The sequence below is a fragment of the Enterobacter sp. RIT637 genome (assembly GCF_019718755.1).
GTDB lineage: Bacteria > Pseudomonadota > Gammaproteobacteria > Enterobacterales > Enterobacteriaceae > Enterobacter.
The window spans coordinates 57,672-115,342 of sequence record NZ_JAIHAZ010000002.1 but is presented as its reverse complement, the minus strand read 5'-3'; the positions used below and the strand labels follow the sequence as shown (position 1 = coordinate 115,342).

At 56.7% G+C, this 57,671-nt stretch carries 49 protein-coding genes (2 of these 49 cut by a window edge); 27 read left to right on the top strand and 22 right to left on the bottom strand.

Annotated elements, in window-relative coordinates; translation table 11 throughout:
* The 5 genes in view from ddpC to K5E19_RS04115 are tightly spaced (at most 23 nt apart) and all read right to left on the bottom strand, a layout consistent with a single transcriptional unit that may run on beyond the window.
* Positions 1-365 carry the beginning of a D,D-dipeptide ABC transporter permease gene (gene ddpC, locus K5E19_RS04135; protein WP_221550118.1) on the bottom strand. Its footprint begins 529 nt before the window's first position, so 365 of the gene's 894 nt are visible here — the first part of the coding sequence; the start codon lies at positions 363-365; its stop codon lies beyond the left edge, outside the window.
* Complete coding sequence (locus tag K5E19_RS04130) at positions 362-1,384, bottom strand: ABC transporter permease (RefSeq protein ID WP_221550117.1); 1,023 nt, start codon at positions 1,382-1,384, stop codon at positions 362-364. Before K5E19_RS04130 ends, ddpC begins: the two co-directional genes overlap by 4 nt.
* Before the next feature lie 23 nt (positions 1,385-1,407).
* Entirely contained in the window at positions 1,408-2,940 is a 1,533-nt protein-coding gene (locus tag K5E19_RS04125) for an ABC transporter substrate-binding protein (RefSeq protein ID WP_221550116.1), read from the bottom strand.
* A gap of 15 nt (positions 2,941-2,955) precedes the next feature.
* A complete protein-coding gene (gene ddpX, locus K5E19_RS04120) occupies positions 2,956-3,531 on the bottom strand; it encodes a D-alanyl-D-alanine dipeptidase (protein ID WP_221550115.1) in 576 nt (191 codons plus the stop codon).
* 12 nt (positions 3,532-3,543) lie between these two features.
* A complete protein-coding gene (locus K5E19_RS04115) occupies positions 3,544-4,398 on the bottom strand; it encodes a MurR/RpiR family transcriptional regulator (protein ID WP_221550114.1) in 855 nt (284 codons plus the stop codon).
* A gap of 266 nt (positions 4,399-4,664) precedes the next feature.
* On the opposite strand from K5E19_RS04115, the gene K5E19_RS04110 reads away from it, so the two are divergent.
* The 8 genes from K5E19_RS04110 to K5E19_RS04075 all read left to right on the top strand — a co-directional run bounded on the left by K5E19_RS04110 (position 4,665) and on the right by K5E19_RS04075 (position 15,659).
* A complete protein-coding gene (locus K5E19_RS04110) occupies positions 4,665-6,140 on the top strand; it encodes a carboxylesterase (protein ID WP_221550113.1) in 1,476 nt (491 codons plus the stop codon).
* Positions 6,141-6,228: 88 nt separating this feature from the next.
* Positions 6,229-7,440: a diguanylate phosphodiesterase gene (locus K5E19_RS04105; RefSeq protein WP_221550112.1), complete on the top strand. Its 1,212-nt coding sequence runs from the start codon at positions 6,229-6,231 to the stop codon at positions 7,438-7,440.
* A gap of 100 nt (positions 7,441-7,540) precedes the next feature.
* The gene (locus K5E19_RS04100) at positions 7,541-8,431 is read left to right on the top strand and encodes an aminoimidazole riboside kinase (RefSeq protein WP_221550111.1); all 891 of its coding nucleotides are present in this window, start codon (positions 7,541-7,543) and stop codon (positions 8,429-8,431) included.
* Positions 8,432-8,603: 172 nt separating this feature from the next.
* Positions 8,604-10,121 (top strand): carbohydrate porin, encoded by a 1,518-nt coding sequence (locus tag K5E19_RS04095; protein ID WP_221550110.1) that lies wholly within the window; start codon positions 8,604-8,606, stop codon positions 10,119-10,121.
* Positions 10,122-10,188: 67 nt separating this feature from the next.
* The gene (locus K5E19_RS04090; RefSeq protein WP_221550109.1) at positions 10,189-11,559 is read left to right on the top strand and encodes a sucrose-specific PTS transporter subunit IIBC; all 1,371 of its coding nucleotides are present in this window, start codon (positions 10,189-10,191) and stop codon (positions 11,557-11,559) included.
* Positions 11,559-12,965 (top strand): sucrose-6-phosphate hydrolase, encoded by a 1,407-nt coding sequence (locus tag K5E19_RS04085; protein WP_221550108.1) that lies wholly within the window; start codon positions 11,559-11,561, stop codon positions 12,963-12,965. Before K5E19_RS04090 ends, K5E19_RS04085 begins: the two co-directional genes overlap by 1 nt.
* A 28-nt stretch (positions 12,966-12,993) precedes the next feature.
* A complete protein-coding gene (locus K5E19_RS04080; RefSeq protein ID WP_221550107.1) occupies positions 12,994-14,004 on the top strand; it encodes a LacI family DNA-binding transcriptional regulator in 1,011 nt (336 codons plus the stop codon).
* Positions 14,005-14,108: 104 nt separating this feature from the next.
* Complete coding sequence (locus tag K5E19_RS04075) at positions 14,109-15,659, top strand: methyl-accepting chemotaxis protein (RefSeq protein WP_221550106.1); 1,551 nt, start codon at positions 14,109-14,111, stop codon at positions 15,657-15,659.
* Positions 15,660-15,935: 276 nt separating this feature from the next.
* Here the strand turns inward: K5E19_RS04075 and K5E19_RS04070 are convergent, their stop codons facing one another.
* Complete coding sequence (locus tag K5E19_RS04070) at positions 15,936-16,646, bottom strand: hypothetical protein (protein WP_221550105.1); 711 nt, start codon at positions 16,644-16,646, stop codon at positions 15,936-15,938.
* Positions 16,647-17,113: 467 nt separating this feature from the next.
* On the opposite strand from K5E19_RS04070, the gene K5E19_RS04065 reads away from it, so the two are divergent.
* Genes K5E19_RS04065 through dsbG form a run of 3 tightly spaced genes read left to right on the top strand, consistent with a single transcriptional unit; the run spans position 17,114 to position 18,911 of the window.
* Positions 17,114-17,527 (top strand): hypothetical protein, encoded by a 414-nt coding sequence (locus K5E19_RS04065; RefSeq protein ID WP_221550104.1) that lies wholly within the window; start codon positions 17,114-17,116, stop codon positions 17,525-17,527.
* A gap of 5 nt (positions 17,528-17,532) precedes the next feature.
* A complete protein-coding gene (locus K5E19_RS04060; protein WP_221550495.1) occupies positions 17,533-18,093 on the top strand; it encodes an RNA polymerase sigma factor in 561 nt (186 codons plus the stop codon).
* 41 nt (positions 18,094-18,134) lie between these two features.
* Positions 18,135-18,911 (top strand): thiol:disulfide interchange protein DsbG, encoded by a 777-nt coding sequence (gene dsbG, locus K5E19_RS04055; RefSeq protein WP_221550103.1) that lies wholly within the window; start codon positions 18,135-18,137, stop codon positions 18,909-18,911.
* 44 nt (positions 18,912-18,955) lie between these two features.
* Here the strand turns inward: dsbG and K5E19_RS04050 are convergent, their stop codons facing one another.
* The 9 genes from K5E19_RS04050 to K5E19_RS04010 all read right to left on the bottom strand — a co-directional run bounded on the left by K5E19_RS04050 (position 18,956) and on the right by K5E19_RS04010 (position 31,978).
* The gene (locus K5E19_RS04050; RefSeq protein WP_221550102.1) at positions 18,956-20,248 is read right to left on the bottom strand and encodes a glycoside hydrolase family 10 protein; all 1,293 of its coding nucleotides are present in this window, start codon (positions 20,246-20,248) and stop codon (positions 18,956-18,958) included.
* 7 nt (positions 20,249-20,255) lie between these two features.
* Positions 20,256-20,543 (bottom strand): VF530 family DNA-binding protein, encoded by a 288-nt coding sequence (locus K5E19_RS04045; RefSeq protein ID WP_221550101.1) that lies wholly within the window; start codon positions 20,541-20,543, stop codon positions 20,256-20,258.
* Positions 20,544-20,636: 93 nt separating this feature from the next.
* Positions 20,637-22,808, bottom strand: a complete 2,172-nt coding sequence (locus K5E19_RS04040) for a glycoside hydrolase family 2 protein (protein ID WP_221550100.1) — start codon at positions 22,806-22,808, stop codon at positions 20,637-20,639.
* Complete coding sequence (locus K5E19_RS04035; protein WP_221550099.1) at positions 22,798-25,479, bottom strand: response regulator; 2,682 nt, start codon at positions 25,477-25,479, stop codon at positions 22,798-22,800. Before K5E19_RS04035 ends, K5E19_RS04040 begins: the two co-directional genes overlap by 11 nt.
* Positions 25,480-25,487: 8 nt before the next feature.
* Positions 25,488-25,913 (bottom strand): globin, encoded by a 426-nt coding sequence (locus K5E19_RS04030; RefSeq protein WP_221550098.1) that lies wholly within the window; start codon positions 25,911-25,913, stop codon positions 25,488-25,490.
* Entirely contained in the window at positions 25,910-27,304 is a 1,395-nt protein-coding gene (locus K5E19_RS04025; protein WP_221550097.1) for a DUF3131 domain-containing protein, read from the bottom strand. The genes K5E19_RS04030 and K5E19_RS04025 overlap by 4 nt, the downstream gene beginning before the upstream one ends.
* A complete protein-coding gene (locus K5E19_RS04020) occupies positions 27,289-28,836 on the bottom strand; it encodes a DUF3131 domain-containing protein (protein WP_221550096.1) in 1,548 nt (515 codons plus the stop codon). The genes K5E19_RS04025 and K5E19_RS04020 overlap by 16 nt, the downstream gene beginning before the upstream one ends.
* Positions 28,833-30,164: a DUF3131 domain-containing protein gene (locus K5E19_RS04015; protein WP_221550095.1), complete on the bottom strand. Its 1,332-nt coding sequence runs from the start codon at positions 30,162-30,164 to the stop codon at positions 28,833-28,835. Before K5E19_RS04015 ends, K5E19_RS04020 begins: the two co-directional genes overlap by 4 nt.
* Complete coding sequence (locus K5E19_RS04010) at positions 30,161-31,978, bottom strand: glycosyltransferase (RefSeq protein WP_221550094.1); 1,818 nt, start codon at positions 31,976-31,978, stop codon at positions 30,161-30,163. Before K5E19_RS04010 ends, K5E19_RS04015 begins: the two co-directional genes overlap by 4 nt.
* A 280-nt stretch (positions 31,979-32,258) precedes the next feature.
* Between K5E19_RS04010 and opgC the strand changes: the two genes are divergently transcribed.
* From opgC to K5E19_RS03985, 5 genes are read left to right on the top strand one after another with little or no spacing between them, the layout of a single operon-like run.
* Positions 32,259-33,476, top strand: a complete 1,218-nt coding sequence (gene opgC, locus K5E19_RS04005; protein ID WP_221550093.1) for an OpgC domain-containing protein — start codon at positions 32,259-32,261, stop codon at positions 33,474-33,476.
* Between the two features lie 11 nt (positions 33,477-33,487).
* Entirely contained in the window at positions 33,488-34,387 is a 900-nt protein-coding gene (locus K5E19_RS04000; RefSeq protein WP_221550092.1) for a hypothetical protein, read from the top strand.
* A 9-nt stretch (positions 34,388-34,396) separates the two neighbouring features.
* A complete protein-coding gene (locus tag K5E19_RS03995) occupies positions 34,397-35,611 on the top strand; it encodes a PP2C family protein-serine/threonine phosphatase (protein ID WP_221550091.1) in 1,215 nt (404 codons plus the stop codon).
* Positions 35,601-35,939, top strand: a complete 339-nt coding sequence (locus K5E19_RS03990; protein ID WP_032657000.1) for an STAS domain-containing protein — start codon at positions 35,601-35,603, stop codon at positions 35,937-35,939. Before K5E19_RS03995 ends, K5E19_RS03990 begins: the two co-directional genes overlap by 11 nt.
* Positions 35,940-36,365: an ATP-binding protein gene (locus K5E19_RS03985; protein ID WP_221550090.1), complete on the top strand. Its 426-nt coding sequence runs from the start codon at positions 35,940-35,942 to the stop codon at positions 36,363-36,365.
* Between the two features lie 28 nt (positions 36,366-36,393).
* Here the strand turns inward: K5E19_RS03985 and K5E19_RS03980 are convergent, their stop codons facing one another.
* Complete coding sequence (locus K5E19_RS03980; protein WP_221550089.1) at positions 36,394-37,881, bottom strand: UbiD family decarboxylase; 1,488 nt, start codon at positions 37,879-37,881, stop codon at positions 36,394-36,396.
* Between the two features lie 112 nt (positions 37,882-37,993).
* Here K5E19_RS03980 and K5E19_RS03975 point away from each other — a divergent pair, with 112 nt between their 5' ends.
* Positions 37,994-38,878, top strand: a complete 885-nt coding sequence (locus K5E19_RS03975) for a LysR substrate-binding domain-containing protein (protein WP_221550088.1) — start codon at positions 37,994-37,996, stop codon at positions 38,876-38,878.
* A gap of 34 nt (positions 38,879-38,912) precedes the next feature.
* Here K5E19_RS03975 and K5E19_RS03970 read toward each other — a convergent pair whose 3' ends face one another.
* Complete coding sequence (locus K5E19_RS03970) at positions 38,913-39,899, bottom strand: MBL fold metallo-hydrolase (RefSeq protein ID WP_221550087.1); 987 nt, start codon at positions 39,897-39,899, stop codon at positions 38,913-38,915.
* 58 nt (positions 39,900-39,957) lie between these two features.
* A complete protein-coding gene (locus K5E19_RS03965) occupies positions 39,958-40,485 on the bottom strand; it encodes a GNAT family N-acetyltransferase (RefSeq protein ID WP_221550086.1) in 528 nt (175 codons plus the stop codon).
* 131 nt (positions 40,486-40,616) lie between these two features.
* Here K5E19_RS03965 and treZ point away from each other — a divergent pair, with 131 nt between their 5' ends.
* Genes treZ through glgX form a run of 3 tightly spaced genes read left to right on the top strand, consistent with a single transcriptional unit; the run spans position 40,617 to position 46,960 of the window.
* Positions 40,617-42,404, top strand: coding sequence for a malto-oligosyltrehalose trehalohydrolase (treZ, locus tag K5E19_RS03960; protein ID WP_221550085.1), 1,788 nt, complete (start codon positions 40,617-40,619; stop codon positions 42,402-42,404).
* Positions 42,401-44,869, top strand: coding sequence for a malto-oligosyltrehalose synthase (treY, locus tag K5E19_RS03955; protein ID WP_221550084.1), 2,469 nt, complete (start codon positions 42,401-42,403; stop codon positions 44,867-44,869). The genes treZ and treY overlap by 4 nt, the downstream gene beginning before the upstream one ends.
* A gap of 15 nt (positions 44,870-44,884) precedes the next feature.
* On the top strand, positions 44,885-46,960 hold the full coding sequence (gene glgX / locus K5E19_RS03950) for a glycogen debranching protein GlgX (protein ID WP_221550083.1): 2,076 nt from the start codon (positions 44,885-44,887) through the stop codon (positions 46,958-46,960).
* A 1-nt stretch (position 46,961) separates the two neighbouring features.
* On the opposite strand, the gene K5E19_RS03945 is transcribed toward glgX, so the two are convergent.
* A complete protein-coding gene (locus tag K5E19_RS03945; RefSeq protein ID WP_221550082.1) occupies positions 46,962-47,507 on the bottom strand; it encodes a winged helix DNA-binding protein in 546 nt (181 codons plus the stop codon).
* 201 nt (positions 47,508-47,708) lie between these two features.
* Between K5E19_RS03945 and K5E19_RS03940 the strand changes: the two genes are divergently transcribed.
* The 3 genes from K5E19_RS03940 to K5E19_RS03930 are packed head-to-tail and all read left to right on the top strand — an operon-like array spanning position 47,709 to position 50,419.
* Positions 47,709-48,431 (top strand): DUF969 domain-containing protein, encoded by a 723-nt coding sequence (locus K5E19_RS03940; protein ID WP_221550081.1) that lies wholly within the window; start codon positions 47,709-47,711, stop codon positions 48,429-48,431.
* Positions 48,428-49,414 carry a DUF979 domain-containing protein gene (locus K5E19_RS03935; RefSeq protein WP_221550080.1) on the top strand — a complete coding sequence of 329 codons (987 nt, stop codon included), beginning with the start codon at positions 48,428-48,430 and terminating at the stop codon, positions 49,412-49,414. The genes K5E19_RS03940 and K5E19_RS03935 overlap by 4 nt, the downstream gene beginning before the upstream one ends.
* Before the next feature lie 9 nt (positions 49,415-49,423).
* Positions 49,424-50,419 (top strand): DUF2891 domain-containing protein, encoded by a 996-nt coding sequence (locus K5E19_RS03930; RefSeq protein ID WP_221550079.1) that lies wholly within the window; start codon positions 49,424-49,426, stop codon positions 50,417-50,419.
* 86 nt (positions 50,420-50,505) lie between these two features.
* On the opposite strand, the gene K5E19_RS03925 is transcribed toward K5E19_RS03930, so the two are convergent.
* A complete protein-coding gene (locus tag K5E19_RS03925) occupies positions 50,506-51,891 on the bottom strand; it encodes an MFS transporter (protein ID WP_221550078.1) in 1,386 nt (461 codons plus the stop codon).
* Positions 51,892-52,008: 117 nt separating this feature from the next.
* On the opposite strand from K5E19_RS03925, the gene K5E19_RS03920 reads away from it, so the two are divergent.
* Positions 52,009-52,914: a LysR family transcriptional regulator gene (locus tag K5E19_RS03920; RefSeq protein WP_221550077.1), complete on the top strand. Its 906-nt coding sequence runs from the start codon at positions 52,009-52,011 to the stop codon at positions 52,912-52,914.
* A gap of 3 nt (positions 52,915-52,917) precedes the next feature.
* Here K5E19_RS03920 and K5E19_RS03915 read toward each other — a convergent pair whose 3' ends face one another.
* Both K5E19_RS03915 and K5E19_RS03910 read right to left on the bottom strand, forming a co-directional pair.
* Positions 52,918-54,375 (bottom strand): Cu(+)/Ag(+) sensor histidine kinase, encoded by a 1,458-nt coding sequence (locus K5E19_RS03915; RefSeq protein WP_221550076.1) that lies wholly within the window; start codon positions 54,373-54,375, stop codon positions 52,918-52,920.
* On the bottom strand, positions 54,365-55,048 hold the full coding sequence (locus tag K5E19_RS03910) for a copper/silver response regulator transcription factor (RefSeq protein ID WP_221550075.1): 684 nt from the start codon (positions 55,046-55,048) through the stop codon (positions 54,365-54,367). Before K5E19_RS03910 ends, K5E19_RS03915 begins: the two co-directional genes overlap by 11 nt.
* A gap of 190 nt (positions 55,049-55,238) precedes the next feature.
* Here K5E19_RS03910 and K5E19_RS03905 point away from each other — a divergent pair, with 190 nt between their 5' ends.
* The 3 genes in view from K5E19_RS03905 to K5E19_RS03895 are tightly spaced (at most 29 nt apart) and all read left to right on the top strand, a layout consistent with a single transcriptional unit that may run on beyond the window.
* The gene (locus K5E19_RS03905) at positions 55,239-56,624 is read left to right on the top strand and encodes an efflux transporter outer membrane subunit (protein ID WP_221550074.1); all 1,386 of its coding nucleotides are present in this window, start codon (positions 55,239-55,241) and stop codon (positions 56,622-56,624) included.
* A gap of 29 nt (positions 56,625-56,653) precedes the next feature.
* Positions 56,654-56,995: a cation efflux system protein CusF gene (cusF, locus tag K5E19_RS03900; protein ID WP_221550073.1), complete on the top strand. Its 342-nt coding sequence runs from the start codon at positions 56,654-56,656 to the stop codon at positions 56,993-56,995.
* A gap of 11 nt (positions 56,996-57,006) precedes the next feature.
* Positions 57,007-57,671, top strand: partial view of an efflux RND transporter periplasmic adaptor subunit gene (locus K5E19_RS03895; protein WP_221550072.1) — the 5' portion only. The gene runs 586 nt beyond the window's last position; only the first 665 of its 1,251 coding nucleotides appear in the window; its start codon is at positions 57,007-57,009; the stop codon falls past the right edge of the window.

Genomic DNA, 57,671 nt, shown 5'->3' with positions numbered 1-57,671 from the left:
CCCAGCACGCCGGACAGACAGCCAAGCAGCGAGCCGATACCGCCCGCGATCGCCACCACGGCTAACCCTGCGGTTATGGACTGCTGGCTGCCGATCAGCACCCGGCTGAACAGATCGCGGCCCACTTCATCGGTGCCAAACCAGTGTTGCGCAGACGGTGCCTGCAGGCGGGCGGTCAGGTCGAGCGCGTTCGGGTCGTGCGGTACGATCCACGGTGATGTCACCATCAGCGCCAGCATCAGCAGCATAATCACGCCGCCAACCAGCGTCAGCGGGCTTTGGCGCAGCATCCAGAACAGCTTTGCCCAGTTGATGCGCTGCTTTGCAGGTTTTACGGGGACGGACGTTTCCTGAGTTAACATCATTCGGCACCTCCGCGCCCGATTCGTGGGTCAATCCACAGATAGAGCAGATCCACCACCAGATTAACGAAGACATACGCCAGCGACACCACCACCGCGAAGCCCATCACCGCCGGGAAATCCAGCGCCTGAATAGAGGTCACCACCCAGGCCCCCATTCCCGGCCAGGCAAAGACGGTTTCGGTCAACACCGCACCGTAAAGCAGATCGCCCAGCGCCAGCCCGAGCACCGTAATCGACGGGATCATCGCATTGGGCAGGGCATAGCGCAGGACGATGTACCAGCCCGGCAGGCCGCTGGCGCGGGCGGTACGGATGTAATCTTCGCTGAGCTGCTCCAGCATCGCCGAGCGTACCTGTCGCGCTACAATCCCCAGGTGAACAAACGCCAGGGTGAGCGAAGGTAAAATCAGGTGCTGCAGCGCGTTGAAGAACACCTCGCCGTTGCCCTCCAGCAGCGCATCCAGCAGATAAAACCCGGTCACGTGCGCGGGCGGGTCGAGCCAGTCGTCAAGCCTGCCGCCGCCCGGGAGAATTTGCAGTTGTCCGTAGAACAGAACAATCACCCCCAGCCCCAGCCAAAACGCGGGCGTGGAGATGCCGGTCATCGCCATCAGCCGCACCAGGTGATCCAGCCAGCGGTTACGGTAGACCGCGGATAAAATGCCCAGCGGCACGCCAATCACCAGCGCCAGCAGCAGGGAGCAAAAGGCCAGTTCCAGCGTGGCGGGGAAAAAGGCCTTCAAATCTTCCGCCACCGGCCGCCCTGTGCGGATGGAGGTGCCTAAATCACCGTGCGCCAGCGCGTCCACGTAGCGACCAAACTGGACCCAGAGCGGCTGGTCCAGCCCCAGCTGCTGACGGATGCTCTGAACCATTTCTTCGCTGGCGCGGTCACCGGCCAGCAGGCGGGCCGGGTCGCCGGGGATCATGTGTGAAATAACAAAGGTGATAATACAGACACCGGCCACCACCAGGAGTAACCCCCAGCAGCGCTGGCGCACAATGCTCCAGAACGTCATACATTTTCCCCCGGCGAGAGCCGCTACTTGCTCATGGTGGCGATGTTGAACACCTGCTCGAGCATCGGATTAAAGGTGAAGCCTTTGACCTCTTTGTTCATCGCCAGCTGGTAGTTTTTCTGGAACAGATAAACGTAGGCCGCCTCGTCAATCACCACTTTTTGCGCCTGCTGGTAGTCTTTGGTGCGCTCGGCCTGGTCAGTGGTTTTCAGCGCCGCCTGAAGCAGAGCGTCGACCTCTTTGTTCTCATAGAACGAGCGGTTGCCCGGCAGCCCTTTTTTGTCCGATTCGAACCAGTAGTTCATGAACATATACGGGTCGGCAAAGTCCGGGCTCCAGTTGCCGATGGCGATGTCGTAATCGCCTTTGCCCACGCGGTCGCGCATGGTGGCGTTGGCCAGTTTCTCCAGCTTGACGTTAATCCCGAGCTTGCCGAGGCTCGCCTGGGTTGAGAGGGCGATCGGCTCCCAGTTCGGATCGTTGTCGGAATAGAGGAACGTCAGGCTGGCGGGTTTATCCTTCACTTTTTCCAGCGCCGCTTTGGCTTTGGCCTCATCAAAGCTGTACTGCATGGCGGTGGCGTCATAGCCCCACATGCCGTCCGGAATCGGGCCGCGCATCTGTTTGCCGTTGCCGCTCAAAATACCTTTAACCATCCCCTGATAGTCCGTGGCCCAGGAGACCGCCCGGCGTAAATCAACCTGGTTCATCGGCGCTTTGCTGTTGTTCAGATAGAGATAGGTCACGCGCAGGGACGGGTATTCCGCGACGGCCACTTTGCCTTCCTGCTTGAGGGCGGAAAGCTGATCCACCGGCAGAGAGTCGGCGATGTCCAGATCGCCACGGGAAAGCTGCAGGCGGCGCGATGCGCTCTCGCCGATGATCTTCACCGACACGCGCTTAAAGTGCGGCTTGTCGCCCGGCCAGTGTGGGTTCGGTACCAGCACCAGCTGCTGGCCTTTCTGCCAGCTTTTCAGCATAAACGGCCCAGATCCCGCCGTGTTCTGCGCCAGAAAACCGCGCGCATCGTCGGCGGCATTGGCTTTCAGCACCGCCGGGTTAATGATGGAGGCACCATCGTTCGCCAGCGTATAGAGGAACGGGGCAAACGGCTGGCTGAGGGTAAATTTCACCGTGTGCTCATCAACCGCATCAATCTTCAAATCTTTCGGGAAGGCTTCCGACGGGCCCTGAGCGATTTTCAGCAGGCGTTCGAAGGATAGCTTCACCGCCTCGGCGGTGACCGGCGTACCGTCCGAGAATCTGGCGTTGTCCGTGAGGGTAAATGTCCACTCTTTCTGGTCGTCGGACGCTTTCCAGCCCGTCGACAGATCGCCTTCCACCTCGGTCGTGCCCGGCTTGTATTTCACCAGACGTTGATAGGACGGATAGGTGACCGTCCAGTCGTTGTTATCAATCGTCACCGCCGGGTCGAGGGTTTGCGGATCGGCCGCCTTGCCGATCACCAGCATATCTTTGGGGACGGCTGCCAGTGCAGCGGGAGAAGTTAACGCCAGCGTAGCGGCGATCAGCGTGGTCAGAAGCGTTTTTTTCATGGCCGGGCTCCAGTATTAACGTGCAGCGTGTGTGGTCGAAAAACAGGGAAATTGATCGTCTAACAGCGGGTAGCCTGCGGCGTTTGGCAGCTCGAAATGCCACCACTCGCTGCTGATGCCCACGAATCCGCCGCCAAACATAATGGCGTTGAGCAGCAGGCGGTTGCGCTGTGCCTGCGGCGGGACGGAAGGGTGATACGGATGCGAGCGGTCGTGCATTTCGTCAAACCCGGCGCCCATGTCCAGCACGTGACCCCGTTCATCCATCAAAGTGACGTCGATGGCGGTCCCCCGGCTGTGGTTCGAGCCAATGGCCACATCAACCACGTATTCCGGGTTTGGGCAGGCATCCCACAGCTGCGCCTGGGCCTCCTGCGGACGGTAGGCGTCGTAGACCACCAGTTTCAGTCCGGCCAGGGTAGCAATGCCGATCGATTTCGCTAACGCAGTAGCCGCATCGGTATGCAGCAAGCACCGCGCTTCCTGATAAATCGGCCTGCCGGTGATGTTGTCAGCGGTGGCGTATTTAAGATCGATATGCAGCGCGGGAAACGTCTTCGCCACATCAACCAGTTGATACTCGTCAGACATTGATCCACTCCTTTAGCGTTCGAATTGACCAAACTCTTGTTGTAGCTGTCGGTTCACCGCGAGGCGTTCAGGCAGCGCGTCACCCAGTACTTCCACCACGCCCGAGAGCAGCAGGTTGAACAGGCAGCTCACGGGGGCAAGCGAATCCCAGAAGTGCCCGGTATCGGTTTTCACCTGCAGTAAATCGATGGGGTAATCCCGCGCCCACGGACACCAGATATCGGTAATGAGCGCCATCGGAATGCCTTTTTCACTCGCGACGCGGCAGTACTGACGGGCGATAGCGGAGTAGGCGCGGGTATCGGTCAGCACCACGTAGGGGTTCGCAAACCCGGAGTTCAGGGACTCCACCCAACTGCCGGATAACCCTTCGGAGTAACTCACGCGCGGGCGCAGATATTCCAGATGGCTGAAGAACGCATTGGCGATCCCGCGCGTTGACTGAATACCCAGCACAAATACAGCGTCTGCTCGGGCAAGCTGCTGGACCACCTGCCTGAAGGCCTCGCTTTGCGCAAGCTGGTACACCTGCGTAATCGCGTCGATTTCCAGGGAAAGCGAGTGCTGAACGCGGTCCGACAGCGGCTGCTGCTGTTGCCACGAGTCAAGACGCTCGTTCATGCCCCAGGGCTGATAAGGGTCGCGCAGGCTTTTTTTGACGTCGTCCAGATTTCGGTAGCCCAGCTTGCGCAGGAAGCGCCCGACGGTGATCCCGCTGGTCCCGGTTATCAGCGCCACGCTTTCTGCCGTTTCAAACGGGATCTGCGCGGCGTGCGCCAGCATCCAGCTCGCCACCCGCTTTTCGCTTGGCGTGAGCTGACTGAAGGTCGCTTCGATGCGGCTCAGCACTTCAGGTTGTGTCGTCATACCGCCTCGCTGTTAACTGGCTGTCAATTGCCGATTTTTTGTTACCTGATTAACAATGCAGGACGCGTGCCATGTTCACAAAGGAGGTAAAACCCGCTGTGCAGCAAAGTTAATGCAATATTTATTTAACCAATGATCAACATTTGTGCAGCGTAGTTCACTTTTGGTGCATTGGTCGAAGCGGAGGGGATGATTTTGGTGAATACGTCAGTGCCTTCACATTTTTGTTAAGATTGAAGGACTCTGAGCTGGAAAGGAAAATCGGCATGGCGAATTGGCCCTGGCGTGTCAGCGTGCGGCTGATCGCGTTCGCAAAGAAAAGTATCCTGGTGTTGGGGATTATCCTGTTTGTACTGCTTGCCGTGCGGGTTTATCTCTCGCAGCAGGGGCCGGAACTGCACCGCTGGCACACCTGGCGCGCGGATGAAATGTCCGTACAGGAGATGGACAAGGCAAGTTTCGCCCAGTACCTGACCCGCGAAAACGCCATTTTCAGCGCGCTGGAAAACGAGGTGACGGCGAAAACGGAAGCAGAAGAGCAGACCCCGCTTAACCGCTACAGCCGCCAGAGCCTGGTGTGGCCCGGACAGTTTTCACCCGATGCCAACCGTTCATTTGTGCTGATGCCGGAAGGCAAACCGCGCGGGGCGGTGGTGCTGCTTCACGGACTGACGGATTCGCCTTACAGCGTAAAACACCTGGCGGTTAACTATCAGCAGCACGGTTTTGTCGCCGTCGTTCCGCGCCTGCCCGGTCATGGCACCGCGCCCGGCGCGTTAACGGACGTTGACTGGGAGATGTGGATGGCGGCGACGCGGCTTGCCGTGCGTGAAGCGACGCGCCTGGCGGGTGATGCCGTGCCGCTGCATCTGGTGGGGTATTCCAACGGCGGGGCGCTGGCCATGAAGTATGCCCTTGATGCGCTCGACGGCCCGACGTTACGTAAACCTCAGCAACTGGTTCTGCTGTCACCCATGATTGGCGTCACGGCGTTCGCCCGTTTTGCCGGATTCGCCGGGCTACCCGCGATGTTACCGGCATTTGCCAAAGCCGCGTGGCTCAACATTGCCCCGGAATATAACCCTTACAAATATAATTCGTTTCCGGTGAACGCGGCGCGACAGTCGTGGTTGCTGACGCAGGCGTTGCAGCAGCAGCTTAGCCATGATGCGCAGAACCACCGCATCGACCAGCTCGCGCCGGTGATAGCGTTTCAGTCCATCATGGATTCAACGGTCAGTACCCGGGCGGTGGTAACGGAGCTGTTTGACCAGCTCCCGGCAAACGGCAGTGAACTGGTGGTATTTGATATCAACCAGGCGGCGAGTTTCCGCCCTCTGTTTAAACCCTCTTCATGGACGGCGCTTGCCGATCTCCTGCCTGCGGCAAAAAGGCGTTACAGTGTCACGGTGATCACCAACCGCAGGGCAGACAGTGATGACACGGTTGCTAAAATTACCCCTGCGGAGAGTATGCGTGAAACGGTCGTTCCGCTGTCGACGCCGTATCCGCAAGAGGTCTATTCGCTCTCGCATGTGGCCATCCCGTTTCCTCCCGAAGATGACCTTTATGGCCGTCATCCGGAGGTAAAAAACCGCTACGGCATAAGTCTGGGGACCATTGCGCTGTGGGGCGAGACATCGGTTCTTAGCGTTGGGAAGGATGCGCTTATGCGGGTCACGTCGAATCCGTTTTACGACTATATGCAGGAGCGGATTAACGGGCGCATCAACGGGAATTGATTGGTTTGATGAATAGATTAGGCCGCAAGGGGGAAGTATGTTAAACAGTAACGTCCAGACGTTTTCCTCATATTCGGACCCCAATTCTGTGCTTACTACTCTTATTTATCGAAGCCAGTGGAATTTATCCTGCAGCTCTGCGGAGCTCAGCGCGCTGGTTGAAAAGGCCAGGATCCGCAATACGGGGCAGAACATCACCGGTATTCTTCTCTCGAACGGAAGCGAAATTCTGCAACTTCTCGAAGGGAAGGAAGAGAGCGTGGTGAAACTCTTCCATAAGATCCGCGAAGATAAACGACATGCAGGCGTGGTCGAGCTCATGCGGGATTACGGTCCACGCCGACGTTTCGACAACGTCGGTATGCTGCTGTTTGATCTTCAGGTCCAGTCGCAGAAAGAGGTCCTGGAATCGGTTCTGCATTACAGCAAGCTCGAGAGTTATCTGACGTCTGACGATCGGGTGTTTAAGTTTATCCAGTCGTTTATTACCGGCAATAAATCGACATCGTCAGGCTCGCACTTCGAACCGGACAAATGGACGCTTTCCCGCGAGAGCACGCCTTTTGGTCACACCTTAGGGCTGTTTGCGGATCAACCCTGCCAGTTTGCCCTTCAGCCGATTGTCGAGCCTTCAGAAGGCAAAATTAGCTCTTTTGAAGCGCTGATCCGCGGAAATGACGGCGGAAGCCCGGAGCATTTCTTCAATACCCTCGACCCGAACAAGGTTTACGAGGTCGATCTGCAAACCAAAGCGTATGCCTTCGCGCTGGCTGAAAAGCTGGGGATCGGGAGTCACAAAATTGCAGTGAACCTGCTGCCAATGTCGCTGGTGAATGTGCCTGGTGCGGTTGAGTTTCTGGTCGAACAGATCGGCAGGCACGGCTTACAGCCGGAGCAGGTCATTATCGAAGTGACCGAAAACGAGATGATTTCCGGTTTCAATAAGTTCAACAGCGCCATTAAACAGCTGCGTGCAGAGGGGATTGGTCTGGCCATTGACGATTTTGGCTCTGGCTATGCCGGACTTTCACTGCTGACCCGGTTCCAGCCGGATAAAATTAAAATCGACCGGGAGATTGTCAGCAATATTCACCTGAGCGGCCCGAAGCAGGCGATTGTGCGCTCCATCATCAGCTGCTGTACCGACCTTGAAATTACCCTGGTAGCCGAAGGCATCGAGAAGCTCGAAGAGTGGTTCTGGCTTGAATCTGCCGGAATACGCCGTTTTCAGGGCTTTTTGTTTGCTCGCCCACAGCTGAACGGCGTGTCTGATATTAACTGGCCACATATGACGCGGTGATCGCACATTCCATACAATTCCTCCTCAACTATTTCCCCCTTAGGCCAGGCTATGCTTAAATAGCTAAAACGGTTTAACATAGTTTAGCAAAGAGGATGACATGAAAAAGATCTGGGTTCTTGGTGATGCCGTAGTGGATCTCCTGCCAGATGGGGAAGGCAGGTTACTGCAATGCCCCGGCGGCGCGCCGGCAAACGTGGCGGTTGGCGTTGCGCGTCTGGGGGGAAACAGTGCGTTTATCGGCAGAGTGGGCGACGATCCTTTTGGCCGCTTTATGTATCAGAGATTAGCTGATGAGCAGGTTGAGGTGCAGCAGATGCGCCTTGACCCGGCGCATCGTACCTCCACGGTGGTTGTCGATCTGGATGACCATGGCGAACGCTCGTTTACCTTCATGGTGCGCCCGAGCGCCGATTTGTTTCTGGAACCTGCCGATCTGCCGTCCTTCAGCACAGGCGAGTGGCTGCACGTCTGTTCCATCGCCTTAAGCGCAGAACCGAGCCGCTCAGCGGCGTTTCAGGCGATGGACGCCATCAGAGAAGCGGGCGGTTACGTCAGTTTCGACCCCAATATTCGCCCGGATCTCTGGGCAGATGAGAACGAACTTCGCCGCTGCCTCGAACTGGCTTTGCAGCACGCGGAGGTGGTCAAACTCTCCGTCGAGGAGCTGACGTTTTTAACCCACGACGCGCAGGTAAAAACCGGGCTGGAAACGCTCATGCGCCGCTGTCCGGCCCGTCTGGTGCTGGTCACGCTGGGCAAAGAGGGCGTTATCGCCTGGCATGATGGCACCGTGAAACACTATCCGGCAGCCTCCGTGGAGTGCGTTGATACGACCGGTGCAGGTGATGCCTTCGTGGCCGGTCTTCTCTACGGGCTGGCCGCCGGTCAGGAGCTTGTCCCGGTTATCGCATTAGCCCAGCGCTGCGGCGCGTTAGCCACGACGGCGAAAGGCGCAATGACCGCGCTGCCTTACCATCACGAACTGTAATTTCACCTCCCATGGCCGCCCGTCGGCGGCCTGAATTGTCGCCTCGATCACACAAACTAAATCGGTTTAGCAAAAAACGTTGCCGATCCAAATTTCACGGGTTTAGTATCAGCAACCTAAACCGGTTTAGCAATTTAGCACTTTTAATAAATTCTTTTAGGGATGCGACAAAATGTATAAAAAACGCAGACTTGCCGTGATGATAGGCATGCTGGCCGGCAGTACCTCTGTTTTTGCCCAAACGGATATGACAAGCATCGAAGCGCGCCTCGCCGCGATGGAGCAGCGCCTCCAGGCTGCGGAAACCCGCGCACAGGTTGCCGAGAAACGCGCCACGGCGGCGGAGCAAAAAACACAGCAGCTGGTGGCGGCGCAGCAGCAGGCGCAAACCACCACTCAGGAGGTGGCGCAACGAACGACGGTGCTGGAGAAAAAAGCCGACCAGAGCAGCGGGTTCGAGTTCCACGGTTACGCCCGTTCGGGCCTGCTGATGAACGACGCGGCCTCCAGCAGTAAAAGTGGTCCATACCTGACGCCAGCCGGGGAAACCGGTGGTGCGGTAGGGCGTCTGGGTAACGAAGCAGACACCTACGTTGAGCTGAACGTGGAGCACAAACAGACGCTGGACAGCGGGGCGACCACTCGCTTTAAGGCAATGCTTGCCGACGGCCAGAAGACCTATAACGACTGGTCCGCCGATACCAGCGATCTCAATATTCGTCAGGCCTTTGCCGAACTGGGCAATCTGCCGGATTTTGCCGGCGTGCTAAAGGGCAGCACCTTCTGGGCGGGTAAACGATTCGATCGCGATAACTTTGACATTCACTGGCTGGACTCCGACGTGGTGTTTCTCGCCGGAACCGGCGGCGGCGTGTATGACGTGAAGTGGAACGAGTCCCTGCGCAGCAACTTCTCGATTTATGGCCGTAACTTTGGCAGCGAAGAGGAGATCGACAATAACGTTCAGAACTACATCCTCAGCATGAACCACTTCGCCGGGCCGCTCCAGGTGATGGTCAGCGGCTTGCGGGCAAAGGATAATGACGACCGTAAAGACAGCAACGGCGATCTGATTAAAACCGATGCGGCGAACAACGGCGTGCACGCCCTGGTCGGCCTGCATAACGAGAGTTTCTACGGGCTGCGTGAAGGTTCCGCCAAAACGGCGCTGCTCTACGGCCACGGTCTGGGAGCCGAGGTCAAAAGCATCGGTTCGGATGGTGCGCTGCTGTCGGAGGCTGATACCTGGCGCTTTGCAAGTTACGGTGTCACGCCGCTCGGCGGCGGTTGGCATATCGCGCCTGCCGTGCTGGCGCAGAGCAGCAAGGACCGCTACGTGAAAGGCGACAGCTATGAGTGGGTCACCCTGAATACGCGCCTGATCAAAGAGGTCACGCAGAATTTCGCCCTCGCGTTCGAGGGCAGCTATCAGTACATGGACTTAAACCCGGAAGGCTACAAGGATCGCAACGCGGTCAACGGCAGCTTCTACAAGCTGACCTTCGCCCCGACGTTAAAAGCGGGCAAGATCGGCGATTTCTTCAGCCGTCCGGAGCTGCGCCTGTTTGCCACCTGGATGGACTGGAGCAGCAAACTGGATAATTACGCCAGCGATGATGCCTTTGGCAGCAGCGGCTTCAACGCTGGCGGGGAATGGAACTTTGGGGTTCAGATGGAAACCTGGTTTTAACCCATCACGCTCCCGCCTGGCGGGAGCGTTTCGCACATCATAAAAAAGAAGTCAGGCAGAGGTATCTATGGATTTTAATCAAATCGCCCGCGAGCTTATTCCGCTGCTCGGTGGCAAGGAAAACATCGCCAGCGCCGCCCACTGCGCAACGCGTCTTCGTCTGGTGCTGGTTGATGACGCGCTTGCCGATCAGCAGGCTATCGGCAAGGTCGACGGCGTGAAGGGCTGTTTCCGTAACGCCGGGCAGATGCAGGTGATTTTTGGCACGGGCGTGGTCAACAAGGTTTACGCGGTGTTTATTCAGGCGGCTGGGATCGGTGAGTCCAGCAAGTCGGAAGCGGCGAATATTGCGGCGCGCAAGCTCAACCCTTTCCAGCGCATCGCGCGTCTGCTCTCCAATATTTTTGTGCCGATTATCCCGGCGATTGTGGCCTCGGGTCTGCTGATGGGGCTGCTCGGGATGGTGAAAACCTACGGCTGGGTTAACGCGGACAACGCGCTCTACATCATGCTGGACATGTGCAGCTCGGCGGCGTTTATCATTCTGCCTATTCTGATTGGCTTCACCGCCGCACGCGAGTTTGGCGGCAACGCGTATCTGGGCGCGACGCTTGGCGGGATCCTGACGCACCCGGCGCTGACTAACGCCTGGGGCGTGGCGTCCGGCTTCCACACCATGAACTTCTTCGGGCTTGAGATTGCGATGATTGGCTATCAGGGCACGGTGTTCCCGGTGCTGCTGGCCGTCTGGTTTATGAGCATCGTGGAGAAAAATCTGCGCCGCGCGATCCCGGACGCGCTGGATCTGATTTTGACGCCTTTCCTGACCGTGGTGATCTCCGGCTTTATTGCGCTGTTAATTATCGGCCCGGCAGGGCGCGCGCTGGGCGACGGCATCTCCTTTATCCTGAGCACGCTCATTGAACACGCGGGCTGGCTGGCCGGGCTGCTGTTTGGCGGGCTTTATTCGGTGATTGTGATCACCGGTATTCATCACAGCTTCCACGCCATCGAGGCCGGGCTGCTGGGAAACCCGTCGATTGGCGTTAACTTCCTGCTGCCAATCTGGGCCATGGCGAACGTGGCGCAGGGCGGTGCCTGTCTGGCGGTGTGGTTCAAGACCAAAGATGCCAAAATCAAAGCCATTACCTTGCCCTCGGCGTTTTCTGCGATGCTGGGTATCACCGAAGCGGCCATTTTTGGTATCAACCTGCGCTTCGTGAAACCGTTTATCGCCGCGCTGATCGGCGGCGCGGTGGGCGGCGCCTGGGTGGTCTCAGTCCATGTCTATATGACCGCCGTTGGCCTGACCGCTATTCCGGGCATGGCCATCGTGCAGGCCAGCTCGCTGCTCAACTATATTATCGGCATGGTGATTGCGTTCGGCGTGGCGTTTACCGTCTCGCTGCTGCTGAAATATAAAACGGACTCTGAATAATGATCTTAGCTTCCCGCTGGCCTGCGATATTGCAGGCCGTCATGAAGGGCCAGCCGCGCGCGCTGGCCGACAGCCATTATCCCGCGTGGCACGCCGCGCCGGTTACGGGGCTGATGAACGATCCCAACGGGTTTATCGGGTTCGCCGGGCGCTACCACCTGTTTTATCAGTGGAACCCGCTGGATTGCGATCATCGCTACAAATGCTGGGGACACTGGAGTTCAGCGGATCTGGTGCACTGGCAGCATGAGCCGCTGGCGCTGATGCCGGATGAAGAATATGACCGCAACGGTTGCTACTCCGGCAGCGCGGTGGTCAACGACGGCGTGCTGACCCTGTGCTACACCGGCAACGTGAAATTTTACGACGGCAGCCGCACAGCCTGGCAGTGCCTGGCCGTCGAACAACTGGATGGAAGCTTTAAAAAACTGGGGCCGGTGCTGCCGCTGCCGGACGGTTATACCGGACACGTCCGCGACCCGAAGGTGTGGCAACACGACGGGGAGTGGTACATGGTGCTCGGGGCGCAGGATCTGCAACAGCGCGGCAAAGTGCTGCTGTTCACATCCAATGATTTACAGCGCTGGCAGCCTTGCGGCGAGATTGCCGGTCACGGCGTCAACGGCCTGTCTGACGCAGGCTATATGTGGGAATGCCCGGACCTGTTTGCTCTCGACGGGACGCACGTGTTGATCTGCTGTCCACAAGGGCTGGCGCGCGAGCCGCATCGCTACCTCAATACCTATCCGGCGACCTGGATGAGCGGGGCGTTTGACTATGCAAACGCCGCATTCGATCACGGCGAACTGCACGAGCTGGATGCGGGCTTTGAGTTCTACGCCCCGCAAACCACGCTGGCGGGAGACGGACGGCGTATTCTGATTGGCTGGATGGGCGTGCCGGACGGGGAAGAGATGCTCCAGCCGACGCAGGCCCACGGCTGGATCCACCAGATGACCTGCCCGCGTGAACTGCGATATCGCGACGGCAGGCTGTGGCAAACGCCCGTTCGTGAACTGGAAACGCTGCGCGAGACCGAATGTCAGTGGCAGGGTGCTGCCCGCGGTGCGCCCGTTCTGGATGCGACGAGTCTTGAGTTTGAGCTGGAAACGGCGTGTGTGAATGTGGATTTTGCCGGCGCGATGCGCCTTCGCTGGGATGAGAAGGGGCTGCGTCTTGAACGCGCCAGCCTGAAAAACGGCGAAACCTTGACCCGCTACTGGCTGGGCGACGTTAACCATTTACGCGTTCTCTGCGACCGCTCCAGCGTTGAGATTTTCATCAATCATGGCGAAGGGGTGATGAGCAGCCGCTATTTTCCTGCTCATCCGGCTCAGGTGCGCTTCGAAGGTGCGTCCGACATCACATTACGCTACTGGTCGCTGCGCGCCTGCATGATAGAATAGGGGTTTTGGCAGCCGGATCTAAGTCGTTGTGAGAAAAACAAAACGCGTCACAATTAAAGACATCGCGGAGCTGGCGGGGGTTTCAAAAGCCACCGCCAGCCTGGTACTGAACGGACGCAGCAAAGAGCTTCGTGTGGCGGAAGACACCCGCGATCGCGTTCTGGCCATTGCCAAAGAGCATCACTACCAGCCGAGCATTCACGCCCGTTCGCTGCGTGATAACCGCAGCCACACCATAGGTCTGGTGGTCCCGGAGATCACCAACTACGGGTTTGCCGTCTTTTCTCACGAGCTGGAAACACTGTGCCGCGAGGCGGGTGTACAGCTGCTGATTTCCTGTAGCGATGAGAATCCGGGGCAGGAGACCGTGGTGGTCAATAACATGGTGGCGCGCCAGGTGGACGGTCTGATTGTGGCCTCCAGCATGCTGAATGATGCGGACTACCAGAAACTGAGCGAACAGCTGCCCGTTGTCCTCTTTGACCGCCATATGAACGACAGCTCTCTGCCGCTGGTCATCACCGATTCGATTACTCCCACGGCGGAACTGGTGGCTGAGATCGCCCGCCAGCATCCCGATGAGATTTATTTCCTCGGCGGGCAACCACGGCTTTCCCCGACGCGGGACCGTCTGGAAGGTTTCAAGCAAGGTTTACGTGAGGCCAACGTCGAGCTACGTCCGGAGTGGATCATTCACGGCAACTATCACCCGAGCTCCGGCTACGAGATGTTCGCCGAGCTTTGCGCGCGCCTGGGCCGCCCGCCCAAAGCCCTCTTTACCGCCGCCTGCGGCCTGCTGGAAGGGGTATTGCGCTATATGGGCCAACATAACCTGTTGCAAAGTGATATCAGGTTAGCCAGTTTTGACGATCATTATTTGTATGATTCGCTGACGATACCGGTTGACACCATTCGCCAGGACAACCGCCAGCTTGCGTGGCACTGCTTTGATCTGATTGGTAAATTGATCGACGGTGAGACGCCGCAGCCTGTACAGCGGAAGCTGGACGCCACCCTGCAGCGGCGCTTTAAAGGGTAAGAGTAGCCCTGTCTCGTTAAGGGGATACTTCAATAACTTTAATTAATTTAAGTTTTGGAACAGCCGATAACCATAAGGAATAATTTTCCTTGAGGTATTGGTTTATGTCGTTGAAGAAGTCGTCCCTGATTGTCCTGTTCTCACTGCTTTTCTTCTTTGTTGTCAGCACTGCTACCAGCGTTGGCCTCATCATTAAAAGTAATAATTCCCTGGATAACGTGAACAAAGAGATCCAGGTTGTGCTCTCCATTATTGACCCTATCAACCATAGCCGTACGCTGCGCGTCAGGGTGATGGAGTATGTGAAGATGGTGGAAGCGGGCAATACTGCCGATGAGGCTGCCAAGCTTTCTGCGGTGAAAGAGGCGCTGACCAAAGCGGACCACGCCTTTGCGGCCTTTATGGCGTCGCCGCGTCTGGCGGATGAAGCCCCGCAGGTGAATGCCTATCAGGATGCCTGGCAAAACTACCGCAACCAGGGGCTGGCGCCGCTGATCGATGCCGCTGAGGCGCACGATGTCGCCAAATTTAACGCGCTGATCCCGGAAGTCTCCCGCCTCGACCGCCAGTACGAGATCGTTCTCGACCAGGTCCTTTCCATACATCAGAAATATGCCAAAAGCCTGAATGAAGATGCGAGCAGTAACTTCGTCTCTGGCCTGGCAATCATTGCCGCTATCGCCAGCCTGTTTGTGGTGGTGATTGTCGCCGTCAGCCTGCTGATGAAGCGCTTTGTTTTCGCGCCGGTTAACCTGGCCCGTGAACACTGCAGCCAGATTGCGGCGGGCAAGCTGGACGTTCCGGTGCCCGTGAAGGGCAGTGCCGGTAATGAAATCGATCGCCTGATGGGTTCGATGGAGCAGATGCGTCAGGCGCTGCTCGCCACTATCGCCCAGGTGCGCGACGCGAGCCATACCGTCACGCACGCGGCGCAAGAGATCGCCTCCGGGAATATCGACCTGGCTTCACGCACTGAACAACAGGCATCCGCACTGACCCAGACCGCAGCCAGCATGGAAGAGCTGAGCGCGACGGTGGCGAATAATACCGATAACGTATTCCAGGCCGGGAAGCTGGTGCAGGATGCGGTGAAAAATGCCCATACCGGCGAAGCGGTGACCCGCGAAGTGATTGAAACGATGAACACCATCGCGGCGAACTCGAAGCGCATCGAGGATATTACCAGCGTCATTAACAGCATTGCTTTCCAGACCAACATTCTGGCGCTCAACGCGGCGGTTGAAGCCGCACGCGCGGGCACGCAGGGCCGCGGCTTTGCGGTTGTTGCCAGCGAAGTGCGAACACTCGCGCAGAAAAGCGCGGTGGCGGCGAAGGACATTGAAAGTCTTATCGCCCAGTCTGTTTCCAGCGTGAAGAACGGTGCGCAGTTGGTTCACCGCTCGGGCGACGTTATTGATTCGATTATTGCTTCGGTGAATAAAGTGAATACGCTGATGGAACAGATTTCCGTTGCTTCGGAAGAGCAGAGCCGGGGGATTGGGCAGGTTGGCCAGGCCGTTACGGAGATGGACGGCGTGACCCAGCAGAATGCGGCGCTGGTGCAGCAGTCTGCCGCAGCGGCGGCCTCGCTGGAAGAGCAGGCGCAGCAGCTTTCACGGAGTATTTCGAGTTTTAGATTGCCGGTGCAGGCTTGATAGATGGGAGGAGGCTCCCTGGGGAGCCTTTTATCTACTTAGTGTGTGAAAATTTCTAAGTCGTTTCCCCATAAGGTCAGCTTGTAGACCTAATAGGACTGTTTTAATACCACTTATTATATTTTACATAAATAACAGAAATGGTAATCACCCAAACGATGCTGAGTAAAGCGGCATAATCCGGTATAAATCGTACAAAAAAATATATCCCAAGTACAATAAGTAACGCCGGCACCAGGTAAAAAAACGACTTCAAAAGCCATAAGATTGCTTGCTTCATTTCCTCAGTATCTCGTACAAAGCGTCACCTATCACTTGCGCGTTATTATCCCCGGAGTTTACCTGGTAGATGATTTCAGACATTTGCGGTTCGATTAAGAAATATAACATCTCAATATTTTCTTTATAAAGCGCCTGATAGTACTGAGGATCCTGAAATTTGAGTCGATTAGCCGCAGATGCCGCTACCTGAGCCTTTGAGTAAAGCGTTGCACCATTAACAAACCATGTCGAGAATGAGTTAACAAGCTTGATGTGATTTTGCTTGAAATCTCTGCTGTTGATGATCAGGTTCGCAAGAGTAAAGGAGAGGGCTAGCTTGTTGGCTTTAGCCGATGCATGCTCGGCAGCTTTACCCAACAAGTTGTGGATATTAGTAATCAGGTCTTTGCTCTTTTGTTCGCCCAGCCTATTAAGAGTTTTCCTAAAATAGATTTCAACCATGTCTAAAGTGACATCTTTTCGGTTGTAAATTTCACCTAAGGCCAGGACTAAGCGTTTGTCTTCACGCCAGGTATCACGACAAGCGTTACGATAATATTCGTCTGGCATTAAGCATGCACCGTAGCTAACCAGGCGCTGTGTTCCCTGTTTCACCTTTTCCAGGGTTGCCATATGATCTTCATGCATGTCTCGAAGCGAGTTTGTTAGTGCAATAGCTAACTGTTTATTCGACTGCATTTTAAGTTGCAAATAGTTTTGTGCCATTTTATATAACCTTGCAGTATCATTATCTTATTATCATTGATCATGATTGAGAAAGGGGCAACATCGAAAATGGGAAAGCGCAAGAGTGCTCTGATTTATGTCCTGACCGTAATTATATTTTTGCTTATTATCCCTGAGATCATTCTGCGTGTATGCACGTCCGAGCAACTCGGCCGTATCAGCGACTTCACCAGTTTAGGTGGCTTGTTAAATCCACTATTATCCTTGCTCATCTTCCTGGCACTGTTGTCAATCATACTGGCCGTCATTGCTATCGCATTGGCTAAGCGAATTCTTCGTACGAGATGATTTGCCTGAAAGCGACTCATAGCGCCCGCCAGCCATTACTGCTATGAGTCCAAAATCGTCAGCCCAAAAATTTTATATTCACCCCAGCAATATTTCCCGCCCTCATCCGTCTACCTCATCACAAGCCATAATCAGTTACTGTAAACGAGGTAAACACGATGAGAGATTTTGAACTGCACGGCAGAGGTCACGGACGCGGATTTGGTCGCCACCGTATGGGTAAGGGCTTAGTCATCGGCGCGGTGATTTTCATCGTGCTCGGCCTGCTGGTGATGTCCCTGTGGAACGCCTTACTTCCCGCCATCCTCGGCGTGAAAGCCATCGGCTTCTGGCAGGCGCTGGGCATTCTGCTGCTGAGCCGCATTCTGTTCGGCGGGTTGGGCTTCAGGCCCGGTATGTTCGGCGCACACCGCCGGATGCACGAACGCTGGATGAACATGACGCCCGAACAGCGTGAAGCCTTTATTCAGCAGCGCCGCGCTGGGTTTGGACGCCACGGCCATTGTGGCTGGCGCGACCACCGTGATGAGAAGCGCGATGACAATGCGGCGAAAACACCGGAAGCAGAGTGAACGATATGAAAGCCGGTGATGCAGGTGAATCGTTACTGGTCTCGGCGCTTAATGCCTGCCGCGCCCGCCTGAAGGCATTCATTCGCGGGCGAACGGCGGTTCGCGATGATGCCGACGATATCCTGCAGGAAGTGACGTATCAGCTGATGAAAGTGGAACAGCCGGTGGAGAATGTCGCCGCCTGGCTGTTTCGCGCAGCACGTAATGAGATGACCGATCGGGCGCGGAAAAAGCGCGAGGTTTCGCTCCCTGGCTACGTTACCGCTGACGACGATGAGGATTTCCCCGAAGAGGAGTTAGCTGAAACCTTATTCGGCGTGCCGCAAACGCCGGAGGAGGAGTATCTTAAATTGCTGCTGTGGGAAGAGCTGGAGCAAGCCCTGTCAGAGCTGCCGCCGTCACAGCGTGAGATATTCGAAAAAACGGAATTTCACGGCTACAGCATGAAAACGCTGGCGGATGAAACGGGCGACACGGTGCAGGCATTATTATCCCGCAAGCACAAGGCCGTGCGATTTCTGCGTAGTCGCCTGCAGGATATCTATGAAGCGTTGACAGGGGATTGAAGTTCGACCACTCTGAAAAACAATATGTTAGAGGGATCGTTATGCTTCAACTGCTTACAAACAAAAAAGTGCTGTTACTTGCTGCTCTGATGGTTTCAGGAGGGCTCAAAGCGCAAGAGACGCTGCCTGATGCCGTGAAGAACTTCAGTGAACAGCAGGATATCAAGATCCTCAAGAAGATTGACGCTCCGGGCGGTGCACCTGCCTGGCTGGGACAATACCAGGACATGGGCGTCACCCTTTTTTTAACCCCTGACGGAAAGCATGTGGTTTCGGGGTATCTGTACGATGAAAAGGGAAAAAATCTCAGCGAGGCCTATTTCCAGAAAGAGATCTACGCGCCGATGGGGCGTGAAATGTGGAAAAAGCTCAATGCAGCGCATCCGCTGAAAGAGGGGGCTGACGCTGCGCCGCGCAAAGTCTTCGTCTTTGCCGATCCGTTCTGCCCGTACTGCAAACAGTTCTGGGCCGAAGCGCAGCCGTGGGTGAAGGCTGGCAAGGTTCAGCTCAACACGCTGCTGGTTGCGTTTCTCAACCCCAACAGCGGGCGTAACGCCTCAGCTATTCTGAATGCGAAAGATCCGGTCACGGCCTGGAAAGAGTACGAGCTTTCCGGCGGGAAAAAATTGCCAAAACCAGAGGCTGCGGCGACGCGTGAAACCGTCGAGATACTGCAGAAGCACCAGGCATTAATGGACAGTCTCGGGGGGAATGCCACTCCGGCAATTTATTATCTGAATGAAGAAAACGAACTTCAGCAGGTGATGGGACTGCCAAACGAGAAACAGCTGGTAGAGATGTTCGGGCCAAAACCCTGATCAGCGCGGGCAGAAACGGCGTGTTCCTGCCCGCGTTTGCCCACTCAGCTGCCCCAGCGCCCGCGGAGATAGCTTACCGCGTCCTGCGTTTGCGGCTGGTTGAGATAGTCCTCACGGAACAGGATGGTGCCATTCACGTTGGGCAGTGAATCGTTCAAATCGAGCTGTTTTTTCAGCTCAGGCACGCCGCCGTTAACCGTCCAGTCAGGCTCATTTTTAGAGGGTGCCCCCACTTTGTAGAACGCGATGCCGATGTAAAGGCGGGTATGGGTCGGTTTCACCACGTCAGCCCACCATTTGGTCAGTACATCATAGCGCGCGGCGTCGCGGGCGAAGGGCCAGTAGATCTGCGGCGCGATATAATCCAGCAGTCCCTGTTGAACCCATTTGCGGGTGTCGGCGTAGGATTCATCATAAGCGGCAGCACCGCGCGTGTCGGAGCCTGCCGGGTCAAAGGAGCGGTTGCGCCAGACCCCCGCCGGACTCACACCAAACTCAACGTTGGGTTTTGCCTGTTTAATCGCACGGGAGACCTGCACGATCAATTCTTGCGTATTGTGACGTCGCCAGTCTGCTTTTGAGGCAAATCCTTCACCATATTGCCTGTATGTATAGGCATCATTCAGGGTCGACCCCGGCGTTTCTGTGTAGAAATAGTCGTCGAACTGCACGCCGTCTATCGCATATTGTCTCACTACCTCGGTCACCACTTGGGTTATCCAGTCACGCACCTCCGGAATGCCCGGATCGAGGACGAAACGATCGCCTGATGTACTGACCCATTCCGGGTGCTGTACGTAAACGCTGGAAGGGTGCAGTGACGATGTCCGGTTTAACGCGGCGATGGTCGAAGGCTTGGTGTTCGTGGATACGCGGTATGGGTTGAACCAGGCGTGGACTTTCATGCCGCGCTTGTGGGCCTCATCCAGCATAAACTGGAGCGGATCGTAGCCCGGATATTCTCCAATGTTCCCCGTCAGGGTATCCGACCAGGGAAGGATTTTGGATGACCACAGCGCCGTGCTGTCCGGCTTCACCTGGAAAAATATGGTGTTGATCCCGAGACTTTTCAGCTTATCGAGTTTGTTCGTCAGCGCCTGCTTCTGCATCGCGATGCGCTGGTCAGCGCTGCGGCCATTCACCGAGGCCAACGGCGGCCAGTCGAGACGAGAGACGGTCGCCAGCCAAATCCCGCGCATCGGCTCGTTTGCCTGCGGCGTCGGTTTGCTCGCGGTGGGGAGAGGGGTAACCAGTGATTTGGGTGGTTTGGAGGAGCAGCTTACAAGTAAAAGTGCGCAGGCAGCCAGCGCACCAATCCGTTTTACGTGTCGCGTCATTTGCGTATTAGCTCTTGATAATCCGACTGTTAGCCCAGGGATTAAAGGCGGGCGCCTCCTGCTCTGTGCTTACCTCATCGTTGAGGGAGTCCAGATACAGGGCTTCAACCTCCGCGCGCGCCCACGGGGTGCGGCGCAGAAATTTCAGGCTCGATTTAACGCTGGGATCTTTTCTGAAACAGTTAATTTTGATGCGGTCACCCAGCTCGCTCCAGCCATATTTCGCCACCAGGGCGTTGACCATCATCTCCAGCGTTACGCCATGCAAAGGATCGTTAGAAATGTGTGCAGTCATAGGCGTCCGGATGTCTCAATGTTGATGGGGGAAGGGTTAACGGTGAAAGGGTACAAGAAAGCAGGGGAAGCGGCAATTTTCCTTTACCCTCGCTCACCTTATGACGGACTCAGTGCGCTGATTTTCACCAACCTTTTTTCCCGCTTTGTTTTCAATCGTAAACGTAATCGATACCTCCTCCTGACCTACGGGCGTGGCCGTAAGTACTTTTACCATCGTTCCCGAATCTGCTGCGATCGTCATCGTCATCTTACCTTTTGCCAGCACCTTATCGCGTTGGGCGATACGCCACGACAGACGGCATTCGCTGCACGGTTTCCATGTGTCGTTGATGGCCCAGAGACGCACGGTCGCTGCCGTGCCGGATTTCCACTGCGGGGTGAGCGGTTCAATCGACGGCAGAACCGGCTGGTACGCACGTTTTAACGCGTAAAAACCGTCTTTAGGCTTACGCAGGTAGTCCACCACGCCCCAGTTGATGGAAGGCCAGGTCTCTACAAACATGAAGTGGAACAGGGCCGTTACTGGCTGGTAGCGCTGTCGGCGATAGCTCTCGGCCGCCGTGGCGACGAGCTGAGCCTGATACGCCTGGGTATTACGGATCATTTCCTGAATGTTGTTTCCGCGCGGGATATTGGCAAATTTAAACGTCTGAAAGGGCTGAAAGTTATGATATTTCCAGACGGTCCAGCCGGGATCGTCAGCTGCGGTGGTTTTTGGCCAGAGATGCGCTGCCGGGATGATGGTTTTTAGCGTGGACAAGCGGGGAAGCGCCTGCGCGCCAAACTCGGTGATGATCCCAGTTTTGGCCGGCGTCAGCAGGTCGCGTACGGTACCGAAATACCAGCCTGCCCAGTAGTGCTCTTCAACGGCGGAAAAGCGATGCACGATGCGGGAGGTATCTTCGGCAAGCGTGTCCGCCACCTGCTGCGTGAGTTCGCGGTTGAGGTTTTTGTTCCAGTCCGGGAAGCGTTTTTCCATCCACGGCGAATTCCAGGGCGGTTCGTTATGGCCGCCCCAGACGATGATGGCGGGTGAGTTGCCAAACTGTTCGATCATCTCCCGCGTCTGTCGAACCGCATTTTTGGTAAAGGCGTCGCGATTATCGTAGCCCCACTGCAGCGGGACATCCTGCCAGATCATCATGCCCATCTCATCGGCAACATCATAAAGCGCACGCCCCGCGACGTGTCCGTGCACGCGTATGGCGTTGGCGTTCATGGCTTCTACCAGACGAAGATCACGACGGTATTTTTCTCGCGTCATGGTGCTGAGCCAGGGGGAGCCGATGTAATTGCTGCCCTTAACAAAAAGGCGTCTGTCGTTAATGAGCCAGCCTTTATTGTCTGGCTGCTCAACGATCTTGCGCAGTCCGGTACGGGTGACCGCCGTATCCATTAACCCGTTTTCATCCCGCAATGAGACACGAACCGTATACAGGTGGGGTTTCCCGGTGCCGATCGGCCACCACAGTTTTGCCGCAGGCATGGGCAGCGTCACCTGCGCGGAATGGGCACCGCTTTCCAGGGTAACCGGAAAGTCTGCCTGGAAGCGTTTGCCGCTGAAATTTGCAGGGGTGGCGGTGAGCCGCACGGTAGACTGGCCATGACTGAGGGCACGATAGCGAATCTCAGCCTTCAATGCAGGGCTTTTCAGCCCCTGCGACCAGTCAGGCCGAAGAATGATTTCATCCAGGGTGGCTCCCCGGCTGAGATGCAGCCTGACCGGTCCCCAGATGCCGCCAGAGTTGGCGTCCTGTCCTTCTTGCGACCAGGCGCCTCCGGGACGCGTGTCATGCTGATTAAGAATCCCCTTCATGACCGTTTTATGCAGGGGCCAGGTCGTGTGTGGATCTTCGTAAGGGCTATCCACCCGGACAACTAACTGGTTGTGACGCTGTAACGCAGCACTGACATCCAGCGAAAAGCGCTGGAAATAGCCCTCATGCTTGCCCAGCGGCTGGCCGTTGAGCGTGACATCCGCCAGGTAATCGACGCCGTCAAACACCAGGGTGCTCATCACATCGGGCGGTTGAGCGGGTAGCGTAAATGCGTGCTTATACCATAATGCGCCCTGGTGATCGTACCCGGCGCTGTACCAGTTGGCAGGGACTTTCAGCCCGCGCCAGCCTGATGCGGGAGGATGCGTACTGTCATTGGCGTCCTGAATCTGCCATGTGCCCGCAAGCGACCAACTTACCGGTGCTGACGCCGCCACCATTGTGGGAAGAAACAGGGTAAAGAGCAGCGTGCAGTTACGAGTCATGAGTGACGTTTACCCCGCGCGCGTTGAGCCATGCCACCAGGCGCAGCGATTCCTTGTGAAGTTGTTCATTCAGCGCCGCAAGCTGTTGCCCCTCCAGCTTATGCGCTTCGCTCTCCAGCGCCTGCAGCGGTTGCGCGAGTGTCCTGAAGTCCAGCGTAATGGCTTCTCCGCGCAGCTTGTGGGCCGTGCGGCGCAGCGCTTCGCGATCGTTGCTGTCGATAGCCCGGGTGATGACTTTCATGGCTTCAGCCAGCCCTTCGCCAAACAGGGCCAGCAGTTCCTGTACTAGGTCAGGATCGTCAGCGCACTGCTTCAGCAGGCGTGCTTCATCCGGGAAGGTGGAGGGCACATCATGGTTCGGGAGCACGCGAGCAATCTCCTCTGCGAGATGTTCCTGACTGATGGGTTTGGCAATGTAGCCGTCGAATCCCATGTTAAGGCAGCGCTCTTTATCCCCCTGCATGGCGTGTGCGGTCATGGCGACGGTGGGCTGCGCCGGTCCGGGCCGGGAGCGTTCTTCCTCACGAAGCAGACGAATGGCGGTCTCGCCGTCCATTTCGGGCATCTGAAGGTCGATCAGCAAAACGTCCCATACGCCCGCGCGCCAGCGTTCAAGCAGCGTGACGCCGTTGTCGACGATCTGACAGGTGTGCCCGAGCCGCTCAAGCAGGCGCGCGGCGACCTTCTGATTAACCAGATTATCTTCCGCAAGCAGGATCCGTAGCCCCGCAGTATCCGGCGCGGCGGTGGGCGCGGGTGCGCTTTCACTCACTGTCTTCGGCGCACGTTCGAACGCCGCGGCAATCGCCTGATGCAATTCATTCTGGGCTATAGGTTTATGCAGGTAGTTCTGGATGCCGATCCGCTTCAGCATATTGATATCAAAATGTCGGCTCATGGAGCTCAGCATGATGATGTGGCTTTCAGAAACCTGCGGCAGCACCGAAAGCTCAAGGGCCAGAGATACGCCGTCCATATCCGGCATCTGCGCGTCCAGCAGGATCAGCAGCCAGGCCGGACCGGCTTTAACCCAGTTGATGGCCTCGCTGGCGTTGTTGACGCAGGTGGGGTTCAGCCCCATCTGGCTAAGCATGGCGGCCAGCAGCCGAAGGTTGGTCGCGTTATCATCAACCACCAGCACGCGTTCACCGTTAAAGCGATCGTTATGCGGGCGTTCCTCCGGCGTAAGCAACTGTGTCGCAAGCGACAGCGAAAACGAAAATTCGCTGCCTTTCCCCGGCTCGCTGGACACCGTTAACTCTCCGCCCATGGCCGCAACCAGTCGAGCAGAAATGGTTAACCCAAGCCCTGTTCCGCCATAGCGCCGGGTGGTTGAGTTATCCGCCTGGCTGAATGCTTCAAAAATGGCCTTTTGCTTGTCCGCCGGTATGCCAATGCCGCTGTCGCGCACCCGAAAGCGCCAGCGATTTGCGCTATCACCCGGCTCAACAATCAGGATGACTTCTCCCTGATGAGTAAATTTCAGCGCGTTACCCAGCAGATTGGTCAGGATCTGACGCAGTCGCGCGCCGTCGACCAGCAGCACGTCGGGCACGTCGGGTGCGATATCAACCAGAAGCTCAATGCCTTTTTCGCTCGCGCCCGGCATATGTGGGCGAATAAGCGACTGGATGAAGGGGCGGACAGGGACGGGCTCCGCTTCCAGCTCCACTTTGCCGGCTTCGATACGGGAAAAGTCGAGAATATCGTTAATGATATGCAGCAAAGACTGGGCAGAACTCATTACCAGCGTCAGATAATCGCGCTGATCGGCACTGAGAGACGTATCGAGGCACAGCTGGGTCATGCCAATAATGCCGTTCATGGGGGTGCGAATTTCATGACTCATATTCGCCAGAAACGCGCTTTTCGCCTCGTTGGCCTTCCTCGCGTCCAGGGCGGCATTGATGGCCAGTATTTCTGCTTCTTTGCGACGCGTAATATCCTGGAGCGTGCCAATGACGCGTTCGGCGTTTCCTTCGATGGAGAGTGTGACCACCTGGCCGGACAGCATCATCCAGCGCAATCCTTCGGTTGGATGATGAACGCGGATCTCGCATTCAAAGACCGGACGGTGATCCTGCTTCGAAGCGTGCAGCGCCTTGCGCAGCGCACCGCGATCCTCTTCGTGAACCTGATTGAGCAAAAAGCGCACCGGATATCGCCACTGCGTCCGCGACTGGCCCAGCATGGAAAGCAGGGTGTCATTAACCTGTAATACATCGCCGGAGACTTGCCAGTCCCAGATCCCAATATGAATGGATTCCGCCGTCAGCAAAAAATCGTCATGCAACTGGTGGCGCGCCCGCTGCGCTTCGTCCAGCTCCGTGATATCGCTGTGCAGGCTGACAATGCCGCCGTCCGCAAGCCGTTGATGCTGAACAAAAATACGGCGATTGCCGGCCTGCCTCACTTCACAGTGCTTATCCTGTCGACAGTTGCGGACGACCGACTCGCGCAGCGTCTGGCGAAGGCCGGGATCGACGTTGTAAACGGCGTCGATGAAGCGCTCCGCCAGCGCTTCAAGCGTTGCGCCCAACTTCAGCCACGGGGTGATGACCGGATAAAAAAGGGCCACGTTGTGATTCCAGGCCTGCAGGCGTTCATCGCTGTCATAAATCATGACGGCGGCTGGCAGTGCGTTAAGATCGTACGTGAATGCGCTCATCATGATCCTCCCTACGCGCGGTAGTGCAGTTCTGCCTGTCGGCGCAGATATTCCAGACCGGGTGCGATAGCCATCGCCCAGGCCGTCAGGATCTCATCGTCACACTGTGGATCGCGCTGGTTCACCGTGTCCAACATCGCTTCACGCCATAGCGCGAAAAATCGCGGGGGGAGATGCAGGCCGTCTTCGCTTTGCTCCCGCGCCAGACGCTCGAGAAAATCAGGCACGATTAATGCGCCGTCTACCGCAAGCATGGCGAAGAAACTCTTAAACAGGGTCTGCTGGCCCTCCCGATCCGGCAGGCGAGAAAAATGCGCCTCAGTTTCGGGTGACATATGGATGAAGGCGTCATAGAACGTCTGAAAAAACGCGGTTTTTTCATTATTGGGAAAGACGCGGTTCAGACTGGATTCAAACAGATCGCGGTAAAACTTCACGGCGTCCTCCTTACGGCATTTTCGTCCGGCAGACAAAGCCCCTGGGGCGTAAATTCATCTGCCAGACGGCGTGAAAAGTAGCTCTCTTTCTTCGACCGGCGAATGTCAAAGAGGGGCCCGGCGTTATGCTTAAAGAAAAGGGCTTCCAGAACCGTGGCATTCGTGGAAAGGGTCAGGGAGGCGTTAGTATCGCCCGTGGCTTCAAGGCGGCCTTCATACCAGCCTCTTTGCGGATCGTTAAGGTATTCGGTGACCGACATCAGCGCGTCGGTGTAGGGCGTGTCCCACAAGGCCCACAGCGCAAAGACCGCTTTTGTTGAAACCTGCGCGAAGCGGGTGTAATCCCGGCCATCATCGCCAACAGAGTTCCAGGCATACCCATTTCCCCAGACGGTATCCTGAATATGCCATGGGGCCTGAGGGAGTGAAAAATCCGCTCTGGCCGTCAGGATCTTCTCTGTCTCCCAGCGTGTTTTCTGGCTCAGCCAGACGTTTTCGGCCTGCTTACGCAGACGCTTTTGCAGATCGGCCGCAACGCCTTCCGGCTCCCAGCCAAATTCCAGGCCCGGCAGCATGTAGGGAAGGGTGGTTATCAGGGAGGGCTGCCACGTGGTACGCGGATCGCGCGCATCCACGGCCAGACGCCGCTGGGCGATAATGACGTGGTGCGCCGGGGGGGAAAACCCTTTATCCGGGGAAAATCCCCACAGATGGAACGCCGTCGCGGCATATTCGCTCTCGCCCAGACGCAACTCTTCCCGGACCACCGGCTGACCATTTTGCAGGGAAGACGACCACAGTCCCCCCTCACTATCAATGACCGGGCAGAAGTTCCAGCGCAGAATGATTTTATCAAGGTACTCGCTGTACTGCGGCTCCCGCTCAGCGGTGAGGCGCAGGGCGAGCATCAGACGAGCCATGTCGCGTGCAGACCAGCCATTTTTAGCGGGCTTGCCGCTAAAGTCGATCGGCGCCGCCGTCTGGCTGGAATAAAGCCGCCCTGGCGTCCGGGCCTCGGTCAGCATCAGGCGGTTGAGTGTCCCCATCAGCCGCGTCAGGCGGGCATCATATTCGGCGTCCTGAATGAGCCCCAGCTCTTTTGCCGCCAGCAGGGCGATAAGCGTATCGCCCATTTGCCAGGGCGTAACGCGGGGCTGTTTGTCGCTCCCGTTGACCAGGCCCGTTTGCGGCTGGGTATTATTGACGAAATAGCGCCAGGCGATCGCCGCCCATTTCTGTTCTTCCGGCGTCAGGGCAGCGATACGCGCGCTGGAGTGCCAGCCGCCGGCGATCAGCCAGCGCCAGCCAGCTCCCTGATGGCCAAACAGAGCAAATATGACCACGCCTGCGAGGAGTAAGCCCGCGAGCCCTCTGGCTATGGTTTTAAGCATTGCGCAGTCACCGGAGGCAGTTTAATCGGCTCGTCCGCGCTGCATGAGGCGCACTGACAGGCCTGGCAGGCGGGTTTGGTGCGCTGCGTGACGCCGGTCCGCTCGCACCAGCTTTTTACGGCCAGCGTGCTGGTCAGGAACGGACGGCTACGAAGCGCGTTGTTCTCTTCAAACTGATCGAGCAGTTTTTGATCCCACAGAGACGGGGCAAAATCCTTGCTCTTCGGGTTGTCGGTGTTGAAGGCCAGCAGTTTCCCCTCTTTTTTGAACAACAGGGCTTCCAGCATGATGCCGTTATTGTTCGCGGTGAACTCTTTGATCGGCCCGTCCCCGTTTTCATAAAGCCCTTCGTAGTAGCCTTTTCCCTCTTCGTTGGCATTCTCAATGGTGTTCAGCAGGCGGTCGGTATAAGGCGAGTTCCACAGGACCCACATCCCCAGCGCCGCCTTCAGTGAAATTGCGGCAGCGTTAGGGACGAACTGGCCCTTGTCAGTGATGGTGTTCCAGTTGTATCCGTCGCTGAAGACGGTGTCATAGACGAAGTAAGGGGCTTTATCGAGCTGGTGTTCAGAGCGCGCGGTGAGGACGCCGGTGATGGTATAGCGGTTCTCCTGAGCCTGATAAACGCGATCGGCAAAGTTTTTCATCCACGTAAGGGAGTAGTCGCGCGGGGCATTATCGCGATCGGTCGGCTTATCGAAGCCGAACTCCAGCCCGTAAAGCAGGTAGGATTCCGTCACGACGTAGTTATGTTGAGACGTATTGCGCGGGTCGCGTGAATCATACGGAACCAGCACGCAGTAGATCTCTGCCAGCTCATACGGCTGCGGACGACTGGCTTTACAGGTATTAAATCCCCACAGCTGGTAGCCCGCCGCGCCGTACTCTTCGTAGCCCAGTCGGCCTTCCTGAACATACTTCGGTTGACCGTTTTCGAGATAGGCGCCATACAGCGTGCCGCAGGGGTCGACCGCATGGCTGAAATCCCAGCCGAGCACCACGTTATCAATGCTGTTGCCGTATTCCGGATAACGCTCTTTGATGATTTTCAGCCAGACCAACATCCGCCCGATATCCAGTGCCGAGAAGCCGATTTCACCGGGCTTGTTGGTATAGTCCACCTTCTGGCCGCTGATGGTGTTATAGGCTTTGTTGGGCAACTCATTACGGAACAGCACAAGGGTGTTTAGCGTGGCAAGGAATTTCAGCATCCGGCGGTCGAACTCGGCTTTATCTATGATCCCCAGCTCACGCGCTGCCGTCATGGCGGCCAGATAGGAGGCGCTGTCCCACATGGTGGTGGACGGATATTTGTTAACCGCATTCACCAGGCCCGTCGTGGGCTGGTAGTTCGCGACGAAATACTGCCAGGCATTTTTCGCAATGGTCATCTCTCGGGCCGTCAGCTCGCCGCTGCGCGGGGAGTAACCCGATGCAGGCAGCTCGGTTTGCGCACGCACGGTCGATAGCGCCAGCCAGCAGATCGTTATTCCCGTGAGCAGGTGGAAAAGGATCGGGGATCTTGGCTTCATGGCGTTGCTCCTGCAGGAGTGGATGAATGGGGGGCCGTGGAGAAGCAGGCCAGACAAAGCATCTGGCCATGCGCGATATACGACAGACTTTCCAGCACAATGGCGTTGGTGTCGCCATCAACGACCGCATTGACGGTGTTATTGAGATTCAGCCCTCTTTGCCAGCCCTTACCCGGCACCTGAAGCGGCAGAACCTGCTGGCGCAGCGCTTCACTCCAGCCGTTGCGGAACAAGGCATACCAGGCAAACGCGGTGCGGGTGGAGGCGATCGCCACCTTCTCCGGTATCTCTTCGCGCAGGGCACGCGCCTGAACCGGCTGCCTGTTGGGCAGATCGTTAACGTAATCCGGCGCCGGTTCGGCGTAATCGGTGCTGACAGGCGGCTTTGGCGCGCGCAGGCTGTGGCGCCGCTGCTGAATCTGCATAATCCGCCACGCAATTTCAGCGCTTTGCGCGTCAAAGCCAAGCTCAAGGCCGGTTAACAAATAGGGGAGACTGATTAGGGAGATCTGCTTGCCCCAGGGCGTGCGCAGCCCTTCATCGGGAACCATGATCCCATCCAGGTCGATCATCTTTTGCCCTTCAGGCGGATTGGTAACCGCCAGCCCCGCCGCACTGTCAATCAAGCGCAGCGTATGGCTGGCATAGAGCCGGTAGCCAAAGCTGTCTCGCTGCTCGTCGGCAGCCAGCGTCCAGTGATGGAGCGGTACCGCCGCCTGGCTTTGGGTGTTGTTTTCCATTAGCGCGCCGGTGCGCCAGGTGCTAAACAGATCGCGGATTGCGGCTGCGTGCTGAGGATAGCGCCACAGAATGCTCTGAAGCGCCGTCAGCAGGCGACTCAGCCCAATTGCGGAGGCGTCTGGTTTCCCCAGAATTTTAAGGGTGTCCGCATGGTAATACGCAGCAGGGAGGCCTTGTTCATTGAGCGGCAGCTGCCCCAGCGTAAACAGGGCCGTGCTGATCCTCTCGTCAAACTCATCCGTGGAAATGATATTGAGCTGCTCTGCGGCAGCGGTCGCAAACAGATAGCTCCCTACGCTCCAGAGGCTCAGCCATGGCTCTCCATCGCTGGCATTCGCCAGGCCATTTGGCTGGGTATTGTTCACATAGTATTGCCAGGCCACCCGTGCCCAGATTGCCTCTTCATAGGTCAGCTCGCGTTTCGCAGGCAGCGGAGGGAAATCTTTACTGAGCGCGATGCCGCCGCTGCTTTCCACGCGCGAAGGCATTTGTTTCTCAACCCATACCACAATGGCAAAGCCGAGCAGGAACCCCAGCAGAATAGTGATATAGCTGCGCGCGGAAAGCAGGGCATCACGTATTTTCATTGGGTGACCTCATCGTCTTCGGCGGGCGTCCACATAGCTGCGAATATCAGCGGCAACATGGCGGCGATGTTCACCCCTCCCCAGAAAATATTGATGACGTAGCCAGAAGGATCGTCAACCTGGCCGCGAACAACCTGAATCCCACCCCAGATAAGCCCTGCGAGAGTCAGCAGCACAATGGCAATCTGCGGCTTCACCAGATAGAGAAAACGGCCAGTCTGCCTCTCTTTTGGCGTAACGTGAAATTTGATCTGTTCGCCCCGAAGCACGGTATTGAGCGCGCGCAAATTCATGGAAAAGAAAGAGAGGTAGGACGCCCTGCCGTCCCAGGCCGAAATCCCCCATGTCCCGAACATAAAGGCCAGTTCGGAGAAAATAAAAAAGGGGAGAAAATGGAGATAGAACGGCGTCGACCAGGCCGATACAGGCGGAATGCCGGTGAACAAATAAATAATGGGTGAAATCAAAAACACCGTGTTCCATACGCAGGCCATATAGGACCAGAAGGTCGTGGCATACATCAGCGTCTGAGGGAGTGAAAGCCTGAAGCGACGACGGCTAAAGATGTTGTCATGGAACAAAATATCCAGCGAACCTGCGGCGTATTTAAAGCGCTGGATCATCCACGTTAGCATATCCTGCGGAGAGAGCATCTTCGACTCAACGCGCGGGTGCATGACCGAACGCCAGCGTCTTGCGGCGTCACCGTGCAGCAGCACCGAGGTGTAAATATCTTCGGAGACATGGAATTTGTAGGGCGTTAACTCAGTGTCAAATGCCACGTGCGGGCGCATAGCCTCCTGTAGCGCGCTCCGCGTTTCGTCATCGCGGATGTCGCGGGTATGGCGATGGATCTCCTCTTCGACGGACCAGACGTAGCTTCTCAGCGCGGCCTGCATGACCGCCTCGCGACGGTGGATGGACGCCGCGCCGCAGCAGAACGCCGCGTTGGCCCAGTTGCGGCGCCGCAGGATGACGTCATAGAACATGCGCGGATCGTTAAAAAACGGGTCGCGGCCAACCGTGACCGGCCCCACGAATTTTTGTATCAGCCAGCCCAGGCCATAGCCCACTTTTCCCGCTTTCCGCTGGCCCCAGCGTGACAGGCTTTCGCCTTCCGGGAGATCGAAGAACCATTGAGGCGTTTGCACCCAGGCCACATCAGGGTCGCGGAAATAGCCCAGCGTATGGCTGAGAAGGGTGGGAAATACCCGGGTATCGGCGTCGCAGATGACAATAAAATCGCCGTCAGTTTGCTCAAGACCATTACGCAGATTACCGGCCTTAAAGCCGATGTTGGTCTGTCGACTGATGTAATTGACGCCTTCCTCATCGCAAACGGCTTTCATCTCCGGGCGGCGGCCGTCATCGAGGACGTGGATCCGGTAGTCAATCGGGTATGGGTAATCCATGTTCAGGGCATCGCGAATGGACAGCCTGACCAGTTCGGTGTCTTCGGAGTAGGTGGCAATGAACAGATCCACCTTAACGGGACGGGGCTCTACGGCCTCCTCCGGTGACAGGCAGTCGTTAATTTCGCTCGGGGGCGGATTCTGGAGGGGATCCTGTTCTTTCCACAAATTGATGGTAAACAGCACGGTACCGATCCAGGCCAGGGTTTCGGCGAGTACCAGCGGTATGGCGTACCATAACGCGTCCGTGTTCAGGGAGGCGGTCCAGCGCCAGTAAATATAATTTGCGCCCAGAATAAGCGCCGCGACCGCTAACACCTGCCAGGTCATCATTACCCAGCGCGGCGTTTTCAACGGTTCCGGAGGTCGACGATGTTCAAATCGGGAAAAATAAAAATCCATAGTTCCGGCGTTCCTGATTCCGTGAAAATGCAGACCCTTTCTGCTGCGCAGGCAGTTGCCCAAAAGCGAAAGAAAATAGCGATTAAACAAGATTTAAGATAAGTGTAGAACGCCGAATAAAAGTGTCCAGGGTCGTTTTTATTAATATGTAGCAGAAGTTAATTTGGCTTTAATTCTTATTGATATGTTTCATCTTCCGGCGATAAATTGCAGTTACTATTCCTTTAGTCTATCTACTTTATTTAGACCTCAATTTTCGTTTTCAGGAAAAGGACACTCTATGAGCCATGTTGCGCCGTCGGTTGCGCAAGAAGATGACGCTAAATCAACAGCATGGCGGTATGCCGTTGCAGGTGCCCGGGACCTGAGAATAGACTTTATGCGCGGCATTGCTCTCGTCATGATGGTCGTGGCGCATACGGAGGTGATGTCGATATTTAATATATTCTCCTGGGAGCGTTTTGGGCTAACAACCGGTGCAGAAGGCTTTGTCATTCTCTCGGGGTTTATGCTGGGGATGCTGAATCGCGCGCGTCTGCAAAAAGTGGTTTTACTCACTGTTTCCTGGGGGCTTTATCTCAGGGCGTGGAAAATATATCGCATAAATATCATTATCATAGTGTCGTTTATTCTCATGTCCTATATCCCACGAATTAATCTTTTCGAGGTCACTCATTTTACCGACCGTTTTTCGGGTGAGAGCTGGTCGCTTTATCCTGTTACGCCGCAAATAAAAGAGACCTGGTTCAACATTATTCTCTATTTGCAGATCGGCCCCCATCAGACGCAAATCCTGGGGCTGTATATCTTTTTGCTGCTACTCAGCCCACTATTTTTGGGGGTGCTGCAGAAAGGGAAAGTCTGGTGGCTGTTAGGGCTGTCGCTGCTGGTGTATGGCCTGTGGCAGCGGTGGCCGCTTCGGCTGACGCCGTCGGAATTCGAATTTGCCTTCCCGCTGCTGGCGTGGCAGTTCATCTTTGTGCTGGGCATGACCAGCGGCTGGTATAAAGCCGAACTGATCTCTTTCGCACGCACGCCGGCAGGTAAAATGGTGGTGTTTACGTTGGTCATGGTGTCGCTGGTGTTGGGGTTCGTCGCCCAGAACCATACCAACCCATTTATGCCGCCCGCGCTGCTGATGCATGCGATCTCGCCTGACAGCTTCAATACGTTTTATCACACCTGGGCGGCGAAGAATGGGCTGGGCCCGGTGCGGGTGTTAAACGATATCGCCCTGATGGTCACCGTCTATCTGGTGCTGACATATTGCTGGACGCCGTTCAACCGCCTGTTGGGATGGTTTCTTATTCCGCTAGGCCAGCACTCGCTTTATACCTTCATTTTGCATGTGTACGTGGTGCTGCTGGTGAGTCAGTTCATCACCTTCGATTTGTGGCGTCATGCCTGGATAGAAAATACGGTAGCGCATGCTGCAGCACTGGGCATGTTGTGGCTCATGGCAAAATACAACGTTGCCGCACGCTGGATACCTAACTAAGGATGGCGGTTATGCGCGAAAAATGGTTACTGGCGGGCATCTTACTCGCCACAATACCCGCGGCGGAAGCGGCGCAAAGCAATGAGAAAGAGACGTTGCGCGATAAGAACGGAGAACCCGTTCAGGCAGGCGTATTTACCAGCCGGTGGGGGCGTCTGTTCTCAGGTAATGATAAGAAATTTTCAGGCGCCCTGAGCTTTAGTTCAGGGCTGAAAGAGCAGATGGTGAGCGTGCCGAATAGCTCTGACAGTGCCGCCCAGGCGAAAAAAATTAACCAGACGCTGAATCTTAGTCTGCAGTATTCCCCCTACAGTTTCTGGTTTGCCAACATTACCTCCCGGTTGCCGGTCAGAGATACCACCCGCTATACCGCCGATTTTCGCTACAGCTTTGGCTATGACGACTGGCATGCCAATACGTTCAGCCTCGTATACGGCAACTACGGCGATAACCACTTCTGGACGTCGGGGAGCCGGAGACACACCTATTTCGAACAGGGCGCCTTTACACTGGCCTATAAGTTTTCGCTACCGAAACCGGTTGAAAACACGCTCCTGATTAATAAAGGGGACTCTATCATTTGCCAGGTCGGGTACAGCTGGGTTCCGCGCTACTACGACCTCAGCAGCGATGACATCCGCAAAAATAAAAACGTCATGCTCGGCGGCTGCGGCTATACCTTCAAACAACATTTCTTCGTTCGCGCAACGGCGTTCTGGTTTCCGGACAGCAGCCAGCAGCAGCCCTGGAACGGCGATTACAGCTACAGCTTCGGCTATGCAGGCTATACGCCGGGATCGTTTTCCGTCCAGTACGCAAACTATGCCGGGACGCGCTATCCGGGGCATGGGAACGGTAATGCAAAATTCAGGGAAGGGACCGTGAGCCTCATCTGGTTCTTACCGCTATAGGAGGGATGCATGTCAGCGCTGCACGTGTTAATCGTTGAAGATTCGCTGATTTATCGTCGGCTACTCTCCCGAATGCTCACCCAGTGGGGGTATATCGTGAGCGAGGCGGAAAACGGCGTCGCCGCGCTGGAAATATTGTCCAGCCAGCCGGTCAGTATGGTGATAAGCGACTGGGACATGCCTGAAATGGACGGGCTCACGCTCTGTCAGACGATACGCAACCGTCAGTTTGGCCGCTATGTGTATGTCATCCTGCTGACGGCACGCGAGAATGCCGGGGATTTAACGCAGGGTTTTGATGCCGGGGCCGATGATTTTTTAAGCAAGCCCGTCGAACAGGCTGAGCTACGGGCGAGGCTTCATGCGGGGGTACGTATTTTGACGCTGGAAGCGACCCTCGCGGCGCATAATAAGCGCCTGAGTGAAGCGTTACACCAGATTGAACAGGATCTTGAGCTGGCGGCGCGCGTTCAGCACTCGGTTCTGCCTTCACACCGCTTACGCTTCGGGGACTATTTTTCCGACTGGCTTTTCTTACCGTCAGCCTGGGTATCGGGCGATGTCTTCAATATTTTTCCTCTGGAGTCTCATCTGGGGTTCTATTGCGTTGACGTGTCCGGTCACGGCGTGGGGGCCGCGATGATGTCCCTCGCGGTGGCGCGTCAGTTCTTGCATGGCCGGGTGGTGGACCGTTTTTTGTTTACCGCAGAGGGCGGAATTCAGTCGCCTGCTGAGGTCATCAGAATATTGAACAGCCGCTTTTGCAGTGAAGAAAACGACATTACCAGCTATTTCACCATCATCTACGGCGTGATCGACCCTGAAAGTGGTCAGGGGTTGTTGTGCCAGGCGGGGCATCCTACTCCCGTGATTGTGAATGCAGAGAATGCCGTCACTTCTGTAGGCGACGGGGGACCGCCTGTCGGGCTGATGCCCGACCTCAGCTGGGAGGATGTCACGTTTACCCTCAATCCTGGGGATCGCTTATGCTTATTCAGTGACGGCATCACGGAGTGCGAGAATAGCGAGGGCGAGCAGTTTGGCCCGCAACGCCTCGAACGCTGGCTTCATGAGCATGCCCGGCTCCCGGTTGACGAACTTCTGCCGCGGTTCGGTGACCACCTGACCGGCTGGCGCAACGCAAACCGTGATGAACCGACCGCCTTAACCGATGACGTTTCACTGCTCGTGATTGAGCGTCAGGGAGAACAGAATGATTATTAACACTGAACGATTACCACATGCCAACATTCTCACGCCAGCTGTCCGGCGGCTGGATGCGTCCATTGCCGCGGCGTTTAAGGCCTCTGTCACGGAAGAAATTGGCAGCGATCGTAAAGCCCTAATTGTCGACTTTAGCAAAGTGGACTTTATCGACAGCAGCGGGCTGGGGATGCTGGTGTCGTTGTTTAAGCTGATGAACGGGAAAGGCGAAATGGCGCTGTGCTCCCTGAATCCCGGAATCATGAATATGTTCACCCTGACCCGAATGGATCGCATATTCCGCATCTATCCGGATAAAAACAGCGCGCTTGCGCAACTGGGGCAATAGATGCAGACGCCGGAGCATGCAGAATTTCCGGCGACGCTCGTTTCCCTGACGCCGCTGGCCGACTGGCTGGGAGACAGGCTGAGCGCGCTTGCCGTTGACAACGAGTGGCGTTTCGCGCTCGATGTTGCCGTCTGTGAAGTGGCGACGAATATCATCCGGCACGCGCTTCATGAGGATGCCTCACGCGAATTCAGCGTACAGTTCGACATCCGGGACCATAATGTCTGCGTTGTCTTTACCGACACGGGTGATGCATTCCCGCTGGAGCGGCTTAAGGCCGCCCGACAAAACCGCTTCTGTGAAATATCGCCGTTACTGGAGAGCGGCAGGGGGCTGATGCTCATTTTGCTGAACGTCGATCGTTTCTCGGTGGAGCGAAAGACAGATAAAAATATTGCCACGCTTGAAAAGAAAATCAGCGTATGACCTGCGTGCCATACGCCCGAAATTTTTCCTATTTCTTATCAGCAAACAGCTCCGGCGCCCACGGACGCGGATCCACCTCCATAAACGGCGCGCGCTCGAAGCGATCCTTCAGCGCCCACGGCACCGTGCAGTCGAAGATGGTCTTGCAGGAGATGCCGTTTCCGCGAATCGAGGTGCTGTAATCCGGCGACTGCGACGGATCCAGCTGGTGGCCGCGGATCCCCGGAATATTTGTAATGCTGACGTCTCCCTGCATGCGGGTGGTCATCGCCCAGAGGATGTCGTCGCTGTCGAAAATATCCACGTCTTCGTCGACAAGAATAATGTTTTTCAGCTCCGAATAGGTGGCTAAGGCGATAAGCGCCGCCTGGCCCTGGCGTCCTTCATCCGACGGCTGACGTTTTTTCACCTGCAATATCCCGAGGAACTTACCACCGCCCGCGGTATGCGCGTAGACGTTTTGCAGGAAGCCCGGAATTGCCTCCTCAACGGCATTGCGGATGCTGGCCTCCGTCGGCAAACCGGCCAGGGTAGTATGTTCTTCACCTGGTCCCACCAGCGTTTGCAGGATGGCGTGGTTTCGCATGGTCACGGCTTTCACTTTGATCACCGGCAGAGACGGGTTCGCCTCGCCGCAGTAGCCCGGGAACTCCGGCATCGCGTGGCCGGTATTGGTGTGCTGATCTTCTCTTACGCGCACGCCCGGGAGCAGTTCACCTTCGATGATGATTTCCGCCCGCGCGATCGCTTTCTCTTTTACCGCCACGCCCTGCACCAGTTCGACCGGATGCTGGCGCAGCGCCCCGGCGACGCCCAGCTCGTTGTAGCCAAACGGGGTGGTGGGGGCCTCAAAGCACGCGCCGATATAGATGGCGGGATCGAGCCCCATGTTGATCGTCACCGGCAGCGGTTTTCCGGCCTCTTCGGCTTTTTTGCGGAAGACTTCGATATGCCGACCGGCGGCAAGGAACATGGAAAGCTCGTCGCGCTCCTGCACGCAGAGGCGGTGGATGGTGACGTCCGTCAGCGAGCTATCTTCAGGATCGCTTGCCAGCACCAGTCCCAGACAGAAGAACGGACCCGCATCAATCGGCGTGTTTGTCGGTGCCGGAAGCAGCTTGCGCAGGTCGAAATCAGGGTCGTCCGCGTAGAAAACCTGTTCCTGACAGGGCGCCTGCGCGGCCGGGACGACAACGGGAGCCACCGGCTTTTTTACCGCCTGCCCGACGTGTTTTGCCAGTTCAGAGGGTTCGCAGCCCAAAAGCAGCGCCGCGCGCTCGCGGCTGGCATGCATGCCCACCAGGATGCGGGATCCCGGATAGCCCTTCACGCTGTTGAACATCATGGCCGGGCCCGTGCGTGTCGGACGTTTTACCGTGCCGCCCGCGCCGATATGACGATAAACCCCCGCCAGCTCCGCGTTGGGATCGACCGGATGATCGGTTTCAAGATACTGCCCTTCGTGGCGCTGAAGCAGGGCGATGGCGCTGCGGAGATCGTTGATCGGGTTTTCCATATTATCCTCCCTCGTTTGAATACCTCCATTTTTATGGCAATGACCAATAGCATCAATTGCATCATTACTGCTAAATTGATAAGTAAATTCATATCAAAAAGGGAAACGTTCCGTGCAGTTTCGTCAGATGCGCCACTTCATCGTCGTGGCCGAAGAGCTCCACATGCACCGGGCCGCTGAACGTCTGAATATGGCGCAGCCGGCGCTGAGCCAGCAAATCAAGGCGCTGGAAGATCGTTTAGGCGTTACGCTCTTTAGCCGGGCAAACCGCCGCTTAACCCTGACGCCCGCGGGTGAAGCGTTTCTGGTGAAAGCCAGGCTCGCCATTTCCCTCACCGAGCAGGCGGTTCTCGACGCCAGGCAAACGGCAAGGGGCGAGCAGGGGGTATTAAACCTGGGGTGCGTGTCGAGTGCGATGTTCGACGGCAGGCTGCCCGCCGCGCTGCGCCAGATGCATACGCGCTGGCCAGCCATTACCATGTCGCTGGTGACGGGAAACGTGCAGACGCTCTACGCCGCCGTGCAGAGCAACCAGCTGGACGTGGCCATCATCCGCGCGCCGCTGCCGACGCTGCCTGAGGATCTGCAAAGCCGACCGTTCGCCGCCGAGAAAACGGTGCTGGCGCTGTATCGTCAGCATCCGCTGGCCGGATCTTCCGCGCTGACGCTCGCCTCCGTAAAAGATGAACAGTGGATCTCCCTGCGCGACCCGGAGGGAATGGGGCTGGAGCAGTACTTTTATGACGCCTGCAACGGAGCGGGTTTTCAGCCGGACGTGGTGCAAAACGCGACAGACGTGCCCACGGTGATAAGCCTGGTTTCGGCGGGGTTTGGGCTGGCGCTGCTGCCCGCCTCGGCAAAGGTGGTAAGCGTCGAGAATGTGGTTTACGTGGACATGCTCGACCGGCTGCGGGAAAGCGAGCTGACGCTGGTTTGCCACCGGATTATTCGCTCAGAAGTGCTCAAAAAGTTTCTGGTTACGCTCGATCACACCTGACGTCCGGTGGCCTGCTGCAGCTGCTCGCGCCCGTTTATTTCGCGCTGCTGGCGTCCCGGTTGGTATAGGTGACAGGAACCCAGGCATAGCCGCCGTTTTCGCCTTGGGTGACATAGCCGATACCCGGGAACGGCAGATGGGGCGCGGCAACCAGATCTTTATTTTTCACAAACTCCGTAAACGCGTGTTCGCGCACGCTTGCCGCTTTGTTCTGATCTTCATCGTAGGTAATGGTCACATCAGGCTGCGGGAACTGGACCGCCGCGGCATGAATGATGTCGCCGACAAAGGTGATCTTCTCGCCTTTGCTTGTCAGCGTGTAGAAGGCTGAGCCCGGTGTATGGCCGGGATGAACCGTGCCGGTCAGCCCCGGAAGAATTTCTGATGTTCCGCTAAACGGCACCAGTTTACCGGCGTCAAGATAGGGCTTTAAGGTCTTCTGCGCGACGTCAAAGTAGTTCTTACCGTAGCCGGTTTTTTTCTGATTCTCGTCGTCAAAGAAAAAGTCGACGTCCGGTTTGCCGATGAAAACGCGCGCGTTGCTGAACACCATCTTCCCATCTTTCACCAGGCCGCCCGCGTGATCGGAGTGGGCGTGGGTCAGCAGGACCTCCGTAATGTCCTCGGGTTTAATCCCCTGCGTGGCGAGGCTCTCAATCACACGTCCGCCGTTACCGGGGCCAAAAAGCTGGCCTGAACCGGTATCCACCAGAATTTTATGTCCGGGCATCGCAATCAGGAATGCGTTGATGGACACTTCAGGCGGGTTGGTCTGAAAATTTTTCGCAAGCAGCGCATCAATTTTTTGCGGCGTTGTCCGGCGCAGAAGCTTGTGCAGATCCTGCGCGACGGTCCCGTCCGTAAACGAGGTGACCAGAACGTCGCCAACCTGAACGCTGTATCCGCCCGCCGGTTGTTTCACGACGTGCTGGGGCGTTTCTGCCGATGCCTGCAGCGCAGGGTAGAAAAGCAATGAACCGGAAATCAGCGTGGACAGAGCAAGTTTTTTCACGGTAAGCATACGAGTCTCCTTTGAAAGCGCTCATCTTCGTTGTTCGTAAAGTGATAATCTTTTTCCGCTACACCAGCATGTAATACCAGAACAGGGCGACTTCGTCTTTTTCCGGTAAGGCGTTGTAGAGAAAACGATCGTATCCGCCCAGGGTAAACCCGTAGTTACGGTAAAACAGACAGGCAGAGACGTTTACATTTTGTGTTTCAAGCCGTAATCCCGGCGCGTTTACGCTGCGGGCCCAGACGTGGGCTGCGGCCATTAATTTTTGCGCAGCGCCGGTTCTGCGTTTTGTTCGCTCAACGGCAATATAATCCACTGAGATAAACTTATTCCAGCCGATAGACGCAGTAATAAATCCGGCTATTTCACCGTCATCCGTTTCGGCGATAAGAAATATTGCGTCCGGGTTAACGCAGTGGTTTTCAAGGGTTTGAATGTCGAGCTCATAGGTTTTTGTCCAGGGCTCGGCGACGGCATCGATATGCAAATCGCAATGGACAAAGGGTTCTCGCGCAATATGGCTAATGGTGAAAGAAAAGTCACAGCATTCAAGACGTACAAGGTCAGTATTTAATCCTTTTCGAATCTGCATAGTATTCCCTGTAGTAAGTTAATTCATAAAGAATAGACGAAGCGGTTAAATCCGCTGAGCCAACACACTTTTCATCCTGAACTAAGCTTGTACTTCGTTTCGCGTAAAATGCGGTCATTCGAGGACAAGGAATGGAATTCAGAACATGTCAAAGGCACTGGGGTGCTGAGTATATTTCCGATGACGTTGTCCGTTTTCGCGTCTGGGCTGAAGGACAAAAAAATCTCACGCTGCGTCTTAACGATAACGATATTCCGATGGCGGCCAGCGGCGATGGCTGGTTCCAGGCTGACGTGCCGGGCATCGCGCCGGGGGCAGAGTATCAGTTCGTTTTACAGGACGGCATGACCGTTCCTGACCCTGCGTCACGCGCCCAGAAAGGAGACGTCAACGGACCGTCGGTTGTTATCGATCATCGCCGGTATGTGCACCTTAACCGTGGCTGGAAAGGGCGTCCGTGGGAAGAGACGGTTATTTATGAACTGCATATCGGGACCTTTACCCCGGAGGGAACCTTCCGGGCGGCCATCGACAGGCTGCCTTATCTGGCTGAGCTTGGTATTACCCAACTTGAAGTGATGCCCGTCTCACAGTTTGGCGGATCCCGCGGGTGGGGCTATGACGGCGTATTGCTGTATGCCCCGCACGCCGCCTACGGTACGCCGGAGGATTTTCACGCGTTTATCGACGCCGCGCACGGGCTGGGGCTGTCGGTGGTGCTGGATATCGTGCTCAACCACTTCGGCCCCGAGGGAAACTATCTGCCCCTGCTGTCGCCTGCGTTTTTCGATGCGGATCGGATGACGCCGTGGGGCAACGGCATCGCTTACGAGCGCGAGCCGGCAAGGCAATACATCACCGATGCGCCGCTTTACTGGCTGACGGAATATCGTCTGGATGGCCTACGGTTTGATGCCATCGACCAGATCAAAGACACCTCGGATACGCATATTCTTGAGGAGATAGCCGAAAAGATCCGCGAGGCGATCCCGCACCGTCACGTTCATCTGACCACGGAAGACAGCCGCAACGTGATTTTCCTGCATCCGCGCGATGAACAGGGCAACACGCCGCAGTTCACCGCCGAGTGGAATGATGACTTCCACAATGCCGCCCACGTGTTTGCCACTGGCGAGACGCACGCCTACTACCAGGATTTCGCCTTTGAGCCGGAGAAAAAATTCGCCCGGGCGCTGGCGGAGGGATTTGTCTACCAGGGCGAGGTTTCTCTGCAAACCGGTCAGTCGCGCGGCGTGGAGTGCCACACCCAGCCGCCAACGTTCTTCGTCGATTTTATTCAAAACCACGATCAGACCGGCAATCGCGCCCAGGGGGAGCGGCTCATCACGCTGGCGGGTGCGGAGAAGACCCGCGTGCTGCTGGCGGCGCTGCTGCTTTCTCCCCATATCCCGCTGCTGTTTATGGGCGAAGAGTTCGGCGAAACCCATCCGTTTCTGTTCTTCACGGATTTCCATGGCGAGCTGGCAACGGCCGTGCGGGAAGGGCGCGCGAAGGAGTTTAGCGGCCATGCCGGGCACGATGAGACCGTCCCGGATCCGAATGACGTGAACACCTTTGTTCGCTCAAAGCTCGACTGGAATAAGATTGCCACCGACGAAGGTAAAACGTGGCTGCGCTTCACGCGCCACCTGCTGACGCTGCGTCATCGCCATATCGTTCCGCTTCTGCGTCATGGCGACACCGTTCAGGGCAAGGTGATCAAGACCGCGCCCGGCATGGTGGCGGTGAGCTGGCGCTTCCCGTCGGGGACGCTCTCTCTGGCGCTCAATATCGGTAATAAGTCCGTCGCGCTGCCCGCTCTCGCGGGTGAGACGCACTTTGCCTGGCCTGAAGTCACTGACGTTTTGCCGCCGAACAGTATTGTTGTTCGCTTTGCTGATGGAGAAGCCGCGTTATGATCCCTTCCGCCACGTACCGTATACAGTTTCGCAATGGCATGACGTTTGACCGGGTGGTTGCGCTGATACCGTATTTCAGAGATCTCGGCATTAGCCATCTCTATGCATCACCTGTTTTTACCGCGACAGCGGATTCCACCCACGGCTATGACGTCACCGACCCCAACGAAATTGATCCCGCAATAGGCGGACGAGAAGGGTTTGACCGCATGGCGGCGGCGCTCAGGCAGGCTGGCATGGGGCTGATACTGGATATCGTCCCTAACCACATGTCGACCTCACTGGAAAACCGCTGGTGGCGAGACGTTATCGAGCACGGCAAACAGAGCCGCTACGCGCGCTATTTCGATATCGACGGGTCGCGACCGCTGACGCTGCCGTTTCTTGGCGATACCTTTGAGGCGGAGCTGGAGAAGGGCGCCATCACCCTAAAGCGTGACACTGTCACTGATAAGGCCGCTCTGGTCTACTATGATGCCGAGTATCCGCTCAACCCGGGTACGTACAGCGAGGATAAGAGCATCGCTGAACTGCATGAAGCGCAGAGCTGGCGGCTGATGTCATGGCGCGACGCGCCGAAGCAGTTGTCGTGGCGACGCTTCTTTGAGATTACCGGTCTGGTCGGCGTTCGGGTTGAAGACGAGGCAGTCTTTGACGACACGCATCGCCTGATCCTCGAGCTGGTTCGCGACGGAACCGTCGACGGCCTGCGCATTGACCATATTGACGGGCTTGCGGATCCGCTGGGGTATCTGCAGCGCCTGCGCCAGGCCACCGGGCCAGACTGCTACATCACGGTGGAGAAAATCCTGGCGAAGGGAGAGCAGCTCCCGGCCGAGTGGCCCGTGTCCGGCACGACGGGGTATGAGTTCATCGCGTCGCTGGCTGAGGTGTTGGTGGATGACAATAGCCTGGCGGGTCTGGAGAAAATCCATAACGAGACGCTGGGCGTTACGGTCGACAGGCAAAGCGCGCTGCGGGATGCCAAAGGGCTGATGACCGACCGCAACTTCGAAGGGGAATTCACCACGCTCCTCAACATCGCCCGCGATTTGGCCCAGCACAACGGCGCTGAGATACAGACAGATGAAATTCGTCATGCGTTACGCGAATTGCTCATCGCCTTTCCGGTTTACCGTACCTACGGGACTGCGGAGGGGTTAACGCCTTCTGACGTTACGCTGTTGAGCCGCGTTGTCGCCAGTGTGAACGCCTCAGAACCCGCGCTTAGCCTGATCGTGCGAATTCTGACCGGCGATCTGCCGGAAGCTGACCGCGATGCGGCCTCTCTGTTCAGGACCCGTTTCCAGCAGTTGACCGGGCCGCTGATGGCGAAATCCGTGGAAGACACGCTGTTCTTTCGCCACAACCTGGAGCTTGCGCTTAACGAAGTGGGGGCTGACCCGACGCCGCGCGCCTTCTCGCTGTCGCGTTTTCATCAGGAGATGCGCATCCGTCTTGCCCGTCAGCCCGACGCGCTGCTGGGCACCTCGACTCACGACACCAAGCGCGGCGAGGATGCCCGGGCGCGTCTGTATACCCTGACGGAAGCGCCAGAGCTGTGGGGCGAAAATCTGGCGCGCTGGCGGCAGATGAACCAGACGCACGTGCGCTTCCTTAACGACGGCACCGCGCCGAACGCCGCTGATACCTGGATGATTTATCAGGCGCTAGCTGGCGTCTGGCCTGCCACGCTCTCACCTGACGACCGGGACGGGCTGAAAACCCTTGAAGCGCGTTTCCTCGGTTTTATTGAAAAAGCGCTGCGCGAGGCCAAGCAGCGAACCGACTGGATCGACAGTAACGAGAGCTACGAAAGCGTCGTGATGGACTACGTTCGTCATCTGCTTTCGCCCGACAACACGCTGTTCCTGCATGATTTCAGTGAAACCCTACAGCCCTTTATTCGCGCTGGCCTGATGAACAGCCTGAGCCAGACGGTGATTAAGCTTACCGCGCCCGGCGTACCGGACATCTATCAGGGCAGCGAAGCGCTTAACTTTAGCCTGGTTGACCCGGATAACCGACGCGAACCGGATTTCGCCGCGCTGGTGCAAAACCTCAGTACGGCGGACGCCACGGTATTCAACGACGAACAGTGCTGGCGGGACGGACGCGTGAAGCAGTATGTCACCGCCACGCTGCTGCGGCTGCGCCCGCACTACCCGGCGCTGTTCCGCTACGGCGACTGGCTGCCGCTGAAAGTGACCGGGGATCGCGAGGAGAATCTGATTGTGTATGCGCGCGTAAAAGACGAAGAGGCGCTGATTGTTGCCGTGCCGCGCCTGGTTTTCACAATCACCCGTCACGAAAAACTGTGGGTCAATACCACGGTAGCCATACCCGAAGAGCTGGTCGGGAAACGCTATCGCGATGTGTTCAGCGGTGAAAGCCGCGTTCTGCAAGAGACGCTGGATCTAACGTCAGAAAAGGGATGTGTATTGGTTCTGCTTACCTGCGAATAATCGTGGAGAACGAAAATGGCAAAGGATAACAGGTTTGAAATTCGGGCCGGTCACGGCCAGCAGTTGGGCGCAAACTACGACGGAAAAGGCGTGAACTTCGCGCTCTTCTCCGCACATGCGGAGCGGGTGGAGCTCTGTCTGTTTGACCCGTCCGGGAAAACGGAAATTGCCCGGCTGGAACTCCCGGAGTATACCCATGAAGTCTGGCACGGCTATGTGCCTGACCTGAAGCCCAGCGCGCTGTACGGCTATCGCGTCTACGGACCTTACGACCCGGAAAACGGCCACCGCTTCAACCCGCATAAGCTGCTTATTGACCCCTACGCCCGCGAACTGGTGGGCGATATCGACTGGAACGAGGCCCATTTTGGCTATGAGCTGGGGCATGATGAACTGGATCTCAGTTTTGATACCCGCGACAGCGCGCCGTTCACGCCGAAATGCAAGGTCATCGACCCGGATGCCTTCGACTGGCAGGACAACAATCGGCCGGACGTGCCCTGGCCGCATACCGTTGTCTATGAGAGCCACGTGAAGGGCTTTACCCAGATGAACCCGGCCATCCCGCCCGAGCTGCGCGGCACGTTTGAGGGGATGGGACACAAAGCCTCGGTCGATTACATCAAGAGTCTTGGCATCACCTCGGTTGAGCTGCTCCCGGTTCACTGGTTTCCGGACGACCAGCATCTGCTTGACCGCGGGCTGAAAAACTTCTGGGGCTATAACACGCTCGGCTTTTTTGCTCCGGCGTCGCGCTACTACGGCCCGGCGGGGATCCAGGGTTTCCGCGACATGGTGCGCGCGTATCACGATGCGGGCATCGAGGTGATTCTGGACGTGGTGTACAACCACACGGCGGAAGGTAACGAGCTGGGGCCAACGCTTTCATTCAAGGGCATTGATAACTACAGCTACTACCGCACGCTGCCGGACCAGCACCGGTATTACATTAACGACACCGGGACGGGAAACACGGTCAACACCTCGCACCCGCGCGTGCTGCAGATGGTGATGGACTCCCTGCGCTACTGGGCGGAATCGATGCATATTGACGGTTTTCGCTTTGACTTAGGGACCATCCTCGGCCGAGAGCCGGAAGGGTTTGACCCGCGCGGTGGTTTCTTCGATGCGGTCACACAGGATCCGGTGCTCTCTAAGCTTAAGCTTATCGGCGAACCCTGGGATATCGGGCCTGGCGGCTATCAGGTCGGCGGTTTCCCGCCGGGCTGGGGCGAGTGGAACGACAAATACCGCGACACCGTGCGCGAATACTGGAAGGGAGACAACGTCTCAACCGATTTTGCCGCACGCCTGTTGGGCTCCGGCGATCTGTACGATCTGCGCGGTCGCCGTCCGTGGGCCAGCGTCAACTTCATCACCGCTCACGACGGCTTTACCCTGAATGACCTGGTGTCGTACAACGAGAAGCACAACGCCGACAACGGCGAGGACAATAACGACGGGCATAACGATAATCGCTCGTACAACTATGGCGAAGAGGGGCCGACGGAGAACCTGGATATTATCGCCACCCGCGAGCGGCAGAAGCGTAATTTCCTGACCACGCTGCTGTTTTCCCACGGCACGCCGATGCTGCTGGCCGGGGACGAGTTTGGTCGCACGCAGAAGGGGAATAACAACGGCTACTGTCAGGACAGTGAGATCTCGTGGATCGACTGGAAGGGGCTATCCGAAAACGACGCCGCGCTGCGCGAGTTTACCCGCCGTCTCATCGCGCTTCGCGCATCACAGCCGTTACTGCGCCGTGAAAGCTGGCGCGACGGGCTGGAGATCCGCTGGTTTAACGCCGGGGGCGGACCGCAGCAGGCGGAACAGTGGGATGAAGGCTCAACGCTCGGTGTCTCCATCAGCAGGCCGGATCTCAAACAGGAGGAGGGCGTCTGGCACGACGTGCTGATGCTGTTCAATCCGTTCGAAGGGACGGTTCCGTTCCAGATCCCCCAGTTTGGCGAAGGCGGATGGGTGCTCGAGCTCTCTACGGCGGATGATGCTGCCACCGGGACAGCGATCACCGAAAGCGTAGAATACGAACTGGCCGGACGCAGTATTACCCTGTTCCGACGACCGTAATTTAGAGTGATGCCGCCGCGCGGGCGGCGGTGTCATACAGGGAGGAGATCGTGCGTAACAGCTGCGCGGTTTCGCCAATCGACTTCCCTGAAATACCGCTTTCCGCGTGAATCGCGATCAGACACGCTTCCCGCACGTCCCGGTATTTCATGCACAGCGCTTTCCCTTCTTCCGTCGTGGAGAAAAAGAGCTCCTTGCCCGCTTTCTCACTCGTCACGTAGCCCGCTTTCACCAGCTTCTTTAGCGCATAGGTCACCACGTGCGTGTCCTCTACGTTCAGGACAAAGCAGATATCGGCCAGCTTTTTCTTGCGGTCGCGGTGGTTCACATGATGCAGCAGCGACACGTCAAATGCGCCCATATCCGGCTCGCCGGCTGCGGTCATGCAGCGCACCATCCATTTATTGAAGGCGTTGCTGGTCATGATCAGCGCGTACTCCAGTTCCGACAGCTCCGCGCAGCGCTCCGACACCAGGTGGCGGGAAGAGACGATCCGGCCATCGTTGATATCGTCGCGATCGGGTGAGGCACTCTTTTTTGAGGTCATAACGTTCCTTAGCCAGAAATGTAAACTCAACGATAAAATAAGAACATTTTATTGATAAATTGTTTACATGTTTTTGCGGTTCAGATATAGCTTTTTAGCGCAGGTTTTTCGAAGCCTGACGAAAAAACACAACATCGCTCGCCGCAAATTAAAAAAATAGCCGTCGGCGCGCAACGCTCACTTTGGATAGGGTAAACGTTTATGGACGGTACTACGCTGTTGCCGCTGATCGGGATACCGATCGTGGTTATTGGTTTTGCACTGCGCTTCAACCCGCTGCTGGTGGTCGTGGTGGCGGGGCTGGCGACGGGTCTGCTGGTCGGAATGGATTTCGGGATGCTGCTGGAGACCTTTGGCGAAAAGTTCGTGAATAGCCGATCGCTGGCGACCTTCATCCTGATCCTGCCGGTGATTGGTCTGCTGGAATATTACGGGCTCAAGGAGCGCGCCCAGGCCTGGGTGGCGAAGATCGCCAGCGCCACCTCGGCGCGTATTCTGATGCTCTACTTTGTGGCGCGTGAAGGGACCGCGGCGCTGGGTCTGATGTCTCTTGGCGGCCATGCCCAGACGGTGCGTCCGCTGCTGGCCCCGATGGCAGAAGGGGCGGCGCTGAACGAATATGGCGAGCTGCCGCAACATATCCGAGACAAAATCAAAGCCCATGCCGCCGCGTGTGACAACATCGCGGTCTTTTTTGGCGAAGATATTTTTATCGCCTTTGGCGCGGTGCTGCTGATTGACGCCTTCCTGAAAGAGAACGGGATCCAGGGGATCGAACCGCTGCATATCGGCCTGTGGGCTATTCCCACCGCCATTGCGGCATTAATTATTCATATGGCTCGCTTGCTGCGCCTCGATGCCAGCATTCGTCGCGACGTCATGGCCTGGCGTTCAGAGCAAGGTAAACAGGAGGTGGCACCATGATGACGCTTATCACCATTAACCGCGTGTACTACCTCATCGGCTTTGTCGTGATGCTGCTGGTCGTGATGACCCTGCGCGATCGCGCCAATCCGAAGCGTTTTACAACCGCGCTGTTCTGGTTTTTATTCGGCGGGATCTTCCTGTTTGGCGATCTGATGGTGCAGGAGCTGGGGAAATCGCTGGCGTACCGGATCATTGGTGGCGCCGTCATCGCTATCGCGCTGCTGGCGGGCTTTGGTCTGGTCGGGAAAGGGCACTATAAAATGGCCTCCGACGAGGAGCGCGTTGCCTCATCGAACCGGCTCAAAAACTGGCTGTTCCTGCCCGCGCTGATGATCCCGGTGGTGACGGTTATCGGGACGCTGTTCCTGAAGGGCGTGTCGATTGGCGACGTGTATCTTCTCGACCAGAAGCAGCTTACCCTCGCGGCGCTGTGCGTGGCCTGCGTCGCGGCGATCCTCACCGGATGGTGGCTAACGAAGGGCACGCCGCTGCACGCTATTCGTCAGTCTCGCCGTCTTGTCGACACCATCGGCTGGGCGGTGATCCTGCCGCAGATGCTGGCGATGCTCGGCGGCGTATTCGTAGCGGCCAATACCGGTGATTCGGTGCAGAAGGTGGTCAGCCTGTTCGTGAACCCGGATAGCCGCTTCATGCTGGTGGTAATTTACTGCGTGGGTATGGCGCTGTTTACCATGATCATGGGTAACGCCTTTGCCGCTTTCCCGGTATTAAGCGCCGGTATCGCCTTGCCGTTCCTGATTAACGTGCATCACGGGAACCCGGCGCCGCTGCTGGCGATTGGCATGTACGCGGGCTACTGCGGCACGCTGATGACGCCGATGGCCGCGAACTTCAATATCGTTCCCGCCGCGCTGCTGGAGCTGAAAGACAAGTATCAGGTGATCAAGATCCAGATCCCGACCGCGTTAACCCTGCTGGTGGTGAACGTGTTCCTCATGTATTTCCTCGTGTTTCGCTAAGGAGCTGTTATGGAATTAACGCAACATCAGGCTGACGCGTTTGCCCGCATGCCTTTGACCTATTTGCGTCAGGAATACCCGAACCACATCATGCACCTGCTGAATGATGATGGCGATGTTCTGCCGCCTCGCGAGCTGCACCCCATTTTCTACGGCTGTTTCGACTGGCACTCGGCGGTGCACGGCTACTGGCTGCTGCTGCGCTGCGTGCGCCTCTACCCTGAGCTACCGTGTCGGAACGACATCGTCGCGCTTTTCGACGAGCACCTGACCGACGAGAACGTGGCGAAAGAGCTGGCCTATTTCACCGCGCCGTTCCGCGCCTCGTTTGAGCGCCCGTATGGCTACGGCTGGCTGCTGGCGCTGGCCCAGGAGCTGAAACAGTCGTCGCTGCCGCAGGCCGCGGTCTGGTACCAGACGCTTGAGCCGTTAACCCAGGATATTCGTAACCGGCTGGTGGATTACCTCAGCAAGCTCACCTATCCGATCCGCGTCGGAACGCACTACAACACGGCGTTTGCCCTCGCGCTGGGGCTGGACTACGCCCGGGCCGTAGAAGATAGCGCGCTGGAGCAGGCGATTCTGACGGCGGCTGAGCGGTTTTATCTCGCAGATACGCGCTATCCTGCGCACTACGAACCGGGCGGCGATGAGTATATTTCCGGCGCGCTGACCGAGGCGCTGCTGATGAGCAAGGTAACGGATAACTTCCCGGCATGGTTCGATAAATTCCTCCCTGATGTAGGGACTGTTGCGGCACTGATGAACCCGGCGGAGGTGAGCGACCGTACCGACCCGAAAATTGCCCATCTGGACGGGTTAAACCTCAGCCGCGCCTGGTGTATGAAGCACATCGCAAAGGCGCTGCCGGAGAGCCATCCAGGGCAGCTGGCGTTGCGTGATTCCGTGGCGAAACACCTGACGGCAAGCGTGGAGCACGTGGTGGGCAGCCACTACAGCGGTGGTCACTGGCTGGCGAGCTTTGCGCTGCTGGCGCTGGAATAAACAAACGCGTCGTCATTTTTGCCGGGTGGCGCTGCGCTTACCCGGCCTACATTGTGAAATGCACATTTTCTGCGCCACCCGGCGAATCAGGCTGATGCCCGAACCGCAGGACGCAGCCTGCTCAGGCTAAACAACACCGACCCGGCGGAGGCTACCACCGCCGTCCACAGTGCAAAGTGAACGGCCTGGTCCGAGCCCGTCGCCGCGGCCAGCCAAACGCCCACTGCTGCCGCCCCCAGACACTGCCCGAACGTCCTGACAATGGACAATACCCCGGATGCATAGCTGGCATTCTCCCGCGCCACGTTAGCGAGCATTTCCCGATTATTGGGACTCTGGAAGCAGCCAAACCCAATGCCGCACACCAGACTGCGCAGGCAGATATCCCACGTGGGAGGGCTTGCAGGTAACGTCGCCAGCAGGATCAGCCCAGCGACAAAAATCATCAGCCCGATGGTGGAAATCAGCGGCGCAGAAATCGTATCTGCCCAGCGGCCCGCGTGAGGGGCGATCAGCACGATGCCTATCGGCCAGGGCGTGAACAGGAGGGCCGATTCCAGTGGGCTGTAGCCATACACGCTCTGAAACAGAAACGGCAGCGCGATAAAGGTGATGCCCTGGCTGATAAACGTTGCGAGCGAGGTCAGCGCGGCAAGCGTAAAGCGACCGTTGCGGAAGATAACGGGGGGCAGCAGGGGACTTTCGACGCGGCGAATATGCCAGATAAACGCAGCGGTGCTGAGCAGGGCAATACTCGCCCAGAAAGCGGCCTCACGGCTGACGTGCTGGAAACTGTTCGCGGTCATGATCGTCGAACCTAACAGCACCGCCGAGAGCACCGCACCTCCTGTGTCAAAGGGCGTTTTTTGGGAAGCTGAACCCCGCGGTAGCGCCTTCCAGGCCAGCAGAAGTGCGACACTTCCCGGAATAATGTTAATCGCAAACAGCCATTCCCAGCGCAGCGCCTCCAGGATAGTGCCGCCCAGCACCGGCGCTATGGCCGTGCTGGCGGCAATCAGCAGGGCGTGCAGCCCCAGAACGCGGCCAAGCAGTCGTCCGGGAAAAACGGACCGCAGTATCGCCGGGGCGATGCTCAATGTGGCTGCGCCGCCGATGCCTTGTAAAACGCGCATGCCGATCAGCATGTCGGGCGTCGTTGCCAGCGCGCAACCGAGGGAGGTGAGCGTGAACGTTGTAAGACCCGCCAGAAACACCGGTCGGTAGCCCATGCGCGCTGCGAGCGCCGCGAAGATAGCCAGCGTCATCGCCGCCGACAGCAGGTATCCGTTGGCAAACCATACTGCGACATTCGCAGAGACCTGCATCGCGCTTGCCATGGAGGGCAGCGCAACGTTAATCATGGTGCCATCAAAGACGCCCATCAGCGTGGTGGTCATTAGCGCGACCATGACCCATGCGCGTTCGCGTCCCGGCAATCCCTCATCGCCGGGCAGGTTTGAAAACAGCGTCATGATATTTACTCCAGAAAAGAATAGTGATGACGAAACTATAATCATGGGGTATACAAGGCGGAAGACGCAGCGTATGCACTCCATCGTTGCATATAACGCCTTATATGAGGGTTTAACGTGTCCGATCCTGATTTTAATTTGTTGGTTGCCCTCGACGTTTTGCTGGCGGAAGCCAGCGTAGCGGCAGCGGCGCGGCGTTTAAACCTCAGCACTTCCGCCATGAGCCGAACGCTGAGCAGGCTACGCGAAGTGACCGGCGATCCGATTCTGGTTCGGGCCGGACGTCACATGGTGCTGACGCCCTGGGCGGAAGCCAGCCGGGACCGGGCCAGAAACGCCGTGCATGAGGCGAGGGCGGTGCTCCAGCCCTCCACCGAGACGCTTAACGTCCAAAATCTGGCGCGACTTTTCACCATTCGGGCAAATGATGGTTTTGTGGTTGCCTTTGGTCCTGCCCTGATTGCCGCCGTTGCCGCGGCAGCGCCCGATGTCTGTATACGCTTTGCACCGAAGCCTGAAAAAACTTCACGGTATCTGCGTGAGGGGCTGGTTGACCTGGAAATTGGCGTACAGAGCAATATGGGGCCGGAGATACGTTTGCAGCGGTTATTTCAGGACCGGTTTGTGGGCGTGGTACGCAAAGGACATCCGCTGGCCACGCTCCCCACAATCAGCGTCAACGATTATGTGTCCTGGGGCCACGTGGTCGCCGCGCCCAACGGGTCGTTACACGGCTTTGTCGATGACCTTCTGGCGGAACAGGGTATGAAACGTAAAGTGGTCAGCGTGGTGCCGGGCTTTCCGACGGCGTTATCCGTGGCGCTGGCGTCCAATCTCATTGCGATGGTTCCCGCACTGTATCTGCGCAATCAAACCATGACGGAGAGTGTGCACGTCTTCGAACTGCCGTTTAAAGCCCGGAGCATTACGGTTTCCCAGATGTGGCACCCGCGAATGGAGCAGGATCCAGGGCACCGTTGGTTGAGAGAGAAAGTGCGCGACGTCTGTCAGGACGCGCAGTGAGCCTCAGCGCGGTATCGCCTTAGGCACAGATAAGATAAACCGCGTCGAACGAGCGTCCGATTCCACACGCACCTTTCCATGATGGGCAACCACAATGGACTTGACGATGGCAAGCCCGATACCGCTGCCTTCGCCTTTTCGCTGCCTGGACGGATCCACCCGATAGAAGCGGTCGAACAGTCTGGGTAAATGTTCTGCCGGGATGGGCGTGCCCGGGTTTTCAATCGTCAGAACAAAATAGCTATCCTGTTCAGCGAGTGAGACGGTCACAGCCTGTCCTTCCGGCGTATAGCGCAGGGCATTGGATAACAGGTTATTGATTGCGCGTCTGAACATCTGGGGATCGCCTTCAGTCAGGCAGGGCATGCCGTTAAATTTCAGCGTGATGTTGCGCTCTTCCGCCCAGGCTTCGAAGAAATCGAAAACTTTCATCACCTCTGCACGTAAATCAAACATGACCCGGTCAGGGATCAGCTGGTTATTATCCGCCTGCGCGAGAAACAGCATGTCGCTGACCATGCGCGTCATCCGGGTGTACTCTTCAAGGCTGGAATAGAGCACGTCTTCAAGCTCTTTCTGCGTCCGGTTCTGGCTCAGCGCAATCTCAGTTTGCGTCATCAGGTTGGTGATGGGGGTTCTGATTTCGTGCGCGATATCGGCCGAAAAATTGGCCTGGCGGGTAAAGACATCCTCAATCTTTTCAATCATATGGTTGAAGGAGATCACCAGCTGTTCCAGCTCAACAGGCACGCGGGACGGCTCCAGCCGCACATCCAGATTTTCAGAAGTGATATTTTTAATGGCGGTGCTGACGTTACGCAGGGGCAGATGTCCCGGGCGAACCGCGATGCGGATGATAAGGATAATCAGCACGCTGATAACGGCAGCAATCGCGAGCAGATTCTTTTTCAGCGCATCGAGGTAGTGAAGGTGAAAATTGATGGAAAGCCCGATAAGCATGACGTAGTTCTGCGTTTTTCCCTGAAATGCTGCCGTTCCGGAAGAGGCGATAATCCGGTAGGTTTCCATTTTCATTTCGTGGCCGGAATGCGCGGGCATGGCCGGGTCTTCTACCGTCCAGAGAAACACATCCTGCGCGCGGCGGTGCGTGCCAAAATCCGCCGTATTTACCGCAGGGCGTAATGCCGCGCCTTGCGCTGAGCTGAACAGTTCATTTCCCTGAGGATCCAGAAGCAGCACGGCGACGTTGCGGTAACTGGCAATCGACTCTTTGATTTTACTGATCTTTCGCTCATCCGGATCGGCCGGTGATTGCAGTATGCGGTGCATTGCGCTACTGATTTGCTGCAGGTCGTTAATATCCTGTTCGGCAAAATGCTTTTCAACCGAATGCAGCATAAACCAGGTAAAGGCGAAAAAAGCGAGGATCGTGGAGAGACTGATAAAAAACGTCAGCCTCAGGGCAAGAGAGAAAGGACGCCTGGCGGGCTTATTTTGCATCCGGCGCCTCCAGCATATAGCCGACGCCGCGAACGGTCTGGATCAGTTTTGGCTCATAATCATTGTCTATTTTGGCGCGCAATCGCTTAACCGCGACGTCAATGGCGTTGGTGTCACTGTCAAAGTTCATGTCCCACACCTGCGAAGCAATCAGGGAGCGGGGCAGCACTTCGCCCTGATGACGGATGAAAAACTCCAGCAGGCTGAACTCTTTGCTGGTTAACAGAATACGGTTTCCGGCGCGGGTGACCTTCCGTGAGATGAGATCGATCGTCAGATCCGCCACGTTGAACTGGCTCTCGGCGATCGCCGTATTACCGCGCCTTAGCAGCGTTCTCACCCGAGCGAGAAGCTCGGCAAATGCGAAAGGTTTTACCAGGTAATCATCTGCGCCCAGCTCAAGCCCCTTAACCCGGTGTTCAATCGTGCCGAGGGCCGTCAGTAACAGTATCGGCATCCCTTTCCCGGCAGAACGCAGCATGCGAACGATATCCCAGCCGTTCACATCTGGCAGCATGATATCCAGAATCAGCAGATCGTATTCAGCGGTCATGGCGAGATGGTAGCCGTTCAGGCCATTATCCGCGTGGTCCACAACAAAGCCCGCCTCCGTCAGCCCCTTGCTGAGGTATTCGCCCGTTTTAATCTCGTCTTCAACGATCAGTATTTTCATCTTGCTCCCCTGACTGGCTGCTAGCGACATTCTATTGCGCCGAAGGCCGTAATCAACGGCTTACGCTAAAAATGACAACATTGTCATTATCCTGTCACCGGGCAAACAGGATGATTTCGTTAGAGTAACCCTGGTAACACTCTGGACTTCATTGGAATCATTGACCAGGTCTGCCTGGACGAGAAGCGTTATGTTCACCTTAAAACGACTTAGCATCAGCACCATTTTCCTCCTCGCAGGCTGCGTCTCTTTGGCCCCTGAATACCAGCGCCCCGCGGCACCGGTCCCGCAGCAGTTCTCACTGTCTCGCAACGGTCTGATGCCCGCTGCACAGAATTATCATGACAGCGGATGGCGCAACTTTTTTGCCGATCCGCAGGTGACAAGGCTGATCGCCGAGGCCCTGAGCAATAATCGCGATTTGCGCATGGCTGCCCTGAAGGTGGAAGAGGCCCGGACGCAGTTCAACGTCACGGATGCAGACCGCTATCCGCAGCTGAATGCGTCGTCAGGCATTACCTACAGCGGTGGGCTGAAAAGCGACAAACCGACATCACAAGAGTATGACGCGGGCCTTGAACTTAGCTACGACCTCGATTTTTTCGGCAAGCTAAGGAACATGAGTGAGTCTGACAGACAGAACTATTTTGCCAGCGAAGAAGCCCGCAGGGCGGTACATATTCTGCTTGTCTCCAGCGTGTCGCAGAGTTATTTCAGCCAGCAACTGGCCTACAAACAGCTGCGTATTGCGCGCGATACGCTGAAAAATTATCAACAGTCTTATGCATTTGTAGAGCAGCAGCTGGTGACGGGCAGCACGAACGTCCTGGCGCTCGAACAGGCCCGGGGACAGATAGAAAGCACGCGGGCAGATATAGCCAAAAGAGAGGGTGAGCTGGCGCAGGCCAATAATGCCCTGCAGCTAGTGCTCGGCACGTATCGCGCGCTCCCGTCAGAAAACGGTGCGAGCGATAGCGCTATGACACCCGTAAAACTGCCGCCCAATTTATCATCAGACATCCTGCTTCAGCGCCCGGATATTATGGAGGCGGAGTATCAGCTGAAAGCCGCTGATGCCAATATTGGCGCCGCGCGAGCTGCTTTCTTCCCCTCCATTTCGCTAACCAGTGGGCTTTCAACAAGCAGCGCGGCGTTATCCAGCCTATTCACGCCAGCGAGCGGAATGTGGAATTTTATTCCTAAAATCGACATTCCGATTTTCAATGCGGGAAGGAATAAAGCCAACCTGAAGCTGGCTGAAATTCGCCAGCAGCAGTCGGTTGTTAATTACGAACAAAAAATTCAGGCGGCATTTAAAGAGGTTGCCGATGCGCTCGCCCTGCGTGACAGCATTAGCAAGCAAATTGATGCGCAGCAGCGTTATCTGGATTCACTGCAAATTACCCTTCAGCGCGCCAGAGGATTATATGCCAGCGGCGCGGTGAGCTATATCGAAGTGCTTGATGCAGAGCGCTCTCTTTTCACCACACAGCAAACCCTTCTCGACCTGACCAATTCCAGACAGGTGAATGAAATTAATCTTTACACCGCACTGGGCGGCGGCTGGGTTGAATAAATTATTTATCTTTTAACAGGACAATGATTATGCGTAATTCCATTAAAGCCGTTGTATTTGGTGCTCTCTCAGTCATGTTTTCTGCTGGCCTTCAGGCGGAAGTTCATCAGCATGGTGAGATGAGCGCTGCCAGCAACGCCGCGTCAGAGCAGGTGATCGAAGGAACCGGCGTTGTGAAGGACATTGATCTCACCAGTAAGAAAATTACCATTGCTCATGAGGCTATCCCGGCGGTTGGCTGGCCCGCGATGACCATGCGCTTCACCTTTACCCAGGCAGACGAGACTATTACAGCGTTAAAGGTGGGTAGCCAGGTTAATTTTTCGTTTGTGCAGCAGGGCAATATTTCTTTACTGAAGAGCATTAAATAGCGAGAACCGGCATGGCGTCTTTTAAAATAAAATATGCTGCAATGATTATTACCAGCCTTATAGCAGGCGGTCTGATTTCAGTGACGGCCTGGCAGGCGATACATTCAGTGGATAAAACAGAAAAGACAGTTCCTGAGCGAAAGGTGCTTTTCTGGTATGACCCGATGAAACCAGACGTTAAATTTGATAAACCCGGTAAATCGCCTTTTATGGATATGGACCTGGTGCCGAAATATGCGGATGAAGACGACGAGAAAAGCAGCGTCGGCATTCGTATTGATCCGACACAGGTTCAGAATCTGGGATTAAAAACGCAAAAAGTGACGCGAGGCAGGCTGAATTATTCCCAGACCATTCCGGCCAACGTCAGTTATAACGACTATCAATTTGTCATTGTGCAGGCGCGCGCTGAAGGTTTCGTTGAGAAAGTGTACCCGCTGACAACGGGCGACCATGTGAAGAAAGGCACGCCGCTGATTGATATCACAATCCCAGACTGGGTCGAGGCGCAGAGTGAGTTTTTGCTGTTATCCGGCACCGGCGGAACGCCAACCCAAATTAAAGGAGTGCTTGAACGACTGCGGCTGGCGGGCATGCCGGACGACGATATACAGAGGCTGCGCGCCAGCCGAGCCATTCAGACCCGTTTTACCATCAAAGCCCCCATCGACGGGGT

What these genes read in the sequence shown, in the direction of transcription:
- K5E19_RS04130 (WP_221550117.1), bottom strand. Translation starts at nt 1,384, where the DNA reads ATGACGTTCTGGAGCATTGTGCGCCAGCGCTGCTGGGGGTTACTCCTG.
- K5E19_RS04125 (WP_221550116.1), bottom strand. Translation starts at nt 2,940, where the DNA reads ATGAAAAAAACGCTTCTGACCACGCTGATCGCCGCTACGCTGGCGTTA.
- ddpX (WP_221550115.1), bottom strand. Translation starts at nt 3,531, where the DNA reads ATGTCTGACGAGTATCAACTGGTTGATGTGGCGAAGACGTTTCCCGCG.
- K5E19_RS04115 (WP_221550114.1), bottom strand. Translation starts at nt 4,398, where the DNA reads ATGACGACACAACCTGAAGTGCTGAGCCGCATCGAAGCGACCTTCAGT.
- K5E19_RS04110 (WP_221550113.1), top strand. Translation starts at nt 4,665, where the DNA reads ATGGCGAATTGGCCCTGGCGTGTCAGCGTGCGGCTGATCGCGTTCGCA.
- K5E19_RS04100 (WP_221550111.1), top strand. Translation starts at nt 7,541, where the DNA reads ATGAAAAAGATCTGGGTTCTTGGTGATGCCGTAGTGGATCTCCTGCCA.
- K5E19_RS04095 (WP_221550110.1), top strand. Translation starts at nt 8,604, where the DNA reads ATGTATAAAAAACGCAGACTTGCCGTGATGATAGGCATGCTGGCCGGC.
- K5E19_RS04090 (WP_221550109.1), top strand. Translation starts at nt 10,189, where the DNA reads ATGGATTTTAATCAAATCGCCCGCGAGCTTATTCCGCTGCTCGGTGGC.
- K5E19_RS04085 (WP_221550108.1), top strand. Translation starts at nt 11,559, where the DNA reads ATGATCTTAGCTTCCCGCTGGCCTGCGATATTGCAGGCCGTCATGAAG.
- K5E19_RS04075 (WP_221550106.1), top strand. Translation starts at nt 14,109, where the DNA reads ATGTCGTTGAAGAAGTCGTCCCTGATTGTCCTGTTCTCACTGCTTTTC.
- K5E19_RS04070 (WP_221550105.1), bottom strand. Translation starts at nt 16,646, where the DNA reads ATGGCACAAAACTATTTGCAACTTAAAATGCAGTCGAATAAACAGTTA.
- K5E19_RS04065 (WP_221550104.1), top strand. Translation starts at nt 17,114, where the DNA reads ATGAGAGATTTTGAACTGCACGGCAGAGGTCACGGACGCGGATTTGGT.
- K5E19_RS04060 (WP_221550495.1), top strand. Translation starts at nt 17,533, where the DNA reads ATGAAAGCCGGTGATGCAGGTGAATCGTTACTGGTCTCGGCGCTTAAT.
- dsbG (WP_221550103.1), top strand. Translation starts at nt 18,135, where the DNA reads ATGCTTCAACTGCTTACAAACAAAAAAGTGCTGTTACTTGCTGCTCTG.
- K5E19_RS04050 (WP_221550102.1), bottom strand. Translation starts at nt 20,248, where the DNA reads ATGACGCGACACGTAAAACGGATTGGTGCGCTGGCTGCCTGCGCACTT.
- K5E19_RS04045 (WP_221550101.1), bottom strand. Translation starts at nt 20,543, where the DNA reads ATGACTGCACACATTTCTAACGATCCTTTGCATGGCGTAACGCTGGAG.
- K5E19_RS04040 (WP_221550100.1), bottom strand. Translation starts at nt 22,808, where the DNA reads ATGACTCGTAACTGCACGCTGCTCTTTACCCTGTTTCTTCCCACAATG.
- K5E19_RS04035 (WP_221550099.1), bottom strand. Translation starts at nt 25,479, where the DNA reads ATGATGAGCGCATTCACGTACGATCTTAACGCACTGCCAGCCGCCGTC.
- K5E19_RS04025 (WP_221550097.1), bottom strand. Translation starts at nt 27,304, where the DNA reads ATGCTTAAAACCATAGCCAGAGGGCTCGCGGGCTTACTCCTCGCAGGC.
- K5E19_RS04020 (WP_221550096.1), bottom strand. Translation starts at nt 28,836, where the DNA reads ATGAAGCCAAGATCCCCGATCCTTTTCCACCTGCTCACGGGAATAACG.
- K5E19_RS04015 (WP_221550095.1), bottom strand. Translation starts at nt 30,164, where the DNA reads ATGAAAATACGTGATGCCCTGCTTTCCGCGCGCAGCTATATCACTATT.
- K5E19_RS04010 (WP_221550094.1), bottom strand. Translation starts at nt 31,978, where the DNA reads ATGGATTTTTATTTTTCCCGATTTGAACATCGTCGACCTCCGGAACCG.
- opgC (WP_221550093.1), top strand. Translation starts at nt 32,259, where the DNA reads ATGAGCCATGTTGCGCCGTCGGTTGCGCAAGAAGATGACGCTAAATCA.
- K5E19_RS04000 (WP_221550092.1), top strand. Translation starts at nt 33,488, where the DNA reads ATGCGCGAAAAATGGTTACTGGCGGGCATCTTACTCGCCACAATACCC.
- K5E19_RS03995 (WP_221550091.1), top strand. Translation starts at nt 34,397, where the DNA reads ATGTCAGCGCTGCACGTGTTAATCGTTGAAGATTCGCTGATTTATCGT.
- K5E19_RS03990 (WP_032657000.1), top strand. Translation starts at nt 35,601, where the DNA reads ATGATTATTAACACTGAACGATTACCACATGCCAACATTCTCACGCCA.
- K5E19_RS03985 (WP_221550090.1), top strand. Translation starts at nt 35,940, where the DNA reads ATGCAGACGCCGGAGCATGCAGAATTTCCGGCGACGCTCGTTTCCCTG.
- K5E19_RS03980 (WP_221550089.1), bottom strand. Translation starts at nt 37,881, where the DNA reads ATGGAAAACCCGATCAACGATCTCCGCAGCGCCATCGCCCTGCTTCAG.
- K5E19_RS03970 (WP_221550087.1), bottom strand. Translation starts at nt 39,899, where the DNA reads ATGCTTACCGTGAAAAAACTTGCTCTGTCCACGCTGATTTCCGGTTCA.
- K5E19_RS03965 (WP_221550086.1), bottom strand. Translation starts at nt 40,485, where the DNA reads ATGCAGATTCGAAAAGGATTAAATACTGACCTTGTACGTCTTGAATGC.
- treZ (WP_221550085.1), top strand. Translation starts at nt 40,617, where the DNA reads ATGGAATTCAGAACATGTCAAAGGCACTGGGGTGCTGAGTATATTTCC.
- treY (WP_221550084.1), top strand. Translation starts at nt 42,401, where the DNA reads ATGATCCCTTCCGCCACGTACCGTATACAGTTTCGCAATGGCATGACG.
- glgX (WP_221550083.1), top strand. Translation starts at nt 44,885, where the DNA reads ATGGCAAAGGATAACAGGTTTGAAATTCGGGCCGGTCACGGCCAGCAG.
- K5E19_RS03945 (WP_221550082.1), bottom strand. Translation starts at nt 47,507, where the DNA reads ATGACCTCAAAAAAGAGTGCCTCACCCGATCGCGACGATATCAACGAT.
- K5E19_RS03940 (WP_221550081.1), top strand. Translation starts at nt 47,709, where the DNA reads ATGGACGGTACTACGCTGTTGCCGCTGATCGGGATACCGATCGTGGTT.
- K5E19_RS03935 (WP_221550080.1), top strand. Translation starts at nt 48,428, where the DNA reads ATGATGACGCTTATCACCATTAACCGCGTGTACTACCTCATCGGCTTT.
- K5E19_RS03930 (WP_221550079.1), top strand. Translation starts at nt 49,424, where the DNA reads ATGGAATTAACGCAACATCAGGCTGACGCGTTTGCCCGCATGCCTTTG.
- K5E19_RS03925 (WP_221550078.1), bottom strand. Translation starts at nt 51,891, where the DNA reads ATGACGCTGTTTTCAAACCTGCCCGGCGATGAGGGATTGCCGGGACGC.
- K5E19_RS03915 (WP_221550076.1), bottom strand. Translation starts at nt 54,375, where the DNA reads ATGCAAAATAAGCCCGCCAGGCGTCCTTTCTCTCTTGCCCTGAGGCTG.
- K5E19_RS03910 (WP_221550075.1), bottom strand. Translation starts at nt 55,048, where the DNA reads ATGAAAATACTGATCGTTGAAGACGAGATTAAAACGGGCGAATACCTC.
- K5E19_RS03905 (WP_221550074.1), top strand. Translation starts at nt 55,239, where the DNA reads ATGTTCACCTTAAAACGACTTAGCATCAGCACCATTTTCCTCCTCGCA.
- cusF (WP_221550073.1), top strand. Translation starts at nt 56,654, where the DNA reads ATGCGTAATTCCATTAAAGCCGTTGTATTTGGTGCTCTCTCAGTCATG.